This window comes from Aliiroseovarius sp. (assembly GCF_030148435.1).
In the GTDB taxonomy this organism is placed as follows: domain Bacteria; phylum Pseudomonadota; class Alphaproteobacteria; order Rhodobacterales; family Rhodobacteraceae; genus JASBTN01.
Genome location: NZ_JASBTN010000008.1, coordinates 1 through 44,717 on the forward strand (window position 1 = coordinate 1; position 44,717 = coordinate 44,717).

Genomic DNA, 44,717 nt, shown 5'->3' on the forward strand with positions numbered 1-44,717 from the left:
GGCCGTGGCAAGGCGGGCGGCGTGCGGCTCTGCGACACGGAAAACGAGATCTACGAGGCCTGCGACGACATGTTCGGCCGCAAGCTGGTCACGCATCAGACCGGGCCGGAAGGCAAGGGCATCTACCGCGTCTATGTCGAAAGCACGGTCCAGATCGACCGCGAGATCTACCTGGGCTTCGTGCTGGACCGCACCAGCCAGCGGGTGATGATCGTCGCCTCCTCGGAAGGCGGCATGGAGATCGAGGAAATCTCGGCCGAACGACCGGACAGCATCGTGCGGTCGATCGTCGAGCCCGCCGTCGGGTTGCAGGAATTCCAGGCCCGCGAGATCGCCTTCAAGCTGGGGCTGGAGCCGCATCTGATCCAGCACATGGTGCGCACGCTTCAGGGCTGTTACGCCGCTTTCAGCGATCTGGACGCGACCATGGTCGAGATCAACCCGCTGGTGGTCACGGGCGACCAGCGGGTGGTCGCGCTGGACGCCAAGATGAGCTTTGACGAGAACGCCCTGTTCCGTCACCCGCAGATTGCCGAGCTGCGCGACAAGTCCCAGGAAGACCCGCGCGAAAGCCGCGCCGCCGACCGGGGGCTGAGCTATGTCGGGCTGGACGGAAATATCGGTTGCATCGTGAACGGCGCGGGCCTGGCCATGGCCACGATGGACACGATCAAGCTGGCTGGCGGCGAGCCCGCGAACTTCCTGGACATTGGCGGCGGCGCCTCGCCCGAACGGGTCGCCAAGGCCTTCCGCCTGGTCCTGTCGGACGACAATGTGCAGGCGGTGCTGGTCAATATCTTCGCCGGCATCAACCGCTGCGACTGGGTGGCCGAGGGCGTCGTTCAGGCGCTGCGCGAGCTTGAGCTCGACATTCCCGTGGTCGTGCGCCTGGCCGGCACCAATGTCGAAGAGGGGCAGAAGATCCTGGCCAAGTCCGGCCTTCCGATCATCCGCGCCACCACCCTGATGGAAGCCGCCGAACGCGCCGTGGGCGCCTGGCAGAACGACCTGACCCAAGCCACCAGAATGAGGGCCGTGAAATGAGCATTCTTCTTGACCGAGACTCGCGCGTCATCGTGCAGGGAATTACCGGGCGCATGGCCCGGTTCCACACCCGGGACATGCTGGCCTATGGCACCAATGTCGTGGGCGGTGTGGTGCCCGGCAAGGGGGGCGAGACCGTCGAAGGCGTGCCGGTTTTCGACACGGTAAAAGAGGCCGTCGAGGCCACCGGGGCCGATGCCTCGCTGGTCTTCGTGCCGCCGCCCTTTGCGGCTGACAGCATCATGGAAGCGGCTGACGCGGGCATTCGCTATTGCGTCTGCATCACCGACGGGATCCCGGCGCAGGACATGATCCGGGTGAAACGCTACATGTACCGCTATCCCAAGGACAAGCGCATGGTGCTGACCGGGCCGAACTGCGCGGGCACGATCAGCCCGGGCAAGGCTCTGCTGGGGATCATGCCGGGCCATATCTATCTGCCGGGCCATGTCGGCATCATCGGACGCTCGGGCACCTTGGGCTATGAGGCTGCCGCGCAGCTGAAGGAACGCGGCATCGGCGTGTCGACCTCGGTCGGCATCGGCGGCGACCCGATCAACGGGTCGAGCTTCCGCGACATCCTCGAATGGTTCGAACAGGACAAGGACACCCATGTCATCGCCATGATCGGCGAAATCGGCGGCCCGCAGGAGGCCGAGGCGGCGGAATACATCCGCAACCATATCACCAAGCCGGTGGTCGCTTACGTGGCCGGTCTGACCGCGCCCAAGGGCCGCACCATGGGCCACGCGGGCGCGATCATCTCGGCCTTTGGCGAAAGCGCGTCGGAGAAGGTGGAAATCCTCTCTGCCGCCGGTGTCACCGTGGCCGAAAACCCCGCTGTGATCGGGGAAACCATCGCCCGAGTGATGGAGGCCGCGTGATGGTGAAACCCTCTGTCTTTGTCACACGCCGCTGGCCCGCCGCCGTCGAGGCGAAGCTGGCCGAGGATTACAACGTGGTGCTGAACACCAGTGACAAGCCGCTTTCGCCTGCCGAAATCCGCAGCGCGCTGAAAACCCATGACGCGGTGCTGCCCACCGTGACCGATACGCTGAATGCCGAGGCCTTGGACGCTCCCGGTGCGCAGACCCGCATCCTTGGCAATTACGGCGTCGGCTACAGCCATATCTGCGCGGCATCCGCCCGCGATCTGGGCCTGACCGTGACCAACACGCCCGACGTTCTGTCCGAATGCACCGCCGATCTCGCCATGACGCTGATGCTGATGGTGGCCCGGCGGGCAGGTGAGGGCGAACGCGAGCTGCGCGCGGGCGGCTGGACCGGCTGGCGGCCGACCCATCTGGTGGGCACGAAAGTGTCCGGCAAGGTGCTGGGCATCATCGGCTATGGCCGCATCGGGCAGGAGATGGCCCGGCGCGCACACCATGGGTTCGGCATGGAGGTGGTGGTCTACAACCGCTCCTGCGTGGCGCCCGAGGTGCTGGCCCGGTGCAACGCCACCCAGGTGGACACGATCGAGGAGCTGCTGCCGCGCTGTGACTTCGTCTCGCTGCATTGTCCGGGAGGGGCGGAGAACCGGCACCTGATCAACTCCAGACGGCTCGACCTGATGACGCCCGATGCCTTCCTGATCAACACCGCGCGGGGCGAGGTAATCGACGAGTTTGCCCTGATCCAGGCGCTGCAATACGACCTGATCGGCGGCGCCGCGCTGGACGTTTTCGACGGCGAGCCGCGCGTCAGCCCCGAGCTTCTGCACTGCGACAACCTGGTGATGCTGCCGCATCTGGGCAGCGCCACGAAGGAAGCGCGCGAGGCGATGGGGTTCCGGGTGCTCGACAACCTCGCCGACTTCTTCCAGGGCCGCGACCCGCGCGACCGCGTCATCTGACCCCATAGGACAAGGACAAAAACATGAGCTTTTACCCCGTAGACCAGGCGCCCGGCCGCCTGAACCGCTCCGAACTCGCCGTCCCGGGCAGCCAGCCCGGCATGTTCGAGAAGGCCGCGAAATCCGATGTCGACGTGATCTTCCTTGACCTCGAGGACGCGGTTGCCCCCGACGAAAAGGACCAGGCGCGCCGCAACATCATCGAGGCGCTGAATGATATCGACTGGGGCACCAAGACCATGTCGGTGCGCATCAACGGGCTGGACACCCATTACATGTACCGCGACGTGGTGGATGTGGTGGAACAGGCGGGGCAGCGTCTGGATCTGATCATGATCCCCAAGGTGGGCACTGCGGCGGATGTCTATGCGGTCGACATGCTGGTGACGCAGATCGAGGACGCGCGCGGCTACGGGAAGCGCATCGGCTTCGAGCACATCATCGAAACCGCCCTGGGCATGCAGAATGTCGGCGAGATCGCCGCGGCCTCGAAACGCAATGAAAGCCTGCATTTCGGGGTGGCGGATTACGCGGCCTCGACCCGTGCGCGCACCACGATCATCGGCGGGGTGAACCCGGATTACGCGGTGCTGACCGACCCGATGGATGACGGCGCGCGCATGACCCATTGGGGCGACATGTGGCACTATGCGCTGGCCCGCATGGTAGTGGCCGCCCGCGCCAACGGGCTGCGTCCGATCGACGGCCCGTTCGGTGATTTCCAGGATCCCGAGGGCTACAGGGCCGCGGCGAAACGCGCCGCCGTTCTGGGTTGCGAGGGCAAATGGGCGATCCACCCCAGCCAGGTCGCGCTGGCCAACGAGGTCATGTCGCCCTCGGATGCCGAAGTGACCAAGGCCCGCCGCATCCTCGAAGCCATGGCCGAGGCCGAGGCGGCGGGCAAGGGGGCGGTGTCTCTGGACGGCCGGCTGATCGATTATGCCTCGATCCGTCAAGCCGAGGTGCTGGTCGAAAAGGCCCAGCAGATCGCGGCGGGCTGACCGGGCATGGCGCCGGATACCGACGCGCTGCGCGCCCGCGCCCGGGCGATTTTCGACCGGGCGGTGGCGGCGGCGGACCCGGCGCTGGCCTTGCGAAAAGAACTGGCGGCACGGCCTCTTCCGGTGCCGTCCGATGGCGGGCGCTGCTTCGTGATAGCGACTGGAAAAGCCGCGCCCGCCATGCTGACCGAGGCCCTGCGTCATGTGGCGGGGCCGCATGTGGCGCTGGCCGTCACCCATCACGAAAACCCGGCCGAGGTGCCCGGCGCCACCGTGCTGCGCGCGGGCCATCCGGTGCCGGATCCGGCCGGTCTGGCCGCCGGGCAAAGGGTGATGGACCTGCTGCGACAGGCGCGCGAGGGGGATCGGGTGATCGCGCTGGTTTCCGGCGGAGGCTCGGCGCTGCTGCCCGCGCCGCTGGCCGGGATAACGCTGGACGACAAGGCGAAAATGAACCGGCTGCTGTTGGGCGCGGGGCTGGAGATCACCCAGATGAACCTCCTGCGCCAGCAGGTCAGCCAGCTGAAGGGCGGCGGGATGCTGCGCCTTGCCGCGCCCGCGCCGGTCACGGCCTATATCCTGTCGGACGTGATCGGCGACGACCTGCGCACGGTGGCCAGCGGGCCGACGGTGGCGCCGATCGGCCCGCGCGACGAGGCCCGCGCCGTGGCGATGCAGGCGGGCCTCTGGGCGCGGCTTCCGGGTTCCATACGGGCGCGTCTGGAGGAAAGCGCCGCGCCCGCGCCACAGCCGCCTGCGCCCGAAAACATCCTGATCGGATCGAACCGCCAAAGCCTTGAGGCCGCGCGGGAAGCGGCGGCGCAGGAGGGCGAGGCGCTGATTGTCTCGGATGCTCTGGTGGGCGACGTGGGCGATGCCGCCGAGGTGATCCTGCGGGCCGCGAAAGGGCAGGGGCCCTGCGCGCTTTTGTTCGGTGGCGAAACCACCGTGCGGCTGACCGGCGCGGGGCAGGGGGGGCGCAATCAGGAACTGGCCCTGCGGATGGCGTTACGGGCCGGGGAGCTGGGCGGGCACTGGCTGTTTCTCAGCGGCGGCACCGACGGGCGCGACGGGCCGACCCCGGCGGCGGGCGGCTTTGCCGACGCGGGAACCTGCGCGCGGATCCGGGCGGGCGGTCTGGACCCCGCGGCGCTGCTGGCCGACAATGACAGCCACCGCGCGCTTTGTGTGGCGGGCGACCTGTTGCAGACCGGCGCGACCGGGACCAATGTGGCGGATATCCAGATCCTTCTGCGGGGCTGACCCGCGCATCTGGCACCATATACGCCGGGCCTCCATAGCCCGTGTCACAGCCCGGTTCCAGCCTATAGCCGCGTCCCGCAGGCAGCTTTGCCCGGAAATCGCGCCGAAGGGTTGGCCGCCATGATACGCATCAAGGCGAAGGGGCGCCGAGGCGAATACCCTGTCCACGATCTGCATCATCGGCATGGGGGGATTCACGTCGTTTTGGTCCCGTCCATACAGGATAGGAGACCGGAAATGCCCCGTTTCGCCCCTCTCGTGATCGGTTTCGACAAGGTCCACCGCACCGACACAGGCCTGGTCGGCGGCAAGAATGCCTCTCTGGGAGAGATGATCACCACCCTTGGCGCCAAGGGGATTCACGTTCCGCCCGGGTTTGCGACCACCGCCGATGCCTATCGCGATTACCTCTCTGCCAATGGGTTGGAGGCGGCGATCTCGCGGGAACTGGGCGCGCTGGAGGCAGGGCGCATCCCGCTGCAGGAGGCGGGCCGAGCGATCCGGTCCATGATCCTGGGCGGGGACTGGCCGGAGGCGACAGAGCGGGCAATCCTTGCGCATTACCGCAGTCTCTGTGAAACCGCCAAGGAGCCGGACGCCCCCGTTGCCGTCCGTTCCAGCGCCACCGCCGAGGATCTGCCCGAAGCCAGCTTTGCCGGCCAGCAGGAGACCTTTCTGAATGTCATTGGCGAACGGGCGCTGCTTGAGGCCTGCCGGAAATGCTATGCCTCGCTGTTTACCGACCGGGCCATCTCCTACCGGCAGATCCACGGGTTCGATCACATGCAGGTGGCGCTGTCGGTCGGGGTGCAGCAGATGGTGCGCGCGGATACCGGCGGTGCCGGGGTGATGTTTTCGATCGACACGGAATCCGGGTTTCCCGATGCGGTCCTGATCAACGCCGCCTGGGGTCTGGGGGAAAACGTGGTGCAAGGGGCCGTGGCCCCGGACGAATACCAGGTCTTCAAACCGTTCCTGGACAGCCCCGGCCTGGTGCCGATCCTGGAAAAACGGCTGGGTGCCAAGGCGGTCAAGATGATCCTGGACCGGGATGGCAGCCCGCGCAACGTGCCCAGTTCCAAGGCCGAGCGCGAACAATATGTCCTCAGCGATGCGGAAATCCTGACCCTGGCCCGCCAGGCCCGGGTGATCGAGGATCACTATGGCATGCCGATGGACATGGAATGGGCCCGCGACGGTGTGACCGGCAAGATCTACATCGTGCAGGCCCGGCCCGAAACCGTGCAATCGCGCGCCGACGCGGACAGCCTGAAATCCTACACCGTGCAGGATCCGGGGCCTGTATTGCTGACCGGGCTGAGCGTCGGCAGCGGTGCCGTCGCGGGTCGGGTCTCGATCATCGAAAGCGCCGATGACATCGGCCAGTTCGTCGAGGGTTCGGTTCTCGTGACCGGCACGACCGATCCCGACTGGGTGCCGATCATGAAACGCGCCGCCGCCATCGTCACCGATCATGGAGGCCGCACCTCCCACGCGGCGATCATCAGCCGCGAACTGGGCCTGCCCGCCCTTGTCGGCTGCGGCAATGCCACCCATGTTCTGCACGATCAGCAGGACGTCACCGTGTCCTGCGCGGGCGGTGAAGACGGGACCGTGACCGCCGGGCTGTCGCAGATCGTCACCACAGTGGAGCCGCTGGACAACCTGCCACGGCCCGAAACACGGGTCATGCTCAACCTCGCCAACCCCGGCGCTGCGCTGCGCTGGTGGCGGCTGCCGGTGGATGGGGTCGGACTGGCCCGGATGGAGTTCGTGATCAGCAACGCGGTGCGGATCCACCCGATGGCCCTTGCCCGCTTTGATCGGGTTCACGACCCGGAAACCCGCGCGCGGATCGAACAGCTGACCGCAGGCTACGACCGAAAGACCGAGTATTTCGTCGACCGGCTGGCCCGTGGCCTGTCCCGGATTGCCGCCTTCTGCTACCCCAAGCCGGTGATCATCCGCATGAGCGACTTCAAGACCAACGAATACGCCGATCTTCTGGGTGGCCGCCCGTTCGAGCCTTCCGAGGAAAACCCGATGATCGGGTTCCGGGGGGCCTCGCGGTATTATTCGGATCACTACCGCGACGGGTTCGCGCTGGAATGCCAGGCGATCGCGCGGCTGCGCGGGCAGATGGGGTTTGACAACGTGATCGTGATGATCCCCTTCTGCCGCACCCCGCAAGAGGCCGACCGGGTGCTGGCGGTGATGGCGGAACACGGGCTGAAGCGCGGAGAGGACGGGCTGGAGGTCTACGTCATGTGCGAAATCCCTGCCAATGTCCTGCGCGCGGCGGAGTTCGCGCAGCGGTTCGACGGGTTTTCCATCGGCTCCAACGATCTGACCCAGTTGACGCTGGGCATCGACCGCGATTCCGATGTCTTGTCCAACCTGTTCCGCGAGGATGACCCGGCCGTTCTCTGGATGATCGAAACAGTTGTCCGCGAAGCGCACAAGGCCGGATCAAAGGTCGGCTTCTGTGGCCAGGCCCCCAGCAATGACCCGGCCTATGCCCGGCGGCTGGTGGAGTTGGGCGTCGACAGTATCTCGGTCACGCCCGACAGCTTCCTGCAGGTCCTGCGCAACGCAGCGGATGCGGAAGCGGGCTAAGGCACCTCGCCCGTGTTGTGGCCGGGATTTCCGCGGGGCGGGGGGCGCTGTCCCCGTCAGGAAAAGCGTCGACGCAGAATGACGTTGAAGGCTTCGATGGCCACCACCATGACAACCACGGCAAGCGTGGCGCTCGCGGCCTTGTCATATTGAAAGGAACGCACATAGGTCTGGATGTAAAAACCGATCCCCCCGGCGCCGACAATGCCAAGGATCAGTGACTCGCGCAGGTTCAGTTCAAACCGGAAGATGGTGTCGCGCGCGACCACGGGGGCCATCTGGGGCCAGATCGCATGGCGAAGCCGCGCCAGCGGTCCCGCGCCCGCGCTTTCCAGCGCGGCGAGGGGCGCGGGCGACACCCCATCGATCGCTTCGGCATAGAATTTGGCCAGCATGCCCGTCGCGTGGAAGGCAACCGCAATGATGCCGGGCAGGGGGCCAAGCCCGACCGCGCCAACCATCAGCATGGCCACCAGTATCAGCGGAATGGCCCGGATGACGGCCAGCACGGTTCGGACCGGGCGATGAATGGCCGGTGGGGCCATCGTCCCGGAGGCGAGAAGACCCAGCGGAACAGACAAAAGGATCGCGCCAAGCGTCCCGATGACCGCAATCCTCAGGGTTTCGGCGCTGCCTCTGACAATCTCGTCCATCACCGAGGGATCGGGCGGGAACATCCGGCCCAGAAACTCGGCAATCCTTGGTCCGGCGGCGGCGAGACGTGTCATTTCGACATCGGTGGTGACGAAGGACCAGAGGACGACACCGGCAATCACGACGGCGGAGATGAAGCTGCCAAACCCACGCGACCGCATCAGGTCACGACCTTCAGGCCGGTGCCGGACATCTGCGCGGCGTCCCGGTAGAGGTCCGCCGCGGCATCCTCGGACAGGTCGGACACCGGTACGTCGAAAGCGATCCGCCCGTCCCGCATGCCGACGATGCGCTGTGCGAAACGTCGCGCAAGCTCCGGCTGATGCGACGAGAACAGGACGGTCGCGCCACGCGCCCGCGCCGCCTCTGTCAACAGCGTCAGGATTTCCGCGGCGCGGGTCGGGTCGAGGTTGCTGACGGGCTCGTCCGCCAGGATCAATCGCGGCTCCTGTGCAAGGCATCGTGCAATGGCCACACGTTGTCTTTGTCCGCCGCTAAGGCTGTCGACCCGGCGGTCGGCAAGATCCGAAATTCCGCAATCGTCAAGCGCGCTCCGTGCGACCTGGATATCCCGTTCGGTGGGTGATCCCAGAAAGGCCCGGAGCGGCGACATTCGTCCCAGACGGCCGTTGAACACGTTGCGCAGGACGGTCGAGCGCTCGACCAGGGCGAATTCCTGAAAAACGAAACCGGTGTCCGGGCGCAGGGCGCGCGGCGGCGGATAGTCCGGGTCGAGCGATCCGCCAAGGACCGAGACCCGCCCGCGCCAGTCCCGCAGCCGGCCGTCGAGCAGCGTCAGAAGCGTCGTTTTCCCGGCGCCCGACGGCCCCAGAAGCGCGACGATCCCGCCCGCCGGAAGCGAAAGCGACACATGCGCCAGCGCCGGGGCATCCACGCTGGAATGGGCAAAGCTGACATCGTCGATCTGTGCGGCGACACTCATCTCAGAAGCCCGTAGCGGCGCGCCATCTTCCGCACCCCGTCATATGCGCCGGGATCGGAAACAACATAACCGTCCGGACCATAGAGGTAGCGCAGCATGTCGCGGTTCGCCGGGTCGTTGAGTTTCATCATGGCCTCGACAAACCCGGCCTGAACATCGGCGTCAAGCCCGGGACGCGCAATGACGACATGGCTGGGGATCGCTTCGCTTTCCGCGATCCAGGTCACGTCGGCCTGCTGTTCGGGGGTAAGCAGCAGGTCGGCATACTGGCTTGCGCCCGCGGCATCGACAAGGCCCTCGGCCATGGCCTGCATCGCCTGCTGATAGCCGCCCGCGAAAAAGGCGCGGCCAAAGAACGCATCCGCCTTTCCCGGAGCTTCGATGAGACCCGCGCGCATGAATTCGTCAAGCGGATAGAGGTAGCCCGACTCCGAAATCGGATCGGCGAAGGCAATGTTGCGGCCGCGCAGGTCGGCCAGCGTCCTGATGCCACTGTCGCGGCGCACGAAGATGCGGCCGGTATAGCTTGGCGCATCGCGGTAAACCTCTGACAACAGGGGCACCGCGCCGATCTCGGCCTCGGCCAGCACGAAGGGCAGGGCGCCCATGAAGGAGATATCCGCGTCGCCGTTGCGCAAGGCTTCGACGGCGGCGGCATGGTCGATGGTGACGAAGCCTTCGACCGGCATGCCGATTTCATCCGCCAGCCAGCCGGTGACGGATTTGATGTCGCCAAGCAGTTTGTCCGGGTTCTCCTGTGGAATGAAGGCAAGGCGCAGGGTGCGTTCCTGCGCAACGGCCGGGCCTGCGAGAGCCAGGCCAGCGGCGCCTGCCAGGATCAATGCGGTTCTGCGGTTCACTTTGGTCGTCATCAAAACGCCCTCTCGTCAATTGCGGCGGCCTGCGTTTGAAAGGCTGCCCAATGTGTCTCTGCGCTCTCCCAGTCACCTGCGCGCACTGCGGCGCCGACTTCGGCAAGCCGTTCTGCCAGGGCATAGACCTCGGGCCGGGCGGCGAGATTGGACATCGTGCTGGCATCGGCGGAAAGATCCGCCGCGACGGTGTCGGTCAACAGAAGGATGTGCGTGGCATCCCGCCGGGGCAGCAGGGTGTTCAGTGTCGACGCGAAGGTCGTCAGCTCGGAAAAGGCCAGCCGGAAGGCGGTGTTTTCCCCGTCGAAGACCTGGTATGGCGCATCCGCCGACCCGACGGTTTCGAGGTAGGCGGTAAGGTCCGCGCGTTCCGTATCCGTCAATCCGAGGGACTTCGTCTCGTCGAACCAATCCACGACTGCGGCCAGGGTGGGCAGGGATCCGTCGTGGAAATACGGGGCCGTATAGACTGTCCCAAGCAGGGTGGGCGTGTCAAAAGCCCCGGCGCGCGCGTCCGCATATGGCGCCGCGGCGGATCCGATGTCATGGGCCTGGCGATCAAGGAAATTCCCGTCCGGGAGGTGGCAACTGGCGCAGGACTTTCCGCCAAGCCCGGCAAATGGACGGTTGAAGATCGCTTCGCCGCGCCGCGCCGCATCCGGGGCCGTGTCGGTCAGCCTGCCATCCGCAGTCACCATGGAGTTCGGCAGGAAGTCGAACTCAAGCATATAGGCGACGATCGCGTCCAGCATGAAGGGCGTCGGTTCTTCTCCGCCAAATTCGCCCACGATGACGTTGCGGGTAAAGTCACGCAGCGAGGCAAACCGACCGTCCCGGCCGTAGGGCCCGGTAAACCGCAGGCCGCGCAGGCTGGGGATGTCGATCGGGTCGTCACGCCGGTCGTTGAAGATCGGGTTGAAGAACGCACCATCCACGTCGATTGCGCCGGGTTGGTGGCTGGCGCCGGGAATGAACAGCCGCTGGTTCACGTCCGACCGGTTGTGGCAGGTTGAACAGGCGATCCCGAGGTCGCGCGCCGGGCTGCCGAAAATCTGTGCGCTGTCAAATAGCATGTCGCCATAGGCAACGAGGGGCAGGTCCGCTTCGTCGATGCCCCGTTCCTCGAAGTTGAGAACGAGCCGGGGCAGCGGATCCTGATCGAAGATGTCCGACCCCGGCGGCAGGCTTGGCGCCAGGTCGATGACGGCTCCGCCGCGCGCCGCGGTTTCCGGCAATGGGGTCAGTGTTTCACGCGGCGCGAAGGCGTCCACGAGGTAGTTCTGCCCGAGATAGTCGGAGATGACCGCGCCGGCCGTGACCATGGTTTGCTTGTCGGCGGAAACTGCACCGGCGCCCAGCACGCCCGATGACCCGGCGCTGCTGTTCAAGTCCAGCCATGCGAGGCCGATGTCACGTGCCGCTTCGGGATCGGCGGCTGTTATGCCATCGGCAAAGGCGCGATAGAGCTCACGGCCCGTCTGTACGGCTTGCCGCGCGGCGGTCGGGTTTTCGGCGATCAGCGCCCGATCCAGTTCTTCCTCGATCCTGCGCGCAATCAGCCGTGTGGCTTCGGCGAACAGCGCCTGCCGGTCCTGTTTCTCGATGGCCCCCAGCAGGGGCGCCGCGTCAACGTTGCTTGCCGATTCCAGCCGGTCCAGCGCTCCGCCGGAAAATTCCGAGTTGCGGTGCGGCTCGGACCAGGCCGTCGCGATCTCGGACCAGGGCAGGGGTTCGAGATTTCCCAGGAAAAGCGTCAGGCGGTAGGCCGCTGCCTCCGGAAGCCAGGGTGCCTCCTTTGCGGGTGTGGCCGACACGGTGCCGGAAAAAACAGCCACGCCGACATACGCCGTGACCAATAGCCTGAGGGATTTCCAGATCAACACAGTCTCCACTGTTGAAAGTTAGCCTAAGCTAACAATCATATCCAAAGCAAAAAAGTTGTCAATCTTTCCTCATCGCTTCAAACTGAGGCCATGACACGTTCGAAAACACATGGCAGCGAAGCCTTTGAAACCGCCGTCAGGGCGCCCGAAGCACAAGCGGAAGGGTTCGCAACCGTCCGCCAGGCCCATGAGACCGAAATGGCGGAGGATTATGTTGAGCTGATTGCCGAGCTCATCGAATCGCAGGGAGAGGCACGGCCGGTAGAGATCGCCGAACGCCTTGGGGTCAAACCCCCGACCGTTACCAAGAACATCTCGCGGCTCGAGGCTGCCGGTTTGGTGCGCCGCGAGCCATACCGCGCCATTTTCCTCACCGAGACGGGGCAGGCACTGGCCGAAACCTGCAAGCGGCGGCATCGGATCGTGGTGGCATTCCTGCGAAGTCTCGGAATTGACGAAGAGACCGCCGAGCGGGATGCGGAAGGCATCGAGCACCATGTCAGCGCGGTGACGCTTCAGGCGTTTGAAAACCATCTTCCCTGAAGAGACCGACGGCGAGCGTGCCCCCCAACCGCGGGGGGGGGGATACGTCATCGTGACTCAGGGCGCCTGACGCTTTTCCGACCACATTCCCGGGCGCGGGCGCCCGGGGAAGGTCACGCAATCACGTGCTCTTGGGAACCAGACCATTGCGCGGGCGTGATTTTCGCCATGTGACCGACGACGCCGCCACCTGCAGGGCCAGGACGACCCCGACCAGACCGACGAAGGGCCATTGGGCCCAGTTCGGCTCTGGTGTCTGGCGGTGAAAATCCAGGAAGTGCAGGAACAGGAAATAGCCGGTATGCGCGACCGACAACCACCACAACACATAGGCGCCACGCTGGATGAACTGCCAGACCGTGGCTCCCAGCAAGCGCAGGCTGCGGTCGTTCGAGGTGAGCGCCAGGATCGCGCCGTAGAGTAGCGCAAGGATCCCGATCAGATTGGCAAGGGCAAACCCGTGCTGCAGCATGACGTATCTTTGCAGCCCCGGGTGGAACTCGAAGCCGACAAGCCGCATGAGATCCAGTTCGACCCAGCCGATCAGGATGATCGTGGCGTGAACCAGTGCCAGCAGCACCGCGTAGATGCCCAGCTCCCGCCGGAAGGGGAGAAACCGGACGGTCTTGCGCCAGAGCCGCGCCATCGGGCCAAGCGCCATCGCCACGGCGACAAGCACCAGGGACATGTCCCCGATGGCCCTGTTCCAGCGGTGCATCGCCGACCATTCGGCGCGGCTGTACAGAAACAGCCCGGTGCCCGCCAGCAGCAGCAAGACCACCACCAGATGGCGTTTCCACCAGACATTCACGATAGATTTCCTGAACAATGCTATATCCTCGCTCGTTCATCCCCGGTGCCATTTCATACAGCGGCGCGCAGGTCCAACGTGACAGATAGGCGCGTTGAAACACAAAGACCGCCGCGGTCGCTGCAACCGCATATAGCACGATCAGTGGGACCGAGCCCAGTTTCATTGCCGTTAACGCATTATAACAATCGCGTCAGAGGGCAATTCAACCAAGCATCTCATTTGGTTTACCGGCATCATCCGCAAAGCTATCCGTGACTTGCGTGCCTGGCAGAAATCGCCGAAGCATCCGCAGCGCCGCGTCAAGGCTCAAGTGATCCGTGATCGTCGTTACGGCGCCGTGTTCCGGGCGGCCACGCTCAAGGATGCTTTGGATGGTCGCATAAGTCATCACCGCGGTCGCTTTGGCCTGATCGCCTGTCTCCAGGCGGATCCGGCCGGTCAGATGGCCGGCATCGTCAAAGCCTTCCAACACGAACCGAGACAGCGAGCGCCCAATTGCAGGGGTCCGCAGAAGCCACCTGGTCAGGCCGCGCGCCTTCCGGCCAATCGCCGGGCCAAGACCCAGGGCGAGAAGGACCGCAAGAAGGCGGGTCATCCAGGCCGGATCGAGAGCTACAAAACTGCGCACGGTTTTCAGCTGTCGGCCTGACCGTTCGGCAATTACCTGTTGCTCCGCAAACCCGTATCCGATGGCGTGGCGTGGAGGGTGGCCCGACCTGAAAGCAAGTTTGCGCCTGAACCGACCGGGGGCGACCTCGCGCGGGACGTGCTCAACAAAGGCGTTGTACGGTTGTCCGGCAGTGCGCAGGAACCACTCTGTCGCTGCAAACCCGTAATGGCGCCCCATTCCCATTTCGACACCAATGTCGATGTGCACGGTGTCCCGGGCTCTGGTCGCAATTTCAGCCGCCAACAGGTTGGTCAACCCCGGCGCCACCCCGACACACAATATCGCGATGCCGCCCCCCGGGGTGCCCTCCAGGGCTTTCTGTATCGCGCTCAGATAACCGGGTGTGGCCGATGTCTCCAAGAACCAGCCGCCGCGCTCGACGACCTGCCTGGCGACCGAGGGCGGCGTAACCTCGGTCAGATTGACCACGATGTCCTTGGGGGACGTCGTCAGGTTCCCGCCGCCGGAAAGGTCGAAAGAAACATGGCGCAGCCGATCGCCAAATTGGCCGTCATGCCCCCCGGCATGCCTCGATACCACCGTGACGGCGGCATCGGTGTTTTCCAGCAGCAGCCTTGCCAGCCGGGATCCCACGTCGCCAGATCCGCCCAGCAGGACAATTCTCTTTGCCTGAACACCAGTCCCGCCGGCAGGCTGAACCGGACCGGACCGGTGCTCTTGCGGCCGTTCAGCGGGCATGTCGTTCCACCCCGCCGCGGCCATGGAGCCACCACCCGTAGAGCAGTCCGCCCGCGAGGGCAGGGAGGACGCCCGACAGGATGAACAGCCCGCCATTCTCACCCCCGCCGAAATAGTCGAACCGGGCGTCGATACGGCTGCACAGCCAGGCGCAATAGCTGCCGACGGCGGCCATGATCGCCGCACTCGCCCCGATCGCCGCGCGCCCGGAAAACCGGCCCTCGACCAGCAACAGGGTCAAGCTGCCGACGACGGCCCCCATCGCGATCCCGCAGGTGGCTGTCCAGACGGCCTTGCCCGCCAGACTGCCAGTCGGAAACAGCAGCATTCCCCAGACGAGGAAATAGAAGAGCTCGGCAAGGCTGGTCAGCGCAATGGCGCTGCCAAGGATAAGCGTCGCGCGCTGACCAGCTTGCCGTTGCATGGCGTGTGCTTCCCTTTCTCAGAACTTCAGCCGGCGCAATCGCAGCGCGTTGATGACCACCGAGATCGACGAGGCGGACATCGCGAAGGCGGCGAACATCGGGCTGATCAGGATGCCCAGGAAGGGGAACAGCACACCTGCGGCTACGGGAACCCCCGACGCGTTGTAAATCAACGCAAAGAACAGGTTCTGGCGGATGTTGCGCATGGTTGCACGCGACAGGCGGCGCGCGCGGACGATGCCGTCAAGGTTGCCTTTGACCAGCGTGAACCCCGCGCTTTCGATGGCCACATCGGCCCCCGTGCCCATGGCGATGCCGACGTCCGCCTGCGCCAGTGCCGGCGCGTCGTTGACCCCGTCACCGGCCATGGCGACCTTGGCCCCCTCGGCTTGCAGATCCCGGATGATCCGGGCCTTGTCCTCGGGCAGGACGTCGGCGCGGATCTCGTCGATCCCCAGACGTCCGGCGACGGCCTTGGCGGTGCGTTCATTGTCGCCGGTGGCCATGATGATCCGGAAGCCAAGCTCGTGCAGCGCCTTCAGCGCGGCGGGAGTGGTTTCCTTGACCGGATCGGCCACGCTGACCAGCCCGGCGATTTCATCGCCCAGCACCACGAACATTACGGTTTCGCCTTCGTCGCGGCGGGAGTTGGCCTTTTCGATCAGCGTGTCGGCCTGCAGCCCCATATCGTCAATCAGCGCGAGGTTGCCAAGCGCCACGGCCCGACCGTCAACCACGCCCTTGACGCCCTTGCCGGTGACGGCTTCGAAGTCATCGGCCTTGGCCATGTCCACACTGCGGTCCTCGGCGCCGCGCACGATGGCTTCGGCCAGCGGGTGTTCCGAGCCGCGTTCCAGCGAGGCGGCGAGGCGCAGAACCTCGGCCTCGTCATGGCCGGGTTCGGGCAGGACCGCGACCAGGCGTGGCTTGCCTTCGGTCAGGGTGCCGGTCTTGTCCACCAGCAGTGTGTCGATCTTTTCAAACCGTTCCAGCGCCTCGGCGTTCTTGATCAGGACACCCGCCTGGGCACCGCGACCGGTGGCGGTCATGATCGACATCGGCGTCGCAAGGCCAAGGGCGCACGGGCAGGCGATGATCAGCACCGCCACCGCGGAGACCAGCCCGTAGGACAGGGCGGGTTCGGGCCCCCAGAGCGCCCAGCTGACAAAGGACAGGATCGCGATCAGGATGACGGCCGGAACGAAATACCCCGCAACCATGTCCGCGTATTTCTGGATTGGCGCGCGCGAGCGTTGCGCGTTTGCGACCATCTCGACGATCTGGCTCAGCATGGTGTCCGCGCCGACCCGTGTGGCCTCGATGACCAGCGATCCGGTGCCATTGATCGTCGCACCCGTCACCGGGTCGCCGGCCACTTTTTCGACCGGGACCGGCTCGCCGGAAATCATGCTTTCGTCGATCGAGGAGCGGCCTTCGACGACGACGCCATCGACCGGAACCTTGTCCCCCGGAACCACGCGCAGGTGGTCGCCGACCAGGACGTGTTCCAGCGGCACTTCTTCTTCCGTACCGTCGGGGCGGATGACACGGGCCGTCTTGGCGGCCATGTCCAGCAGCGCCCGGATGGCCTTGCCGGTGCCTTCGCGAGCGCGCAGCTCCATCACCTGACCCAGCAGGACCAGGGTCACAATCACCGCCGCGGCCTCGAAATAGACGCCGACGACGCCTGTCTCGGGATCGCGGAAGCCCTCGGGAAAGATCTGCGGCGCGATCACCGCCACCATCGAAAAGGCATAGGCCGCCGCAACGCCCATCGCGATCAGCGAAAACATATTGAGCTTCATCGTCCGGAACGAGTTCCAGCCGCGCACGAAGAACGGCCAGCCCGACCAGAGGATAACCGGAGTGCCAAGCGCCACCTCGATCCACAGCGTCGTCTTTTCACCAAAGAACTCGCGCAGTTCCGGGTAGCCCACATAGGGCGACATCGTGAGGATCAGCAGCGGTATCGACAGGATCGCACCCACCCAGAAACGCCGGGTGAAGTCGATCAGCTCGGGGTTCGGCCCATCCTCGGCCATTGCTGCGGATTCAAGTTCCAGACCCATCCCGCAGAGCGGGCATGACCCGGGCTGGACCTGTCGGACCTCGGGATGCATCGGGCAGGTATAGATGGCTCCGTCATAGTCTGGGGGCACCTTGTCGTAATCCCCGCCGCCGCCGTGGGCCGCCGAATGGGCGTGATGCCCGTGGTGATGCCCATGGTCATGATCGTGGTGGCATTCCTCGCCGCTGCCTTCGGGCACCAGGTGCATATTGCATTTCGGGCAATCTCCCGGTTCGGTCCGCCGAATTTCCGGGTGCATGGGGCATGTATAGACGGTCCCTGCAAAATCGGCAGGGATTGTGTCCGGCTCGATGGCCTCGGAAGGCCCCGGCTTGTGCGCGTGGGTGTGCTGCGTCATGCGATATATCCTTGCTCAATGGCGTGTCGTGTTCGGCGAAGCCCGTCCGGGCCGCGGAATTCAAGTTCAGGTATCATGTGATCCTGCCTGTTTTTCTTGCAACGTCCGCCAGCAGCGGTGCGACGGAGATTTCGTTGCTGTCGTGGGTGATCGTGTTTGTCGAAACAATCCGGGCGGCGCCGGCGGCCAGAATATCCTCGTAGGCCGATCCGGCGAAGACCGCGTGGATGACGACACACACGGCGGCGTTTGCCCCGAGTGCGTCGAGGTGCTGCAGGGTGCGCACCATCGTTTGGCCGGAGGAGGCTATGTCATCGAGGATCACCGGTGTGCCGCCGCGCAATGTGTCGCTGTCCGGCAGGCTGACCTCGACGGCGCGATCGCCACGCCGGATTTTTTGCAGCACCTCATACGGGCGCTGCGCCAGCCTTGCGACTTCGGCCACCCATTGCTGGCTTTCGCTGTCCGGCCCAAACAGGACCGCGTCGGGTATGTTTTTCCCGATCCAGTCCGCGATGACCGGCGCGGCGGCGGCATGTGCCGCCGGGATTGCAAACAGGCGCGACAGGTCGGGATTGCGGTGCAGATGCGGATCGACCGTGGCCAGCCAGTCGAAGCTTTCCCCGAGGAAGGCAGAAAACAACGGCGCACTCAGGGCTTCGCCCGGATGGAACCGCTTGTCCTGACGCATATAGCCCAGGTAGGGCGCAATCAGCCCGACGCTTTGCGCCCCGAAAGCCCGTGCGGTTTCAGCCGCGAAGCGCAACGGCAAGGCCAACCGGTCCGGGTCGCGCAATGTGGCCAGGAAGATCACCTCCCGCCCGGCCAGATCAGGCGGCAAAGTCACCAGGCTTTCCCCGTCGGGAAAATGCCGCCACGCCAGGTCCAGCTGCTCGGCTCCGAGCAACGGCGCCAGGTCGGCGGCAAGCGGTCGCATGTCCGGAAAGGCGAGGATCACGGGTTTCATGGGGTCTCCGATATGGCAAAGGCCTGCGATTGGCTGTTGGCATAATCCTTGGCATAGGCGAGTTCGCCAGGGGTTTCGGCATGGATTTCGAACAGGGGCGCGCCGGCGGTGACACGGTCGCCGACCGACGCCTGCAGGAACACTCCCGCGCCCTGCTGGCGCGGTGCGCCGGCAAGCTTGGCGATCCGGGCAATCAGGCGATTGTCGAGCGCCGTAATCGTGCCGGATTGCGCGGCCAGAACCGGGGTGCGATGCGCCGCGCGACGGGGCTCACGGAACCCGCCCTGCGCCTCGCAGATCGCCATGAATTTCGCCGCCGCCGCGCCGCTGTCCAGCAGTTCAGCCGCCCGATCCCGGCCCCGCCCGGCGACGCCGCTCTGCGCCATGTCAAGCAGCAACCCGGCCAGATCAAGCGCGCGCGCGCGCAAATCGGCAGGGGCGTCGGGATCGCCTCGCAGCACGGCCAGAACATCGCTTGCCTCCAGTGCCGGACCGATGCCCCGCCCGACCGGGGCTGTTCCGTCGCTGACATGCACGGCAAGCTTCAGCCCGATGGCCTCTGCCACCCCCGCAAGGTGGGCTTTCAGAGTTTCCGCATCCCCGGCGGAGCGCACCTTGGCCGACGGGCCAACCGGGATGTCGATCAACACGTCACTCGCCCCGACAGCGGCCTTTTTCGACAGGACACTGGCGACCATCTGGCCGACGCTGTCAAAATCGAGCGGCCGTTCGATGCGGATCAGCAGGTCGTCCGCCGGGCTCAGGTTCAGCTTGCCGCCCCAGACGACGCACCCGCCTTCGGCCTCGACAACCCGGCGCAGGGCCCGCGTGTCCAGATCGACCGGCGCCATGACCTCCATCGTGTCTGCGGAGCCTGCCGGGGAGGTGATCGCCCGCGAGGAGGTTTTCGGGATCAGCTGCCCCGCCGCCGCGACAATCGCGACAACAATCGGTGTGGTGCGATTGCCCGGCAAGCCGCCGACACAGTGCTTGTCCAGCACCTGCGCCCCGCCCCAGTCAAGCGTTTCGCCCGCCGCCTGCATTGCCCGCGTCAAGGCCATGGTTTCCGCCAGGGTCAACCGGTCCCCGGCGCAGGCGGTGACAAATGCCGCCAGATCAAGATCGGACAGCCGGTTGTCGAGCGTGTCGGCAATGATGCCCGCGAAGGCGGCCTGGTCCAGCGTCTGGCCATAGGCCTTGGCCCGGATCGAAGAGGCCGAGGCCGGCGGTTCGGGATGTGAAAACCGGGCCAGCGCCCCTTCGGATGCGCCCAGACCGGTCCAGGCGGCTTCGGAAAGCGCCGCGGTGTCCACACCCAGCCAATCCGCCCCCGACACGACATTGAGCGTCGCCGTGACCCTGCGCCCCGCCAGTTCGATCTGGATGCGGGTCATGGCGGCAAACCCTTCGGAACGGCAGATGTGGCAATCCTCGTGCATGTAGACGACCGGCTGGCTGTAAGTGTCGATCCCGGCCCGGGTCAGGGGCAACATATCCGCGTGTGCCGTCATGTCGGGCGATCCAGGCGGATGGTTTCCAGATGCTCGGGCACACGGGCATTCCAGCCCAGTTCGTGCTCCACGCGGAACCGCAACCTGTCCGAGGCCTGCGGTTCGCCATGGGTCAGATAGGTCATGCGCGGCGGCCGGTCGGCGCCTTGCATCCAGTTCAGGATTTCATCGCTATCCGCATGGCCGGAGAAGGCCTTGAGCTGGATCACCTCGGCCCCGATCGAAAACTCGCGTCCGAAGATGCGCAATTGCCTTGCGCCTGCCGCCAGCGCCGCGCCGCGCGTTCCCCCGGCCTGGAAACCCGACAGAAGGATCGCGTTTCGGGCATCGCCGCCAAAGCTCGCGATATGGTGCAGGATCCGCCCGCCGGTCAGCATGCCGCTGGCGGAAATGATGATCATCGGACCATGGCGGGTGTTGAGCGCTTTCGAATCCTCCACCGTATTGACCCGTTTCGCGAGCTCGAACATGCGCAGGCAGTCTTCGGCGGACACGTGATGCTCTTCATGGAACCGGTGGTAGATATCGGTTGCATCGACCGCCATCGGGCTGTTCAGGAAGGTCGGCGTATAGGGGATCTCGCCCCGTTTCTGCAGCCGCGCGATATGGTACATCAGGCCCTGGGCACGTCCGACCGCAAAGGACGGAATCAGCACGGTCCCGCCGCGCGCGAATACGCGCCTGAGGATCGGGGCAAGTTCCGCTTCCGCTTCGGCCGGGTCATGGGTGCGGTTGCCGTAAGTGGATTCGCATACCAGCACATCGGCCCCGCCAAATCTGCGCGGCGGCCGCATCAGGGGGTCTGCATCTCGTCCCAGATCGCCGCTGAAATGCAGGACCGTTTGGCCGATTTTCAGACGGATCTGGGCCGCGCCCAGAAGATGGCCCGCAGGGATGAACGTCGCGCTGATCCCGTCGCCAAGGTCGACAGGCTGATCAAAGCGCACCGTCCGGAACCGCTCCAGCGCCGCCTCGGCGTCCTTCAGGGTATAAAGCGGCGTCGGGTTCTTGTGTTTCGAATAGCCCTTGCGGCGGGCATAGCGCGCCTCTTCTTCCTGGATATGCCCGCTGTCGGGCAGGATGAGGCCACACAGTTCCCTGCTGGCCTCGGTGCAGATGACCTTGCCCCGAAATCCCGCGCGGACCAGTGCCGGAATATATCCCGAATGGTCAAGATGAGCATGGGTAAGTAGCACCGTGTCTATCGTGTTCGGCCGGGCCGGAAACGGTTTGCGATTGCGCTTTCGCAGTTGCTTGAACCCCTGGAACAGGCCGCAATCGACCAGGATACGGCGCTCTCCGGCCTCGACCAGGTAGCGCGAACCCGTCACGGTGCCGGTCGCACCAAGAAACCGCAGGGAAGGCTGGCTGAAACGGGTCATGGGCATGTCTCCTTTCCAATGACCAGAGAGGTCGAAGCCGAAAAAGCGTCGTTGCTGTCGCGCAGCCTGGAACACCGGCGGCTAAACCGGCGGCGGAACTGACGTCATTCAAGAACCAAGGTCTTTCAGGGCATCAGTCCCCGCCGCCGGGAACCCGTCAGGGCAGCGCAACCATCTGGTGCCCTTCGCCGTTCACCGGAAACTCGCCGATCGCGCTCAGGTCCGATGCATTCACGATCCAGACCAGCGGCTCGGAACGCGACGAGACGTAGAACGTGCCGGTGCCGGGGATGTTTGTCAGGTGGTAGGGTTCCGGGGACAGGGCCGCGAAAGAGATGTCGCCGCTTGACAGCGCAACCGTTGCAATCTTGTTCTCGCCCCGACCAGCGACGAACAGCGCCGCGCGGTCATCCGACAGGTCGATCCCGTGCAGGGTTCCGCCGATCGCAAAGCTGCGCAATTGCGAACCGTCCTTCAGCGACAGTTCCAGCACGTTGCCTGCGTCCGCATCCGCCGCGTAGAGCGTCATTTTTTCCGGGTCGACAGCGAAATGTTCGGGGGCATCGCCTGCCACCATGTTGCGGCGTACGATCCCGCGCGAAAGATCGACTTCGCTGATCGTTCCGTTGCCGGTGTTCGAGACATAGACAACGCCGGGATCCGACCCGAAGGCCACGTAGTTGGGCGTGCTGCCGGTCTGCACGAATGCCGTCAGTTCGAAGGTGGTCAGGTCAACCACGGAAATCCCGTCGCCCGCAGGGTGGGTTGCGACGGCGAAACGGCCGTCGGGGGACACGGCCGTGTGGTGCACGGCACCCGGGACTTCGATCCGGCGAATGATCTCGCCGGTCGTTGCGTCCAGAACGCTGAGGATGCTGATCCCCGCGTCCGAAGGCCCGATCGGTTCACTTTCCTTTGGCGCATGGTGTGCCTCATGATCGTTTGCGGAGACGGTTTCGGGCTGAGCCATCTCGGCGATCGCGGCGCGGTCGGTCTCGGCATAGCTGCCAGCGACGAGATAGGGCACACCGGGCGCCCCCGCGAGCCCGTGCACCGCCTCGACCCCGGTGATCTGCTTTACCGTTTCTCCGGTATCAGCCTTGACCATGCGGATGGAATTGGCGCTGCCCTCGGGCACGAAAACGATGGGCTGGGCCGCCGCGATTGCGGTCGACACCAGAAATGCTGCTGTTGCAGTGGGGAATGCACGAAACTTCACGATTTTTCCTTCGATGTATTTGCTGATTTGCCGACCGGGTTTTTCGCGGTCGCGAGTGCTGCGGTTGCGGGCCGGTTCCGGCGCACGCGCTGTTCAGGAAAGGGAGGCAGACCAGCTGCAAAATGGAACGGAGCAGATGTCACGCTTTATCTCCTTGATATCCGTACCCCGGCGCCAATGGCCGGGATGCGGTTGCCATGTAGGTCTTTGCACATATTAATTTTTCCTCCATCAGGAATGGGCCTTGTTGGTGTGTAGACGCGCGTGCGGGCCCGACATTACAGGATGCGCGTGAGAAATCAGGTTTCCGCAGTTTCCATCAGCTGGCAGTCGCAACCGGCAAGGCCATGCTGTGGGCAGATTATGCACATCTCCTCGATCCGTTCCTCCAGCCCCTGCCGCCCAAGAGCAAGCTGCGCAGCTACCAGGTCCGGGCTGAGCCCCGAGGTCTCTGCAACCGTCGCGGGCAACTCCCCGGCCAGATCGACGGCCCGAACAATCCTGGCCTGCTTCGGCGGGAGTGTGGACAGGAGCACGTCGAGAACACCACATATCAACGCCTCGAGTTCTTCGTCGGGCACCGGATCCGTGGTGTGATCGGGCATTTCTTTCGCGGCTGCTCTGCCCCTCGAAGCCGCGTTCGCCGGTTCTGTCATTGGCACCTCCTGAGAACATGCTGTGTCTGAACAAAGGACGCGCCATGGGGCGGAACCTTACAGCCGGGGTGCCAATGCGGTTTCGGGTGGGATCAAAAGTGGCTGCCTGTCCCGTGAATGATCGCAGTCACATTGCATGAAGCCGCCTTCGCCGCAGACCGGGCAGATCTCGGCGATCTTTTTCTTCAGCGCGGCCCTGCTGCGATGAAGCCGAACCCCCAGGGCATTCAGGTTGACGCCAAGATCCGCCGCAACCGCGTTGCGTGGCTCGTCCTGCAGGTCCAGGCGCGTCAGCAGCTCGGCCTGCGCCGGTTCGAGCTTGCGCAGGGCTGCGCCGATGCAATGGCACGCGGGCTCCTCGGTATTCTCTGGTTCCGGCGCAAGAATGCGGGCCTCGATCGAATAGGCTTGCGTCCCGCGGTTTCGGGTCGCCCGACGCCGGTAGTGGTCCGTCAGTGTGTGCCTCAGGGTGATGCCAAGCCAGGCATCCAGCCGCGCGCCGCGCTTGATCGAGGCATGGCTGCGCAGAACCTTGACGCAGAAGTCCTGAAAGACGTCCTCGGCCTCGTGCTGACTGCCCAGGCGTTTGCGCAGGAATCCAAGGAAACGGTTGCGGCATTCGATGAGTTTCGCCTCCGCGTCACGGCGCGAGACCTCTGGTATTCGGTGTTTGGAGTCAGCGGGCATGTTTTGCTCCTTTCACATGGTTTCGTGCAGCATCGGAAACCAATGCTGGCGATCGGACCTGTCAAAGAAAGCGGGGTGGCTGAAACAGCAGATATCCTGCCTCGGACGGCTTGAGGCGCGCCGAGCCGGGGAGCCCTGTTGCGTTGTCCAAATGGACCTGCGCCACGTCGCTGCGGGGCATGATCACGTAAATGCAGCTATGTCCGATTTGGCATTTCGTATCTGACACGAGCTGCGCCGGAAGGTCATCGGTCACACCGGGTAAGGCCGCCGAGACAATTTCGGATTGCGAGGGCAGGGCGCAACGCCCATCCTCCGCCGACATTGCGAATGCCGGGGTCACAATGGCCAGAGCCACCACGGTGAAAATCACCGCGCGCAACCAGACAGCCAAATTTCCCAGCATTGATCCGAACATGCGCCCAAACTTTTCATGTATTTCGTGCACAACGTATTCAATTTTAGAATTTTACACTGTGGCTCTCTTTGACTTGAGTCAATCTGCAAAACCGTCCGAACTGGCGGGAATCGTGAACAAAACCGTGAACTGACCGGCGCCGGAATGACGCCCGCAGGGTGGTTTCATCGGACACTGCCCCGCGCGCAACGCACCGCTTTCAGGTCCATCGCCTGTAATGTTTCACCGTGCCAAGCGTCATTAGGTCAGTGACCGTTGAGGCTGCGGTCCATTGCCGGCGGCTGAAAGCGGAGCACGAAAGGTGGGCCTGAGATGAATGCTTCAGATATCATGACGAAAACGGTTGTGACGGGAAGGCCGGACATGACCGTAAGCCAGGCCGCCGAATTGATGTCGCAACACCACATCAGCGCCATTCCGGTCCTCGACGACGCCGGGGCCATCGTGGGGATCGTCAGCGAGGGCGACCTGATGCGCCGCGTTGAAGGCGCAAATGACCCGCCCCGGTCCTGGTGGCTGTCGCTCTTCTCGGAGACCGGGAAAAATGCCGGGGATTTCATCCGGGAGCGGGGCCAGCATCTCAGGGACATCATGACCAGGCATGTGACGACGGTGACGCCCGCAACGCCCGTTGGCCAGATCGCCAGAGTGCTTGAAAAGAACAAAATCAAACGCGTGCCTGTCGTCGAAGGCGGCAAGCTCATCGGTATTGTCAGCCGGGCCAACCTGTTGCAGGCCCTCGCGGCGCAGCCTGTCGTGCACCTGCGCTCGGAGGCGAGCGTGGACGAAAAGCGCGACATCGTCCTTGGTGCACTGGCGCAGGTGCCGGGGCTGAACGCGGTTCATCTTAACGTCATCGTCACGGACAATCGCGTCGATATCTGGGGCATCGTCAACTCCGACGACGAGGAGGCCGCGGCCAGGGTCGCGTTGGAGGCGATCGACGGTCTGGGCGAGATTTCGATGCATCTGGGCCGTATCCCCGCCTACGCCTGGGGCATCTGAGGAAAACCGCGCATTCGCAACGTAGCAAAGGAGCATGACATGACCGAAACAAGCGCCCCCCCCGAGGTCTCGCCTGCGCGGCGCGACTTTATCTACTATGCCACCGCCGGCACCGGCGCCGTCGCGGCGGGCGCCGCCACCTGGCCGCTGATCAATTCGATGAACCCAAGTGCCGACGTGGCCGCATTGGCCTCGATCGAGGTTGATCTCGAGGGCATTCAGGTCGGCACGCGCGTCACCGTGAAGTGGCAGGGCAAACCGGTTTTCATCGATCGGCGCACCGAGGCGCAGATCGCCCTTGCGCGGGCGGATGATACGGCGACCGACCTCATCGACCCCGCGCTGGATGCGGAGCGGGCGGAACGCCCGGAATGGCTGGTTGTCATCGGGATCTGCACGCATCTCGGCTGTGTCCCGCTGGGTCAGGACAGCGGCGATCCGCTTGGCGAATGGGAGGGGTGGTACTGCCCGTGTCATGGATCGCATTACGACACCGCGGGTCGCATTCGCAAAGGCCCGGCACCGCGCAACCTTGATCTCCCGCCTTACACTTTCGTGACAGATACGCGTTTGCGTATCGGGTAAAGTGCCCGATAGGGTCGCAATGTGCGCTTGCCGCAAATTGATCTGATAATTGAGATTATGTTAATGCAGAGAAAGGATCTGCTATATGCATAAATAACACCTCCTTATTTATGCATATAGTCACAAAACCCACAAAAACAGGCGTTTTGACCCGGATTCGCACTAGGATGGCGCTTCGGTATGCGGTAGAGCACAGTCGTCTTTCCGTTGCAAACCTTGTTTCCCACAGCTTGCGCCACGGTGGCTTGAGGGTCGGGAAAACGACAAGGGCGGAAACCGAAGGCCGGAAAAGGAGACCAGCCGTGTTGGACCTTACCAATCTCCGCGATGTGCTGAGCGCGCATTACGACCTGACCCCGTCGCCCGAACTGGCGGCCGAGATGCAGGATGTCTACGCCCGCATGGACCGTGTGATCACGCCGCCGGAATGGGCCGTCTTTGCCCCCTATGTGAAGGCGATCAACGCGCTCAAGAAGGAACGGGGCGCGGTCATCCTGGGCCACAACTACATGACGCCCGAGGTGTTCCACGGCGTGTCCGACTTCGTGGGCGACAGCCTGCAGCTGGCCATGAAGGCCGCCGAGGTCGAAGCCGACGTGATCGTGCAGGCCGGTGTGCATTTCATGGCCGAGACCTCGAAGATCCTGTCCCCCGAAAAGACCGTGCTGATGCCCGACATGGCGGCCGGCTGTTCGCTGGCGGAAAGCATCACCGCCGAGGGCATCGCGGAAATGCGCGCCAGGTATCCCGGCGCGCCGGTCGTATCCTACGTGAACACCACCGCCGAGGTGAAAGCGGCGTCGGACATCTGCTGCACCTCGTCAAACGCCGTGCAGATCGTGAACGCGATGGAGGCGGACACGGTCATCATGACCCCGGACCAGTACCTGGCCCAGAACGTCGCGGGCGAGGCCGACAAGAACGTGGTCTACTGGCCGGGCTCCTGTATCGTGCATGAACAATACACCGCCCAGGATCTGCGCGACTTCCGCGAATGGAACCCGGGCACGCGGCTGATCGCCCACCCGGAATGCACCCCCGAAGTGGTGGCGGAAGCGGATTTCAGCGGCTCGACCAGCGGCATCATCAAATACGTCACCGATCAGAAGCCGGAAAAGGCGATGCTGATCACCGAATGCTCGATGGCGTCCAACATCGCCGACGAACTGCCGGAGGTCGATTTCGTCGGACCCTGCAACATGTGCCCCTACATGAAGAAGATCACGCTGGAAAAGATCCTTTATGTGCTGCACACGATGGACAATCAGGTCGAGGTCGATCCGGCGGTCGCCGAGAAGGCCCGCCAGTCGGTGCAGGCAATGATCGACCTGTCGCGCAAGCTGGGCCTCTGAACGGGGCGCGCGCCGGTCATGGAACGCATCTCCACCGATCGCATCGTGATTGTCGGGGCCGGGATGGGCGCGCTTTATGCCGCGCTGAAACTGGCGCCGCGTCCGGTGGTGATGATCTCGCCGGAACCGCTGGGCGACGGGGCCAGTTCGGCCTGGGCGCAGGGCGGCGTGGCGGCGGCGATGGATGTGGCCGACAGCCCGGCCTCGCATGCCGAGGATACCGTCAGCGCCGGGGCTGGCACGGTGGATCCCGGGGTGGCCGCTCTGGTCACGCAGGAAGCGCGCGACCATATCCTGGACCTGACCCGGCTGGGCACCCCCTTTGATCGGACCGAGGACGGCGGCTATGTGCTGTCGCGCGAGGCGGCGCACAGTTTCGCCCGCGTGGTGCGGGTGAAAGGCGACCAGGCCGGGGCCGAGATCATGGCCGCCCTGATCGACCAGGTGCGCCGGACCCCGTCCATTCAGGTGCTGGAGGGCACTTTGGCGACCGAATTGGAGGTCACGGACGGCCGCGTCACCGGCGTGACCATCTGCGAAAGCGACGAGAGCCGCTCGGCCCCGGTAACGCTGGCCGGGCCTGCGGTCCTGCTGGCCGGCGGCGGGTCCGGCGGGCTTTATGCGCTGACCACCAACCCGCCGCGCATTCGCGGTCAGGTGATCGGCATGGCCGCCCGCGCCGGGGCGGTGATCGCCGATGCCGAATTCGTACAATTCCACCCCACCGCGATGGATGTCGGCGAGGACCCTGCCCCGCTGGCCACCGAGGCCCTGCGCGGCGAAGGCGCCATCCTGATCAACAGGCATGGCGAAAGATTCATGCAGGCCCTGCACCCGGATGCCGAGCTTGCCCCCCGCGACGTGGTCGCCCGGGCGATCTTTGCCGAGGTGCAGGCGGGCAACCGCCCGATGCTGGACACGCGCGACGCCTTGGGGGCTGCGATCAAGGCGCAATTCCCCTCGGTCGCAGACTACTGCGCCCGCAACGGTATCGACCCGGCCGTTGACCCCATTCCGGTTGCCCCGGCGGCCCATTACCACATGGGCGGCATTGCCACCGACACCAGGGGCCGCGCCAGCCTGCCCGGGCTCTGGGTCTGCGGCGAGGCGTCCTCGACCGGGCTGCACGGCGCGAACCGGCTGGCCTCGAACGGTCTGCTGGAAGCGCTGGTCTACGCCCGCATCTGCGCGGAAAACATCGCCGCCGTGATCCCGCAGGTTGCCAAGGCCGCCGCCCCGGTCGAGATCACCTTCGCACCCGGCGGCACCCCCCCTGCCCCGCTGGCCGTGGATGAACTGCGCCAGGTCATGACCCGCGACGTGGGCGTGGTGCGCGACGCGGCGGGGCTGACCCGCGCCCTGACCACCATCGCCAGGCTGGAACAGGCCCATGGCGACAGCCCCTCGTTTCAGAACATGTGCGCCACCGCCACGCTGATTGCCGCCGGAGCATTTGCCCGCAAGGAAAGCCGTGGCGCCCATGAACGCGCCGATTACCCGGCCCCCCTGCCCGGCCCCGGCCAGCGTTCGAACCTGACATTGACCAAGGCCCGCGTGATCCGCGCCGCCGCCATCTCCACAACCACCCAGGAATTGACATGAGCTTTGCCACCCTGCCCGACCTCGTGCTGGAACCCATGGTCCGCAATGCCCTGATGGAGGATCTGGGCAGCTACGGTGACGTGACCACGCGGGCGGTGATCCCTTCCGGCACGACCTATAACGCCCGGCTGAACGCGCGCGAGGAGGCCGTGGTCTCGGGCATGCAGATCGCCGCGCTGGCGTTCCGGCTGGTCGATCCGGCGCTGGAGATCGTGACCCATGTGGCCGACGGAGACCGCTGCGCCAGGGGCGATGTGCTGATGGAAATCCGGGGCTCTGCCGCCTCGATCCTGTCGGGCGAGCGTGTCGCGCTGAATTTCGCGGGCCGCCTGACCGGCATTGCCACCAAGACCGCCGGGTTCGTGGCGGCGGCGGCGGGCACCGATACGCGCATCACCTGCACCCGCAAGACCACGCCGGGCCTGCGCATTGTCGAGAAACTGGCGGTGCTGCATGGCGGCGGGTTCAACCACCGCTATTCACTGTCCGATGCGATCCTGATCAAGGACAACCACATCGCCGCCGCCGGCGGCGTGCGCCAGGTGCTGGAGGCGACCCGGGCCCATGCCAGCCACATGATGGCGGTGGAGATCGAGGTCGATCGGCTGGACCAACTGGCCGAGGTGCTGGAGGTCGGCGGGGCCTCGGTGGTTCTGCTCGACAACATGGACAATGACACGCTGCGCGAGGCGGTGGCGATGGTCGCGGGCCGCATGAAGACCGAGGCGTCGGGCAATGTCACGCTGGAGTGCATCGCCTCGATTGCCGCGACAGGGGTGGATTACATTTCCTCCGGCGCGCTGACCCATTCGGCGCGCACGGTCGATCTGGGGTTGGATTTTTGAACCAAGCCGGCACACCGCGTTTGATGTGGGAAAGGCAACTTCGCTTGCGCTCGTTGCCCCCCTGCCCTGCCGGGAAAGACCCGCGCCTCAGCGCAGCCCTTCGTTGATGCTCTTCAGCACCTTGGACCCCGGGCAGAGCTCATCCTTGCCCAGCTTGTTCAAGGGCGTGGTGGCCAGGTTCAGAACCTGGTTCAGGTCCGCCTGGTTCGGGTCCAGAAACATCAGCCCGGTCAGGATGTTGCCCTCGTCCCGCGCCTCTTGCATCCGCAATAGCGCGGCGGTGCGGTCGTCGGTCTTGACCCCGTTCGCCGCCTTCTGCAGGTGGATGACGGATCCGTCATGCAGCGTCACCGCCTGGGTCGTGCCCGGGTCGTAGGTCGTGGTGATCTCGTCGCGCATCGGCACGAAATCCACCGGCATCGGCGCCAGGTGCTCGCGGGTCTCGGCATAGCTTTTGGTCGATCCGGCGTGATTGTTGAAGGTCACGCAGGGGCTGACAACATCGATGAAGGCAAATCCCTTATGCGCCATGGCCGCGCGGATCAGAGGCTCCAGCTGCCCCTTGTCACCCGAAAAGCTGCGCGCGACGAAACTGGCACCCTGCAACAGGGCAAGGCTGGCCAGATCAATGCCTTCGAACGGGTTCACCGCGCCACCCTTGGCGATCGATCCGATATCGGCGGTCGCGCTGTCCTGCCCCTTGGTCAGACCATAACAGCCGTTGTTCGCGACGATATAGGTCATGTTCAGGTTGCGGCGCACCAGGTGCACGAACTGCCCCATCCCGATCGAGGCGGTGTCCCCGTCCCCCGACACGCCGATATAGGTCAGGTCGCGGTTGGCCAGGCTCGCGCCCGTCGCCACCGAGGGCATGCGCCCGTGGACCGAGTTGAACCCGTGGCTCTTGCCCAGAAAATAGGTCGGCATCTTCGAGGAACAGCCGATGCCGGACACCTTGGCGATGCGGTGCGGCTCGATTGCCGATTTGAAACAGGCGTTGCGGATCGCCGCCGAGATCGAATCATGCCCGCAGCCCGCGCAGAGCGTCGAGATGGCGCCGTCATAATCGGCCACCGTATATCCGCGCCGGTTGGTCGGCAGGTTCGGGTGGCGGAACTTCGGTTTCACATAGGACATCAGGCTTTCTCCCGCTTCAGGGCCACGACCTTGGCCTTCTTGGTGCCGATGGTTTCACGGATCTTGCCCGCGATATGGCGCGCCGTGATCGGCGTGCCGGAGTAATTCAACACTGATTTCAGCTTGTCCGGCGCGATCTGGCATTCGTTCATGATCAGCTGGCGCATCTGCCCGTCGCGGTTCTGTTCGATCACGAAAACCACGTCATGGTCATGGATGAACTGGTCCACCTCGTTGTGGAACGGGAAGGCACGAATGCGCATCGTGTCGATCGGATAGCCCTCGTCCGCCAGCATCTCGACCGCCTCATAGGCCGGGCTGGCCGAGGTGCCGAAGAACAGCGCGCCGATCTTCAGCTTGGTCTTGCGCCTCTTCACCTCGATCGGCGGGTGGGTCTTGGGCTGCGGTACGTAGCCCTTGGCGGTCTCGAACTTGCGCAGCAGGCGATCCACGTTCTGCACGTAGTCTTCGCCGCTTTCCGAATAGACCGCGAATTCGTTCTTGCTGGATCCACGGGTGAAAAACGCGCCCTTGGACGGGTGCGTGCCCGGCAGGGTGCGATAGCAGATGCCATCGCCGTCCACGTCCAGGTAGCGGCCCCATTTTTCGGCCGTATCCAGCCCCTCGGCGTCCAGCACCTTGCCGCGGTTCAGTTCCTTGTTGTCGTCCCATTCCAGCGGCGGCGACATCCAGTCGTTCATGCCCAGATCCAAATCGGTCATCAGGATCACCGGGGTCTGCAGCTGTTCGGCCAGGTCGAAGCTCTGCGCCGACATTTCGAAACATTCGGATGGTGTGGCCGGGAACAGGAGCACGTGCTTGGTGTCGCCGTGGCTGGCATAGGCGGCGGCCAGAACGTCCGACTGCTGGCTGCGGGTGGGCATGCCCGTGGACGGGCCCGAACGCTGAACGTTGATCAGCACCACGGGCAGTTCGGCGAAATAGGCCAGCCCCAGGAACTCGCTCATCAGGCTCAGCCCCGGCCCGGACGTGGCGGTAAAGGCCCGCGCCCCGTTCCAGCCGGCGCCGACCACCATACCCATGGCGGAAAGTTCATCCTCGGCCTGCACGATGGCAAAGTTCTTCTTGCCGGTGCCCGCGTCGATTCGCATCCGTTCTGCATATTTCGCGAAGGCATCCACGACAGAGGTCGAGGGCGTGATCGGATACCAGGCCGCCACCGTCGCCCCGCCATAGATCGCCCCCAGCGCGGCCGCCGTGTTGCCGTTCATCAGGATATGGTCGCTTTCCAGGATATGCGACGCCAGGTTCACGCCCGATTCCAGCCGGATCGGCAGCGGGCACTGGAAATTCTCGGTCGCGTATTGGTATCCCATCTCAAGAGCGTGCACGTTCGAGGAAATGAGCTTCTCCTTGCCCTTGAACTGGTCGTTCAGCAGATCCTTCAGCACCCGGAAGTCAATGTCGATCAGCGCCGCCATGGCGCCGACATAAACCACGTTCTTGAGCAGCTGTTGGAGGCGCGGATTGGCATATTCGCGCATGCACATTTCGGTCAGCGGAATGCCGAACATGGTAATGTCGTCGCGCTTCATATGTGGCGCGAGCGGCTTGGTGTTGTCGTAAAGGAAATAGCCCCCCGGCGCGACCGCCGCGATGTCCTTCTCCATCGACTGCGGGTTGACGCAGACCATGAAATCGACCCCGCCGCGCCGGCCCAGATAGCCGTTCTTCGATACCCGCACCTCGTACCAGGTGGGTAGGCCCTGAATGTTCGACGGGAAGATATTGCGCGGGGACACCGGGATGCCCATGCGGAAGATTGCCTTTGCAAACAGGTGGTTGGCCGAGGCCGACCCGGTGCCGTTCACATTGGCGAACTTGACGACGAAATCATTGACGCCTTCGATCTGTTTCATGTCAGAGCCCCTCCAGTCCGGGCACAAGGTTCGGCGCTGCCTTGGCGGTGTTGTAGGTGAAAAGCTGCATGTCCCAGGCTGCGGTCGGGCAGCGCTCGGCGCAGAGGCCACAGTGCAGGCAGACGTCCTCGTCCTTCACAAGGACCTTGCCGGTCGCCAGCGCGTCCGAGACATAAAGATCCTGTTCCGCATTCTCGGCGGGCACCATGAGGCGCGGGCGCAGGTCGTCCTCGGTGCCGTTTTCGACGAAGTTGATGCAGCTTGTAGGGCAGATGTCGGCGCAGGCGTCGCATTCGATGCAACTGGGCGCGGTGAACACCGTCTGCGCATCGCAGTTCAGGCAACGTTCGGCCTGCACGAAGGCGGTTTCCGGGTCAAAGCCCAGCTCCACCTCCAGATCCCGGTCGCCAAGCGCTTTCTCCAGCGCGACCAGCGGCACCGCCACGCGCTTGTCATCCACGGGGATCGAATCATAGCTCCATTCGTGGATGCCCATCTTCTGGCTGATCAGGGTTACATTCGGGGGCGGGCGGTCCTCTTCCAGGTCCTGGCCGTTGCAGTAGAGGTCAATCGACACCGCCGCCTTGTGGCCATGGGCCCCCGCGGTGATGATGTTCGACGGACCAAAGGCCGCGTCGCCGCCGAAAAAGACGTTCTTGCGGGTCGACTGGAAGGTCTCGTCATCATTGATGATCGGCGTGCCCCAGGAGGTAAATCGAATGCCGGTTTCCTTCTCGATCCAGGGAAAGGCGTTCTCCTGCCCGATGGCGATCAGCACGTCGTCACATTCGACAAACACCGGATCCTCGCCGGTCGAAATCAGCGAGCGCCGCCCCTCGGCGTCATATTTCGCTTCGACCTTGTCGAACTTCATGCCCACCAGTTTGCCGTCCTTCACCACGAATTCCAGCGGCACGTGGTTGTCGATGATCGGGATGCCCTCGTGAATGGCGTCCTCTTTCTCCCAGGGGCTTGCCTTCATGTCCTCGAACGGCGAGCGCACGATGACCTTCACGTCCTCACCGCCCAGACGGCGCGAGGTGCGGCAGCAGTCCATCGCGGTGTTGCCGCCGCCCAGCACGATCACGCGCTTGCCAATCTTGGCGGTGTGTTTGAAAGCCACATTCGCCAGCCAGTCGAGGCCCACGTGAATGTTCTCGGCCCCTTCCTCGCGGCCCGGTACGTTCGGCAGGTCGCGCCCGCGCGGTGCCCCGCAGCCTACGAAAATCGCGTCATAGCCCTTGGTCAGCATGTCGGCCATGCTGTCGATGTAGGTGTTGAAATGGGTGTGAATGCCCATGTCCAGCACGTAACCCACTTCTTCCTCCAGCACCTCTTCGGGCAGGCGGAAACTGGGGATTTCCGAACGCATGAACCCGCCGCCTCTGGGCTGGGCATCATAAAGGTGCAGCTCATAGCCCAATGGCGCCAGGTCGCGCGCCACGGTCAGCGAGGCCGGGCCACCGCCGATCAGGGCGATCTTCTTGCCGTTCGCGGCCCCCGCCTTGGGCAGACGGTCACGAATGTCGTCCTTGTGGTCGGCGGCCACCCGTTTCAGGCGGCAGATCGCGACCGGTTCCTCTTCGACCCGGCCGCGGCGGCAGGCCGGTTCGCAGGGGCGGTCGCAGGTGCGGCCCAGAACGCCCGGAAAGACATTGCTTTCCCAGTTGATCATATAGGCGTCCGAATACCGCTCCTGCGCGATGGCGCGGATATAGGCCGGCACCGGCGTATGGGCCGGGCAGGCATATTGGCAATCGACGACCTTGTGGAAATATTCGGGGTTCGTAGTGTTTGTCGGTTTCACGCTGGCGGTCCTTGGCTGGCGAGTGCTCGCGGCCGCCGGTATGCGACGGCGCGCCCAGTGAGCGATGAAAACCGGCAACTGTAAAGGGCTAACACACCGGAATCCGGCGGTTTGCAACCTGTTTGCGACACCGTTAGCGCCGGACAGGCCCCGGGACGTGAATCGGGCGGCGGCGGTGCGGCCCCCTGCCCTGCCCCGCCCAGGCGGCGCTGCGCGGCAACTTATCCACAGGGTGTGGAAATAATCCTTGCGAGAATCTCCGGCCTCGGACATGTATATACGGAAGAAAGTGAATAAAACGATCGGAAGCGTAACAACAGCTCCGGCATGAGGTACGACAGATGGACGACACACGGATGGGCGCACCCGGTCCGATGGGCACCACGCTGGGCACACGCATCGACCAGCTGGTCGGTGATCATGCTCTGAAACTTTCCGAACGATTGCAAGCCCACCGGGCACAGCTTTTCCCCCCCAATGCGCGCAAGGAAATGCGGCGGTTCACCTCCGGTGAGGCAGCCGATCTGCTGGGCGTCAAGGACGCCTATCTGCGCAAGCTGCATCTGGAAGGCCGCGGCCCCGAACCCGAGGTGCGCGCGGGCGGGCGGCGCAGCTATACGGCGGCCGATATCCAGGCGCTGCGCGAAATGCTGGAAACAGGCACTAAGTCGCCCGGAACCTACCTTCCCGGCCGTCGCGAAGGCGATCACCTGCAGGTCATCACGGTGATCAATTTCAAGGGCGGCTCCGGCAAGACCACCACCGCCGCACACCTGGCCCAGAAAATGGCGCTGGACGGCTATCGCGTGCTGGCCATCGACCTCGATCCGCAGGCCAGCCTGTCCGCCCTGCATGGGTTTCAGCCGGAATTCGACCTGTTGGACGGCGGCACGCTCTATGATGCGATCCGCTACGACGACCCGGTGCCGCTGTCCTCGGTGATCCAGAGGAGCTATTTCACCAATCTCGACATCGTGCCCGGCAACCTGGATCTGATGGAGTTCGAACACGACACGCCCCGGGCGCTGGTGCAACGGGATGGAAACCTGTTTTTCACAAGGGTAGGCGACGCGCTTGCCGAAGTGGAACAGGAGTATGACGTGGTGGTGATGGATTGCCCTCCGCAGCTGGGATACCTGACCATGTCCGCCCTGTCGGCGGCTACGGCGGTGCTGGTTACGGTGCATCCTCAGATGCTGGATGTCATGTCGATGTGCCAGTTCCTGCTGATGGTCTCGAACCTGCTGGGCGTCGTCGCCGAGGCGGGGGGCAACATGTCCTACGACTGGCTGCGCTACGTGATCACCCGATACGAGCCCGGCGACGGGCCGCAGAACCAGATGGTCAGCTTCATGCGCTCGATGTTTGCCGATCATGTCCTGAACCACACGGCGCTGAAATCCACCGCGATTTCCGACGCCGGGATCACCAAACAGACCCTGTACGAGGTGGAAAAGAGCCAGTTTACCCGCGCCACATATGAACGCGCGATGGAAAGCCTGAACGCCGTGAACGGCGAGATCGAGGCGCTGGTTCAAGCCGCCTGGAACCGGGGTGTGAGCCGGATGGAGGCAAGTTGACATGGCACGCAAAGGATTGCTCAAGGGGCTGATGGACGCCCCGACGGACACCCCCGCCGAGGCGACCCCCGACACCCGCGTCGATGCGGCCCGCCCGCGCTATACCACCGGTGCGATCGGGGCGGTCAGCCAGTCGATTGCCGATCTCAAGGCGCGATCGCTGGTCGAGGTCGACCCGCGCATGATCGACAATGCCGGCATGCGCGACCGGCTGGGCGAGGATGCCGAGATCGAGGCGCTGATGGGCTCGATCCGCGACTATGGCCAACAGGTGCCGGTGCTGTTGCGCCCGAACCCGAACAACCCGGAGCGTTACCAGGTCGTCTATGGCCGCCGCCGGGTCGCCGCGCTGAAGGCGCTTGGCCAGCCGGTCAAGGCGATGGTGCGGGTGCTGGACGACCGCGCGCTGGTGCTGGCACAGGGGCAGGAAAACGCCGCGCGCAAGGATCTGAGCTTTATCGAAAAGGCAAATTTCGCGCGCCAGATGCGCGATGCGGGTTATGAGCGCAAGGTGATTTGCGCCGCGCTGCACATGGATAAGACCTTGATTTCGCGAATGTTATCTGTCGCCGACCGGGTGCCCCCCGGCTTGATCGAGGCGATCGGCGCGGCCCCGTCGGTGGGGCGCGACCGCTGGCTGGCGCTTGCCGAGCGGATCGGGGATCGCGACCTCGTCGCGTCGGCCCGTGGAGACAGTTCCGACGCCCGCTTCGACGCGGTGATGGCCGAGCTGAAGGCGCCCAGGCCCCCTGCCCCGCAGCCGGTCAAGCTTGCCACCGACACCGGTGAGCCCCTGGCCACGCTGGCGCGCAAATCCGGCCGCCTGGTTGTCAACGTCGAGCCCGGCGACGGGTTCGACGACTGGCTGGCGGAAAACCTGACACGACTTCACCGCGACTGGCAACAGCAGCGCGACTGAGGACCGAGAGAGAGCAGCAACAAGGACAGGAGGCACAGGAAGGCAAAACAAAAGACCCCCCAGGACCGGGATCCCGAGAGGCCGTTTCGTTGTCTAGCACCTCCGAATCTAGGCCGTTCCGTTGACAGCTGTCAACAACCTCCGACTCTGGCGGGCAAAAAATTTTGCCGTGTGAAATCCCATGGAGATTCTGACAACGACGCCCTTTGGGCGGCGGCCGGTAACGGCTGGCCTGATTGAACGGGCCCAGGCGGCGCAAGGCGCCCCCGCGGTGCCCCATTGTGACAAGTGGGAGCTGTTTCGCACGCTCTGCACCGCGCGGGTGGCCTTCTGCGTGAGCGACCGCGATCTGACCGTGCTGAACGCGCTTCTGAGCTTTCACCCCGAGGCGAACCTGTCCGACAATGCCGGGCTGATCGTCTTTCCCTCGAACCGGGCGCTGTCCGAACGCGCCCATGGCATGGCGGAAAGCACCCTACGGCGCCATCTGGCGGCTCTGGTCAAGGCCGGGCTGATCGCGCGGCATGACAGCCCCAACGGCAAACGCTACGCGGCGCGGGATGGTGACGGAATGGTGACGCGCGCCTTCGGTTTCGACCTGCGACCGCTGTTTGTGCGCGCAGGAGACATTGCGCAGGCCGCGCAGGCCACACGCGAGGCCCAGGCGCGGCTGAAACGGCTGCGTGAAGAGGTGGTGGTGATGAAGCGGGACGCGGTGAAACTGTCTCTATTCGGGCAGGAAACGGCCCCAGGGCCGCTCTGGGCACCGCTGGAGACCCGCCTGCTGGACCTTCACAAGCAGATGCGCCGCAAGCTTGATCCGGATGCTTTGGAGGCGCTGAAAGCCGAGCTGATCGAGATCCTGTCGCAGATCCGTACCCTGCTGTGTGAAACGGAAGAAATGAGCGGCAATGACGTCGTAAATGAGCGGCACTATCAGAATTCAAATACAGAAACTCTCGATTCTGAATTGGGCTCAGAAGAGCCTAAAGCGGCTGACGTAGAGACGGAAATGCACCCTGAGCGTCCGGCTAGACCGGGGCCCACGCTGCCCCTGGGTCTGGTGTTGAAAGCCTGTCCGGACATTCTGCCCTATTCGGCGCATGACGTGACGAATTGGCATGAACTGGTGGGGCTTGCCGCGCTTGTGCGTGGCATGATGGGTATCAGCCCGGATGCCTGGGCCGATGCGGTTGAGGTCATGGGACCGGAAACGGCGGCGATTACCGTTGCGGGCATCCTCCAGCGCGTGTCCGAGATCAACGCGCCGGGCGGGTATTTGCGTGCGTTGACTCGCAAGGCGGCGGTGGGGGCGTTTTCTCCCGGACCGATGATCATGGCGCTGCTGCAAAAGGACTCTAACGCTGCGTGAAACGGTCTGCGGCGATCCGGCTGGGGGTGTTGACAGCTGTCAACGCTCAGGCCCGCGCCCGGGCGCTGGTCGGATCCCAGGCGCAGGTGTCGATCACTTCGGCCGTGCGCATTTCATTGTGGACCTTGACCTGCATCTGCGTGCCCGGCTCGGTCATCCCCTCGGGCACAAGCGCCATGGCGATGTCGTGGTTCAGGTAGTACGAGAACCCGCCCGAGGTGACGCGGCCGATCAGCGTGCCATTGGCATAGACCCCTTCGTCGAACATCACCGAAGTGTCGCAGAAAGGAAGTTTCAGCGACACCAGCCGGCTGTACCCGCCCGCCGCCTTCTGTGCCAGCAGAGCCTCGCGGCCGATGAAATCGCGCCCCTGGGTGATCACGAAACGGTCCAGACCGGCCTCGTAAGGGGTCATGTCCTTGCAAATCTCACGGTTGATCGCGCGATAGGATTTTTCCAGCCGCATCGACTCCAGCGCTTCGAGGCCGAAGGGTTTCACCCCGGCTTTCAGCAACAGGTCGACAAGATGACGATTGTAGCCGACCGGGTGGTGAATTTCCCAACCCAGCTCGCCAGTGTAGCTGACGCGCAGAAGCTGCACGTCCTTGGCATAGCCCACTTCGCCCATCTGCGCCGAAAGCCAGGGGAAGGCGGCGTTGGACAGGTCATTGTCGGTCAGAGGTTGCAGGATCTCGCGGGCTTTCGGACCGGCCAGGGCGATGACGCCCAGTTGTTCGGAGATGTCCTCCAGCTGAACCGAGCCATCCTTGGGCAGCAGTCGTTGCAGCTGATCCCAGTTGTAGGCGCGCCAGTTCGGGGTCGAAATCAGGTAGAAATCATCCTCGGCGTAGCGCACCACGGTATATTCCGCGTCCATCCCGCCCTTTCCGTTCAGAAGCAGCGACAGGGTCATGCGCCCGACCTTGGGCAGCCTGTTGGCCATGATGCTGTCCAGCCACGCCGCCGCGCCGGACCCGCGAACGGTGAACTTGGTCATCGGCGACATTTCGATGAAGCCGGCCTCTTCGCGGGTACGCCGGACTTCTTCCTGCACGTATTCCATGTGGTCGGTGCGGCGGAAGCTGTGTTCGGGCACGGCCTTGTCGGGCGAGGGGGCGAACCAGCGCGGGAATTCATAGCCTGCGAAACTGGTCCAGACCGCGCCCTGAGTTGACAGCAGGTCATAGGAGCCCACGGTTTTCATCGGACGCGCCGAGGGGAAATCCTCGCCCGGCAGATGGGCGTCCATATGGGTGCCCCAGGTCTCGCGCACCTTGTCCATGGTCCAGCGTTTCGAAGCGAAATCGCCAAAGCGGCGCGGGTCCAGTTCGGACATGTCCATGCCGGGATCGCCATTGAGAATCCAGCGCGACAGGCGTTCGCCCACGGTGCCGCCCCAGAGGATGCCGCCGGGCATGCCCTCGGCCAGCCACAGGTTGTCGTGCCCCGGCGCGGGACCGGCCAGCGGCAGCTCGTCCGGGGTCATCTGGAACGGGCCGCGGGTGTTGGCCTTGATGCCGACCTCGCCCAGCACGGGCACCCGTTCGATAGCGCGTTCCCATTGCGTTTCCACCGCGTCGAAATCCTCGGGCAGCAGGTCGGCGCCAAACTCGGGCGGTACGCGGTCCTCGGCGAAGAGTTTCAGGTCTTTCTCGAACTCGTAGGGGCCGAACTGGATGCCGCCAACGTCCTCGCGCAGGTAGGCGCCGTAATCCTCGTCGCGCAGGATCGGGAACTCCGGCAGGCCCTGGGCGCGGCGTTCCTTCAGCACAGGCACGGTCTCGGTTGTCCAGTACTGGTGCACGATCGGGATGCAGGGCAGGGCGAGCCCCACCCGGCGGGCGTTTTCGCGCGCATAGTTACCGGTGGCGAAAACCAGGTGGTCGCAGGTGATCTCGCCCTGATTGGTGCTGACCTTCCAGCGGCCGTCGGCGAGCTTTTCATAGCCCTGCGCTTCGGTGTTCTGATAGATCTTGGCGCCAGCGTCGCGGGCCAGTTTCGCGAGACCCATGGTGATGTCGGCCGGGTTCACATAGCCGTCTTCGGTGTGCAGGATGCCGCCGCGAATCTCCGGGCTCTGGTTCAGCAGGGGATGGATCTCGGCGATCTCGGCGGGTGTCAGCAGGCGGCAGGGCACACCGGCGGCCTCGGCGATCGAGATATAGGACTGGAACTCGTCCCAGCGTTTTTCGGTGTTCGCCACGCGCAGCTGGCCGACCTTGCGCAGGCCCACCGAGGCACCAAGCTTTTCTTCGACCTCGGAATAGATGCGAATGGTCTCCATCGTCATCTTCGAGACATTGTGCGAGCGCACGAAAGTCACCAGCAGCCCCGCCGCGTGCCAGGTCGAGCCCGAGGTCAGCGTGGTACGTTCCAGCATCACCGCATCTTCGCAGCCGTTCTGCGTGAGCCCGTACAGGATCGAAGCCCCGACGCAGCCGCCACCGACCACCACCACTTTCGCATGCGATTTCATGACATTTCCTTCCTGACTTTTCCGGTTTCCCGCTTCCGTGCAGGTTGGCCAGAGGGGATGCTCCGGTCAAGCGTCGCGTGCCGCTTTGTGGGGTTTTTGAGCTGCCACCAGCGCTGAAAATTGTAAAATGTTATCAACAGCTAAGCTGACCCAAGCCTAACTGACGGATACTTGTGAACTGTCAGTAATCTTGACAGTCGCGGCACCGGATAAGCGTGCTTAACCGACCCGATAACCTGCTGCCGATGAGGTACGCGTCGCCGTCAAAGTAGTCGCGTGTCACGAAGGGTTCAAACCGGCGCATGGCAGCCCGGCGTGACCCGGGATCCGGGAGCATTCTTTCACCCCAAGTGCCGTGGGGCAGGGGGCTTGAGCTCACTTGCTTGACCACGATGGCGGGCGCGGTCAGGCTGGCGGCATGACACAGGAGACACCAAATCCCAGCGCGGACCAGGCGTTGATCCGCCCGGCCCGCCCGGAGGATGCGCGCCCGCTGACCCTGTGCATCGATGCGGCCTATGCGCGCTATCGCGCCCGGATCGCCGACCTGCCGCCGGTTTCGCTGGGCATCGAACAGGACATCGTCACCAACTGCGTCTGGGTGGCGGAGGTTGGCGGAAAGATCGTGGCCGGTTTGGTCATGGTGCCGGGCCAGGGTTTCGTGAAACTGGCCAATCTTGCGGTTCATCCCGATTTCGGCGGGCGCAGGCTGGGTCGCAAACTGATCGCGCTCTGCGAGGCCGAAGCGCGGCGGCGCGGGGCGGCCGAGGTGCGTCTGAACACCCATGTAGACATGCCCGAGAACATCGCGCTCTACACCCGGTTGGGCTGGCAGGAGGTCGGGGTTAACGGCAATACGGTGACGATGGTCAAGAAGGTCTAGCGCGGTCCGCCCGAAAACTGCGACGAATAGTAATAGGCAATCGCCTGGGTGCGGTTCTTGACCGCCAGTTTCTCGTAGACGTTGGACAGGTGGAACTTGACCGTGTTGGTTGAAATCCCCAGCTCCTTCGCCAACTCGCGGTTGGACATGCCCTGGGCCAGCGCCTCGAGCATTGCGCGTTCCTTGCGCGACAGGCTGTGGATCGGATCCTGCTGCATCTTGCGCACGTCGATGAAGGGAAAGACCATCCTGCCCGCCGCCACCTCGGCGCAGGTTTCCAGAAGGCCCTCGACCTCGCCGGACCGCGCGGCGAACCCGGCTGCGCCCGCCTGCATCGCCAGGCGCGGAATTTCCCCGCTGTCCTCGCCATAGACCACCAGCCGCGGAGCATTGGCCTGGTCGCGCAAGACCTCGATCAGCTTGGCGCCGCCCAGGGCGGGCAGGTTCCAGTCGACCACGCCGACCTGCACCGGCACCCGCATGACCGTGCCCAGAAACCCCTCGGCAGTGGCGGATGTGGCCACAAGAGAGAATCGGGGATCGCGCTCGAAAATCTCGGACATGGCGGACAGGACCAGCGGATTGCTGTCTGCCAGCATGATGTCCACAGGACGCCCAGTTTGCTCAACCATCTGTTTTCACACCCGGAATCAGAAAAACCTACCCGTTCGGGTGGTTCGAATTTGCGTATACCGTCGAATACTTACCATAATGGGTAGGGAAACCCCCACCCAATTAGATACCCGAAAGCAGTAGTAAGTTCCGTTGTGCGATCTGGCAAGCCCGGGTTTTCTGACCCTCAAGCAAGACACCGGGCCGGATCGGCCCCCGTTCGCGAGGGTATCGCATATGACAGTTCAGATCTTTCCGCCGCTCGAAATTCCCGAGACATTGGCGGCCGGGCCGGGGCCGGGCAACACGGATGCCCGCGTGCTGAAGGCCTTTGCCGGGGCCGGGATTGCCGACCACATGCACGGTGACGTGCTGCGCGGCATGGTGGAATGCAAGCACATGCTGCGCCGCCTCTGGGGCACCACCAACACCTACACTTTCGCCGTCGCCGGCACCGGGTGGAGTGGCCTGGACACCATGTTCGCCGCCGTCATGCCGGGCGACAGGGTGGTGGCCTTCTCGAACGGCACCTTTTCCGGCATCGACGCGCTGACCCTGCGCATCAAGGCGGCCACGCCAACTGAGCACGCCGCCAATCCGCTGGACCCGCAGGCGGCATCGGTGATCGTGATCGACGTGCCGCACGGTACCTCCGTCACCGGCGAGATGGTCGAGGCCGCGCTGGCCGAACACAAGCCGAAATGGGCCTTCATGGCGCATTGGGAGACCGGATCGGGCCGGATCAACGATCTGCGCGGCTTCTCGGATGCCTGCGAGAAACACGGCGCGATGGGCCTGGTGGACGCGGTGTCCTCGCTGGGTGTGGAAGATTTCGCGATCGATGATTTCCCCGGCGTGGCCGGTTGGGCGTCCTGCCCGCAAAAGGGTCTGTGCTGCCTGCCACTGACCTATGCACCGGTCAGCTTTACCGACGCCTATATCGACAGCCTGCACACCTCGGGCGCCTACAGCTATGTGCACAATCCGCTGTTCGAAGCGCGCCACTGGGGCATCCTCGACGGGCAGGACGCGGACAAGGGCAGCTATCACCGCACCCATTCCGCCTATGCCGTGTCGGCGCTGCATGAAAGCCTGCGCCTGGTGCTGGCGGACGGGCTGGCCAAACGCGCCCATGCCTATCGCACCCACGAGGCCGTTCTGCGCGAGGCGCTGGTTGCGATGGGCTGCGAAGTGACCTCGAACATGACCAGCCTCGTGGTGCTGAACCTGCCGCCCGCGCTGGCGGGGCGCGAGATGGAGCTGGTACAGAACTGCCGCGCGCGCGGTTTTGGCATCTGGCCGACGCTCTCGGCCCCGGTGCAGGTGCGTATCGGCATTCTGAACCTGCTGGATCGGGGTGTGATCACCCGCATCGTGCAACTTTTCGCCGAGGCTCTGGAGGAGCTGGGCGGAGAGGTCGACCACGACAGTGTCACCGCCATTCTGGACAGCCGCTACGGCACCTGCGTGGCCGCGTAAACGCCACGCTTTAGGGAGGAAACCATGGATATTCACGAATATCAGGCCAAGGAAATCCTGGCGAAATTCGGTGTCGAAGTGCCCTCGGGCGCTCTGGCCTACAGCCCGGAGCAGGCCGCCTATCGCGCCCGCGAACTGGGCGGTGACAAGTGGATCGTCAAGGCGCAGGTCCATGCGGGCGGCCGTGGCAAGGCGGGCGGCGTGCGGCTCTGCGACACGGAAAACGAGATCTACGAGGCCTGCGACGACATGTTCGGCCGCAAGCTGGTCACGCATCAGACCGGGCCGGAAGGCAAGGGTATCTACCGCGTCTATGTCGAAAGCACGGTGCAGATCGACCGCGAGATCTACCTGGGCTTCGTGCTGGACCGCACCAGCCAGCGGGTGATGATCGTCGCCTCCTCCGAGGGCGGCATGGAGATCGAGGAAATCTCGGCCGAACGACCCGAGAGCATCGTGCGCTCAATCGTCGAGCCCGCCGTCGGTCTTCGGGAATTCCAGGCCCGCGAGATCGCCTTCAAACTGGGGCTGGAGCCGCATCTGATCCAGCACATGGTGCGTACGCTTCAGGGCTGTTACGCCGCTTTCAGCGATCTGGACGCGACCATGGTCGAGATCAACCCGCTGGTGGTCAC

General features: G+C 64.4%; 38 protein-coding genes. 18 read left to right on the forward strand and 20 right to left on the reverse strand.

The genetic code is table 11. The annotated features are described in order from the left end of the window. From Q1V43_RS01865 to ppsA, 6 genes are all read left to right on the forward strand, one after another. On the forward strand, positions 1-1,044 hold a 1,044-nt coding region (locus tag Q1V43_RS01865), incomplete at its 5' end, for a malate--CoA ligase subunit beta (RefSeq protein ID WP_300513342.1). Beyond that, the gene (gene sucD / locus Q1V43_RS01870; protein WP_300513344.1) at positions 1,041-1,928 is read left to right on the forward strand and encodes a succinate--CoA ligase subunit alpha; all 888 of its coding nucleotides are present in this window, start codon (positions 1,041-1,043) and stop codon (positions 1,926-1,928) included. The genes Q1V43_RS01865 and sucD, both read left to right, overlap by 4 nt. Continuing rightward, on the forward strand, positions 1,928-2,899 hold the full coding sequence (locus Q1V43_RS01875) for a D-glycerate dehydrogenase (protein WP_300513346.1): 972 nt from the start codon (positions 1,928-1,930) through the stop codon (positions 2,897-2,899). The genes sucD and Q1V43_RS01875 overlap by 1 nt, the downstream gene beginning before the upstream one ends. Positions 2,900-2,922: 23 nt before the next feature. Beyond that, positions 2,923-3,900: a CoA ester lyase gene (locus Q1V43_RS01880; RefSeq protein WP_300513348.1), complete on the forward strand. Its 978-nt coding sequence runs from the start codon at positions 2,923-2,925 to the stop codon at positions 3,898-3,900. 6 nt (positions 3,901-3,906) lie between these two features. Then, positions 3,907-5,163, forward strand: a complete 1,257-nt coding sequence (locus Q1V43_RS01885) for a DUF4147 domain-containing protein (RefSeq protein ID WP_300513350.1) — start codon at positions 3,907-3,909, stop codon at positions 5,161-5,163. Positions 5,164-5,400: 237 nt separating this feature from the next. After that, positions 5,401-7,779 (forward strand): phosphoenolpyruvate synthase, encoded by a 2,379-nt coding sequence (gene ppsA, locus Q1V43_RS01890; RefSeq protein ID WP_300513352.1) that lies wholly within the window; start codon positions 5,401-5,403, stop codon positions 7,777-7,779. A gap of 56 nt (positions 7,780-7,835) precedes the next feature. Here the strand turns inward: ppsA and phnE are convergent, their stop codons facing one another. From phnE to Q1V43_RS01910, 4 genes are read right to left on the reverse strand one after another with little or no spacing between them, the layout of a single operon-like run. Next, a complete protein-coding gene (gene phnE, locus Q1V43_RS01895) occupies positions 7,836-8,594 on the reverse strand; it encodes a phosphonate ABC transporter, permease protein PhnE (RefSeq protein ID WP_300513355.1) in 759 nt (252 codons plus the stop codon). Further along, positions 8,594-9,376 carry an ATP-binding cassette domain-containing protein gene (locus Q1V43_RS01900; RefSeq protein ID WP_300513357.1) on the reverse strand — a complete coding sequence of 261 codons (783 nt, stop codon included), beginning with the start codon at positions 9,374-9,376 and terminating at the stop codon, positions 8,594-8,596. The genes phnE and Q1V43_RS01900 overlap by 1 nt, the downstream gene beginning before the upstream one ends. Then, entirely contained in the window at positions 9,373-10,248 is an 876-nt protein-coding gene (locus Q1V43_RS01905; protein WP_300513359.1) for a phosphate/phosphite/phosphonate ABC transporter substrate-binding protein, read from the reverse strand. The genes Q1V43_RS01900 and Q1V43_RS01905 overlap by 4 nt, the downstream gene beginning before the upstream one ends. Next, complete coding sequence (locus tag Q1V43_RS01910) at positions 10,248-12,128, reverse strand: cytochrome c peroxidase (RefSeq protein WP_300513361.1); 1,881 nt, start codon at positions 12,126-12,128, stop codon at positions 10,248-10,250. The genes Q1V43_RS01905 and Q1V43_RS01910 overlap by 1 nt, the downstream gene beginning before the upstream one ends. Positions 12,129-12,221: 93 nt before the next feature. Between Q1V43_RS01910 and mntR the strand changes: the two genes are divergently transcribed. Beyond that, the gene (gene mntR, locus Q1V43_RS01915; protein WP_300513362.1) at positions 12,222-12,674 is read left to right on the forward strand and encodes a manganese-binding transcriptional regulator MntR; all 453 of its coding nucleotides are present in this window, start codon (positions 12,222-12,224) and stop codon (positions 12,672-12,674) included. Between the two features lie 121 nt (positions 12,675-12,795). Here mntR and Q1V43_RS01920 read toward each other — a convergent pair whose 3' ends face one another. The 11 genes from Q1V43_RS01920 to Q1V43_RS01970 form a co-directional block, all read right to left on the reverse strand. After that, positions 12,796-13,503: a ferric reductase-like transmembrane domain-containing protein gene (locus Q1V43_RS01920; RefSeq protein WP_300513364.1), complete on the reverse strand. Its 708-nt coding sequence runs from the start codon at positions 13,501-13,503 to the stop codon at positions 12,796-12,798. 187 nt (positions 13,504-13,690) lie between these two features. Continuing rightward, entirely contained in the window at positions 13,691-14,857 is a 1,167-nt protein-coding gene (locus tag Q1V43_RS01925) for a hypothetical protein (protein WP_300513366.1), read from the reverse strand. Next, positions 14,847-15,281, reverse strand: coding sequence for a hypothetical protein (locus tag Q1V43_RS01930; protein ID WP_300513368.1), 435 nt, complete (start codon positions 15,279-15,281; stop codon positions 14,847-14,849). The genes Q1V43_RS01925 and Q1V43_RS01930 overlap by 11 nt, the downstream gene beginning before the upstream one ends. 18 nt (positions 15,282-15,299) lie before the next feature. Continuing rightward, entirely contained in the window at positions 15,300-17,708 is a 2,409-nt protein-coding gene (locus Q1V43_RS01935; protein WP_300513370.1) for a copper-translocating P-type ATPase, read from the reverse strand. Positions 17,709-17,781: 73 nt separating this feature from the next. Continuing rightward, entirely contained in the window at positions 17,782-18,675 is an 894-nt protein-coding gene (locus Q1V43_RS01940) for a ribose-phosphate diphosphokinase (protein ID WP_300513372.1), read from the reverse strand. Next, complete coding sequence (locus Q1V43_RS01945; protein ID WP_300513374.1) at positions 18,672-20,186, reverse strand: thymidine phosphorylase family protein; 1,515 nt, start codon at positions 20,184-20,186, stop codon at positions 18,672-18,674. Before Q1V43_RS01945 ends, Q1V43_RS01940 begins: the two co-directional genes overlap by 4 nt. Then, positions 20,183-21,568, reverse strand: a complete 1,386-nt coding sequence (locus Q1V43_RS01950) for an MBL fold metallo-hydrolase (RefSeq protein WP_300513375.1) — start codon at positions 21,566-21,568, stop codon at positions 20,183-20,185. The genes Q1V43_RS01945 and Q1V43_RS01950 overlap by 4 nt, the downstream gene beginning before the upstream one ends. A 157-nt stretch (positions 21,569-21,725) precedes the next feature. Further along, complete coding sequence (locus tag Q1V43_RS01955) at positions 21,726-22,787, reverse strand: YncE family protein (RefSeq protein WP_300513376.1); 1,062 nt, start codon at positions 22,785-22,787, stop codon at positions 21,726-21,728. A gap of 299 nt (positions 22,788-23,086) precedes the next feature. Beyond that, positions 23,087-23,443 carry a hypothetical protein gene (locus Q1V43_RS01960; protein WP_300513378.1) on the reverse strand — a complete coding sequence of 119 codons (357 nt, stop codon included), beginning with the start codon at positions 23,441-23,443 and terminating at the stop codon, positions 23,087-23,089. A gap of 57 nt (positions 23,444-23,500) precedes the next feature. Beyond that, the gene (locus Q1V43_RS01965; RefSeq protein WP_300513380.1) at positions 23,501-24,130 is read right to left on the reverse strand and encodes a sigma-70 family RNA polymerase sigma factor; all 630 of its coding nucleotides are present in this window, start codon (positions 24,128-24,130) and stop codon (positions 23,501-23,503) included. 61 nt (positions 24,131-24,191) lie between these two features. Beyond that, on the reverse strand, positions 24,192-24,536 hold the full coding sequence (locus tag Q1V43_RS01970; protein ID WP_300513382.1) for a hypothetical protein: 345 nt from the start codon (positions 24,534-24,536) through the stop codon (positions 24,192-24,194). A 342-nt stretch (positions 24,537-24,878) separates the two neighbouring features. Here Q1V43_RS01970 and Q1V43_RS01975 point away from each other — a divergent pair, with 342 nt between their 5' ends. The 5 genes from Q1V43_RS01975 (at position 24,879) to nadC (ending at position 29,937) form a co-directional block, all read left to right on the forward strand. Beyond that, the gene (locus tag Q1V43_RS01975; RefSeq protein WP_300513384.1) at positions 24,879-25,553 is read left to right on the forward strand and encodes a CBS domain-containing protein; all 675 of its coding nucleotides are present in this window, start codon (positions 24,879-24,881) and stop codon (positions 25,551-25,553) included. Positions 25,554-25,592: 39 nt separating this feature from the next. Further along, positions 25,593-26,138, forward strand: a complete 546-nt coding sequence (gene petA, locus Q1V43_RS01980) for a ubiquinol-cytochrome c reductase iron-sulfur subunit (RefSeq protein WP_300513386.1) — start codon at positions 25,593-25,595, stop codon at positions 26,136-26,138. Positions 26,139-26,440: 302 nt separating this feature from the next. Continuing rightward, the gene (gene nadA / locus Q1V43_RS01985) at positions 26,441-27,490 is read left to right on the forward strand and encodes a quinolinate synthase NadA (protein ID WP_300513388.1); all 1,050 of its coding nucleotides are present in this window, start codon (positions 26,441-26,443) and stop codon (positions 27,488-27,490) included. A gap of 18 nt (positions 27,491-27,508) precedes the next feature. Beyond that, positions 27,509-29,092, forward strand: coding sequence for an L-aspartate oxidase (locus tag Q1V43_RS01990; protein ID WP_300513390.1), 1,584 nt, complete (start codon positions 27,509-27,511; stop codon positions 29,090-29,092). After that, entirely contained in the window at positions 29,089-29,937 is an 849-nt protein-coding gene (gene nadC, locus Q1V43_RS01995) for a carboxylating nicotinate-nucleotide diphosphorylase (RefSeq protein ID WP_300513392.1), read from the forward strand. Before Q1V43_RS01990 ends, nadC begins: the two co-directional genes overlap by 4 nt. Positions 29,938-30,024: 87 nt before the next feature. Here nadC and Q1V43_RS02000 read toward each other — a convergent pair whose 3' ends face one another. From Q1V43_RS02000 to Q1V43_RS02010, 3 genes are read right to left on the reverse strand one after another with little or no spacing between them, the layout of a single operon-like run. Continuing rightward, complete coding sequence (locus tag Q1V43_RS02000; protein ID WP_300513394.1) at positions 30,025-31,074, reverse strand: 2-oxoacid:ferredoxin oxidoreductase subunit beta; 1,050 nt, start codon at positions 31,072-31,074, stop codon at positions 30,025-30,027. Continuing rightward, on the reverse strand, positions 31,074-32,954 hold the full coding sequence (locus Q1V43_RS02005) for a 2-oxoacid:acceptor oxidoreductase subunit alpha (protein ID WP_300513396.1): 1,881 nt from the start codon (positions 32,952-32,954) through the stop codon (positions 31,074-31,076). The genes Q1V43_RS02000 and Q1V43_RS02005 overlap by 1 nt, the downstream gene beginning before the upstream one ends. A 1-nt stretch (position 32,955) precedes the next feature. Next, positions 32,956-34,761, reverse strand: coding sequence for an FAD-dependent oxidoreductase (locus tag Q1V43_RS02010; protein WP_300513398.1), 1,806 nt, complete (start codon positions 34,759-34,761; stop codon positions 32,956-32,958). A 341-nt stretch (positions 34,762-35,102) separates the two neighbouring features. Between Q1V43_RS02010 and repA the strand changes: the two genes are divergently transcribed. The 3 genes from repA to repC all read left to right on the forward strand — a co-directional run bounded on the left by repA (position 35,103) and on the right by repC (position 38,632). Beyond that, positions 35,103-36,341: a plasmid partitioning protein RepA gene (repA, locus tag Q1V43_RS02015; protein WP_300513400.1), complete on the forward strand. Its 1,239-nt coding sequence runs from the start codon at positions 35,103-35,105 to the stop codon at positions 36,339-36,341. A gap of 1 nt (position 36,342) precedes the next feature. Further along, the gene (repB, locus tag Q1V43_RS02020; RefSeq protein ID WP_300513402.1) at positions 36,343-37,260 is read left to right on the forward strand and encodes a plasmid partitioning protein RepB; all 918 of its coding nucleotides are present in this window, start codon (positions 36,343-36,345) and stop codon (positions 37,258-37,260) included. Positions 37,261-37,441: 181 nt separating this feature from the next. Continuing rightward, the gene (gene repC / locus Q1V43_RS02025) at positions 37,442-38,632 is read left to right on the forward strand and encodes a plasmid replication protein RepC (protein ID WP_300513404.1); all 1,191 of its coding nucleotides are present in this window, start codon (positions 37,442-37,444) and stop codon (positions 38,630-38,632) included. A gap of 46 nt (positions 38,633-38,678) precedes the next feature. On the opposite strand, the gene Q1V43_RS02030 is transcribed toward repC, so the two are convergent. Further along, complete coding sequence (locus Q1V43_RS02030) at positions 38,679-41,108, reverse strand: FAD-dependent oxidoreductase (RefSeq protein ID WP_300513406.1); 2,430 nt, start codon at positions 41,106-41,108, stop codon at positions 38,679-38,681. A gap of 418 nt (positions 41,109-41,526) precedes the next feature. Here Q1V43_RS02030 and Q1V43_RS02035 point away from each other — a divergent pair, with 418 nt between their 5' ends. Then, entirely contained in the window at positions 41,527-41,991 is a 465-nt protein-coding gene (locus tag Q1V43_RS02035) for a GNAT family N-acetyltransferase (protein ID WP_300513408.1), read from the forward strand. Here the strand turns inward: Q1V43_RS02035 and Q1V43_RS02040 are convergent. Then, on the reverse strand, positions 41,988-42,623 hold the full coding sequence (locus Q1V43_RS02040; RefSeq protein ID WP_300513410.1) for a response regulator transcription factor: 636 nt from the start codon (positions 42,621-42,623) through the stop codon (positions 41,988-41,990). The genes Q1V43_RS02035 and Q1V43_RS02040 overlap by 4 nt on opposite strands. Before the next feature lie 217 nt (positions 42,624-42,840). Between Q1V43_RS02040 and Q1V43_RS02045 the strand changes: the two genes are divergently transcribed. Further along, positions 42,841-44,082, forward strand: a complete 1,242-nt coding sequence (locus tag Q1V43_RS02045; RefSeq protein ID WP_300513412.1) for an aminotransferase — start codon at positions 42,841-42,843, stop codon at positions 44,080-44,082. Positions 44,083-44,106: 24 nt separating this feature from the next. Next, the coding region (locus Q1V43_RS02050) for an ATP-grasp domain-containing protein (RefSeq protein ID WP_300513414.1) at positions 44,107-44,717 on the forward strand (611 nt) is incomplete at its 3' end.

Bases quoted from the DNA above. Each gene is read 5' to 3' on its own strand.
- sucD (WP_300513344.1), top strand. From the start codon at position 1,041: ATGAGCATTCTTCTTGACCGAGACTCGCGCGTCATCGTGCAGGGAATT.
- Q1V43_RS01875 (WP_300513346.1), top strand. From the start codon at position 1,928: ATGGTGAAACCCTCTGTCTTTGTCACACGCCGCTGGCCCGCCGCCGTC.
- Q1V43_RS01880 (WP_300513348.1), top strand. From the start codon at position 2,923: ATGAGCTTTTACCCCGTAGACCAGGCGCCCGGCCGCCTGAACCGCTCC.
- Q1V43_RS01885 (WP_300513350.1), top strand. From the start codon at position 3,907: ATGGCGCCGGATACCGACGCGCTGCGCGCCCGCGCCCGGGCGATTTTC.
- ppsA (WP_300513352.1), top strand. From the start codon at position 5,401: ATGCCCCGTTTCGCCCCTCTCGTGATCGGTTTCGACAAGGTCCACCGC.
- phnE (WP_300513355.1), bottom strand. From the start codon at position 8,594: ATGCGGTCGCGTGGGTTTGGCAGCTTCATCTCCGCCGTCGTGATTGCC.
- Q1V43_RS01900 (WP_300513357.1), bottom strand. From the start codon at position 9,376: ATGAGTGTCGCCGCACAGATCGACGATGTCAGCTTTGCCCATTCCAGC.
- Q1V43_RS01905 (WP_300513359.1), bottom strand. From the start codon at position 10,248: ATGACGACCAAAGTGAACCGCAGAACCGCATTGATCCTGGCAGGCGCC.
- mntR (WP_300513362.1), top strand. From the start codon at position 12,222: ATGACACGTTCGAAAACACATGGCAGCGAAGCCTTTGAAACCGCCGTC.
- Q1V43_RS01925 (WP_300513366.1), bottom strand. From the start codon at position 14,857: ATGCCCGCTGAACGGCCGCAAGAGCACCGGTCCGGTCCGGTTCAGCCT.
- Q1V43_RS01930 (WP_300513368.1), bottom strand. From the start codon at position 15,281: ATGCAACGGCAAGCTGGTCAGCGCGCGACGCTTATCCTTGGCAGCGCC.
- Q1V43_RS01935 (WP_300513370.1), bottom strand. From the start codon at position 17,708: ATGACGCAGCACACCCACGCGCACAAGCCGGGGCCTTCCGAGGCCATC.
- Q1V43_RS01940 (WP_300513372.1), bottom strand. From the start codon at position 18,675: ATGAAACCCGTGATCCTCGCCTTTCCGGACATGCGACCGCTTGCCGCC.
- Q1V43_RS01945 (WP_300513374.1), bottom strand. From the start codon at position 20,186: ATGACGGCACACGCGGATATGTTGCCCCTGACCCGGGCCGGGATCGAC.
- Q1V43_RS01950 (WP_300513375.1), bottom strand. From the start codon at position 21,568: ATGACCCGTTTCAGCCAGCCTTCCCTGCGGTTTCTTGGTGCGACCGGC.
- Q1V43_RS01960 (WP_300513378.1), bottom strand. From the start codon at position 23,443: ATGACAGAACCGGCGAACGCGGCTTCGAGGGGCAGAGCAGCCGCGAAA.
- Q1V43_RS01965 (WP_300513380.1), bottom strand. From the start codon at position 24,130: ATGCCCGCTGACTCCAAACACCGAATACCAGAGGTCTCGCGCCGTGAC.
- Q1V43_RS01970 (WP_300513382.1), bottom strand. From the start codon at position 24,536: ATGCTGGGAAATTTGGCTGTCTGGTTGCGCGCGGTGATTTTCACCGTG.
- Q1V43_RS01975 (WP_300513384.1), top strand. From the start codon at position 24,879: ATGACGAAAACGGTTGTGACGGGAAGGCCGGACATGACCGTAAGCCAG.
- petA (WP_300513386.1), top strand. From the start codon at position 25,593: ATGACCGAAACAAGCGCCCCCCCCGAGGTCTCGCCTGCGCGGCGCGAC.
- Q1V43_RS01990 (WP_300513390.1), top strand. From the start codon at position 27,509: ATGGAACGCATCTCCACCGATCGCATCGTGATTGTCGGGGCCGGGATG.
- nadC (WP_300513392.1), top strand. From the start codon at position 29,089: ATGAGCTTTGCCACCCTGCCCGACCTCGTGCTGGAACCCATGGTCCGC.
- Q1V43_RS02000 (WP_300513394.1), bottom strand. From the start codon at position 31,074: ATGTCCTATGTGAAACCGAAGTTCCGCCACCCGAACCTGCCGACCAAC.
- Q1V43_RS02005 (WP_300513396.1), bottom strand. From the start codon at position 32,954: ATGAAACAGATCGAAGGCGTCAATGATTTCGTCGTCAAGTTCGCCAAT.
- repA (WP_300513400.1), top strand. From the start codon at position 35,103: ATGGACGACACACGGATGGGCGCACCCGGTCCGATGGGCACCACGCTG.
- repB (WP_300513402.1), top strand. From the start codon at position 36,343: ATGGCACGCAAAGGATTGCTCAAGGGGCTGATGGACGCCCCGACGGAC.
- repC (WP_300513404.1), top strand. From the start codon at position 37,442: ATGGAGATTCTGACAACGACGCCCTTTGGGCGGCGGCCGGTAACGGCT.
- Q1V43_RS02030 (WP_300513406.1), bottom strand. From the start codon at position 41,108: ATGAAATCGCATGCGAAAGTGGTGGTGGTCGGTGGCGGCTGCGTCGGG.
- Q1V43_RS02035 (WP_300513408.1), top strand. From the start codon at position 41,527: ATGACACAGGAGACACCAAATCCCAGCGCGGACCAGGCGTTGATCCGC.
- Q1V43_RS02040 (WP_300513410.1), bottom strand. From the start codon at position 42,623: ATGGTTGAGCAAACTGGGCGTCCTGTGGACATCATGCTGGCAGACAGC.
- Q1V43_RS02045 (WP_300513412.1), top strand. From the start codon at position 42,841: ATGACAGTTCAGATCTTTCCGCCGCTCGAAATTCCCGAGACATTGGCG.